Here is a 57,671-nt window from a genome sequence, read left to right on the forward strand (position 1 = left end):
CCTCCACAACGACGGCTGGACCATCACCCGCACCACCACCCCCGACGGAACCAACCACGAATACTGGCTCATCCCACCCACACAAGCAGACCCCAACCAGACACCGATCCGGCTGCAGAGCAAAACCGCGCTCCACCTCGAATCACCCTTCCACCTCGACAGCTGAGTCGGCCAGTCCGTATCTCCCCTTTTCCCTTCCCCCCTCTCCCTCCAACCCACCCGAGGCGCACGCCGGCGCCGCCGCCGGCGCCGGTGCCGTCGTCATCGGCGTCGGATCGAGCTCGTCCGACGAGCTCGTCCGATCGAGCTCGTCGGATCGAGCTCGTCGAGATCTCAGTCAGCGGACAATAGCTCGGGCTTCAGGCGATGCGGCCGAGGTCGGAGGGGATTCCCGAGGCAGCCATCTGCTTCCAGAGTTGAACCGCGAGGGAGAATGTCAGCAGCTGGGCCGGGTCACGCGGATCGGTGCCGAGCAACTCCTCGATCCGGTCAAGCCGATTGGCGAGGCTGTGCCGATGAATGTTCAACACTCTCGCCGCCGGGCCAGGATGGCAGCCCTCATCAAAGTAGGCGATCAGGGTCTCCAACAGCCGGGAATCTTCGATGGCATCCCGCTCAATGAGCGGGCGCAGCAGCCCCACCACGAACGACGTCGTAGTGTCGGAGCTGAGGAGCGGGGCGAGCATGGCATGTATCCCGAGGTTTTCGATCCGTTGGATGCTGTTACTCGGCCCGGCCGCATCGCCGGCGTCGATGGCTCGTTGCCCGGCAGCAACGACAGCTTCGCGCATGGCAACGCGCAGGTTCAGGGCATCCGCTTTGACCCGGCTGACGCCGATCTGGATACCCGACCAGCCCCGCCCTGTACACGCATCGAGCAATCGTTGAGCCTGGTCACTGCCGGATTCCTCGATGAGGCAGTAGATGTGCTGGTCGAGCGCCCCGACAACCGGTGTTCCCGCGGTTTCAAGGGCGTCTTCGGCGAGCGCGCAGACCTGGCCGGCGCGCAGATCGGCGGCCACGGTCAGGCACAGCACGCGGTAGCCCTCCACCGCGAGAAATCCGAGGTTCTGCAGCTGGTTACGAACCTCCGACAGGCTGAGGCTGCCATCCTCCGTACCGCGCAGCAGGGGCTCCACCCGAGAGCGCCGTGAGCTGCGAAAAGTCTGCTGGCGACCGAGTTCGAGCAGCATCGCGAGCTGGCACTGCCGAAACGCGTGTCCGTGTTCGGGGGTGTGCGGCCCCGGACTGCGAAAGACCAGGAACGCCTCCGGGTTGCGGCCCAGGCATACGGTGCCGACGACGACGGTACTGCCGTCCGCCTGCGTCTCCTCAGCCCAGTCCCGGTCACTGAGCAGCCTCTTGGCCGTGGCATAGAGCGCACCGGCGTTGCCGACGATTCCCGAAAACGGATGCCGCTGGCCGACGCTCTCACCGAAGTAGGTGAAGGCGACCGCTTCCACGTCGGCAACCCGGCGCAGCGCCAGGCGCAGAGCCCCACTGATGCCTCCGCCCGCCAGCAGCGAGCGCACGAGCTGTTCCTGCAGGTCGAGCGCATCGTCTACCCGGGTGTCGGCGAGCGTGGGTGCGGTGCGGGGGGACGACAGTCGAGAGGGTGGGACCGTCGCGGGCGAATCCGGTGCAGGAGAAACCATAACCGAACACTAGGGGCATCGTGTTTCGGATGCATGTCTGGTGACCTGTTTTACGCGACCAGCCCCCGCGTCTGCCCACGAAGACGGGCATGATGCGGGGGCTGAGAGGCCAGCCGCACCGGGGCGACAGCCCGGAGAAGCTGGCCGACTAAGCGCGGGCGTCGGGGTGGAAGGCGCTCGGGTGGTGCTCGGGCGCNGCGGGCGTCGGGGTGGAAGGCGCTCGGGTGGTGCTCGGGCGCGGCTATCCCGACCGGGTGAGCAACCGCGGGGGGAGCATCCGCTGCCTGCGTCGTCGGGCTGGAACCCCCACCGCCCGAGCCATTCGAGCCGGAGCCCGGCCCGCCGCGGCGACGGCGGATGAGCTTCACGAGCGGCGGCACCAGCAGGAACAGCGCGATCACCGTGTAGATGACGACCGGCACCGGCTCGCTGACGAGGGCGGCCGGGTCGCCGCTGCTGATCTGCAGCGCGCGGCGCAGCTGGCGTTCCATCTCCGGGCCGAGGATGGCGCCGACGATGATCGGCAGTACGGGGAACCCGAAGCGGCGGGCCATGTAGCCGAGCGCCCCGATCAGCAGCAGGATCAGAATATTGAAAGTCTGCATGCCCGCCGCGTAGGCGCCGAGGGTGGCGAAGAACAGGATGCCGCCGTAGAGGTAGGGTCGCGGGATGCGCAGCAGCTTCGCCCAGAGCGGAGCGAGCGGCAGGTTCAGCGCGAGCAGCAGCGTATTGCCGATGAAGAGGCTCGCGATCAGGGTCCAGACCAGCAGCGGTTCGGTCTCGAACAGCAGCGGTCCGGGGGCGAGTCCGTACTGGTTGAAGGCGGCGATCATGACCGCGGCGGTCGCCGTGGTTGGCAGCCCGAGCGTCAGCAGCGGCACCAGCGTGCCGGCAGCGGATGCGTTATTGGCCGCCTCGGGGCCGGCCACGCCCTCGATGGCGCCGTGGCCGAATTCTTCGGGGTGCTTGGAGAGTTTCTTCTCGGTGGCGTAGGAGAGGAAGGTGGGGATCTCCGCCCCGCCGGCCGGAATGGCGCCGAACGGGAACCCGATGACGGTGCCGCGCAGCCAGGGCTTCCAGCTGCGCTTCCAGTCCTCCTTGGCCATCCACGGCACACCGACCGGAATCGTGGCGGGTTTGCCGTGGCGCAGGTGGGCGGCGATCCAGAGGGCCTCGCCGACGGCGAACAGGGCCACCGCGATGACCACCACGTCGATTCCGCCGCTGAGCAGTGGCTGACCGAAGGTGAGCCGCGGCTGACCGGTGGTGACGTCCATGCCGACCAGCCCGATCGCCAGGCCGATGAACAGCGACGACAGGCCGCGGATGCGACTGGACCCGAGCACGGTGCTGACCGCCACGAACGCGAACACCATCATGGCGAAGTAGGAGGGAGCGCCGAGGCTGATGGCGATCGCCACGATGAACGGGGCGACGAAGACGATCCCGGCGGTGGCGAGGGTACCGGCGACGAACGAGCCGATTGCCGCCGTGGCGAGCGCCTGGGCGCCCCGCCCAGCCTTGGCCATCTTGTTGCCCTCGAGCGCGGTGACGACCGAGGAGGACTCCCCCGGGGTGTTGAGCAGGATGGAGGTGGTCGAGCCGCCATACATGCCGCCGTAGTAGATGCCCGCGAACATGATGAGCGAGCCGGTGACGTCGAGCGCGTAGGTCAGCGGCAGCAGGAGGGCGACCGTCATGGCCGGTCCGATGCCGGGCAGCACGCCCACGGCGGTGCCGAGCAGCACCCCGATGAGGGCGAAGAGCAGGTTTTGCAGGGTCAGCGCGTTCGCAAACCCGTCCATCAAAAGGGAGAGGTTGTCCATCAGAGGATTCCTGTCAACAAGCCGGCCGGCAGCGGAATGCCGAGCCCGAGTACAAAGCCGTAGAAGGTGCCGACGGCGAGCAGGGCCCCGATCACGAGGGCCCAGAGGTAGCGCTTCGAGCCGAGCAGCAGGCTCGAGGCGTAGAACAGCAGGGCACTGGCGACGACGTAGCCGAGAAAGTCCATCGTGAGGGCGTAGGTGGCTATCACACCGGCCAGGCCGAACACGGTCGGCCAGTGGGCGCCCTGCGACAGGTCGATGTCTTCGCCGTCTTCAGCGTCGGCGGCGCCTCCGCGCATCACGTCAATGGTGAGCGCGATCGCGCAGAGGCCGAGGCCGACCGCGATGATGTACGGCACGACCTGCGGGCCCATCACCCCGGCGTTGATGCTCAATTTCTTGATGTGCGCGGCGTCCCAGGCGACGATGAGGGCGAGCACGGCGAGCACGGCGGCGACGCCGAGCTCGGCCTTGCCGCGCAGCACCGCGGGCACCCGGCTCACCGTTGGAGTTGCCGACTGGGCCGCTCCCCCGTTGGGGGCGCCCGCGGTGCGGTCGCTCATACCAGGCCCAGGCTTTCGAGAACCGTGGCTACACGCTCGTCCTGCTCAGTGAGGAAGGTCGCGAACTCGTCACCGGTGACGAAGGCGTCGGTCCAGCCGTTGGACTCGAGCACGTCGGCCCATTCGTCGCTGTCGTGCATCTCGGTCACGGCGGTCACGAGACGGGCGGTCTGTTCGTCGGTGAGGCCGGGGGCGGCGAGCAGTCCACGCCAGTTGGTGAAGACCAGATCGACGCCCTCTTCGGTCAGGGTCGGAGCGTCGAGCACCGGAACGCGCTCTTCGCTGGTGACCGCGAGCACGCGCAGGTCGCCGGCCTTGACCTGCTCGAGGAACTCGCCGTAGCCCGACGCCGCGAACTGCAGCTTGCCGCCGAGGATCGCGGGAAGCAGCTCGCCGCCACCGTCGTAGGTGATGAAGTTGACGGCGCTCGGGTCGATGCCCACGGCATCCGCCAGCTGCATCGGCAGCAGGTGGTCGGGGCCGCCGGGCGAGGAGCCGCCGCCGACGGCGAAGCTGGCCGGGTCGACCTTCCACGCGGTGATCATGTCGTCGAGGGTCTGGTAGGGCGAGTCGGCGGGTACGAAGATCGCACCGGCCTCTTCGATCAGGCGGGCGATCGGGGTCGCGTCGGCGACCTTGGCGTCGCCCTCGTTCGTGTATGCGGCACCGACGACGCCGAGGCCCATCATGAGCAGGAAGTCGGCGTTGCCGGTCTCGGTGAGGGTGCGGGCCAGGCCCACGGTTCCGCCGGCGCCGGCGAGGTTGGTGACCTCGGTGCCGGTGGCGACGCCGATATCGTCCATGACCTTGACGGCGGCACGGCCGGTGACGTCATAACCGCTGCCCGGCGCGTTGGGCACCATCACCTGGAGGTTTTCGATCGGGCCGGCGTTGGTGGCGGCCACGTTGGCGGTGCCGGTGACCCCGCAGGCGCTGAGCGCGACGACCAGGGTCGTGGCGATGAATGCGGTGCCGAGCAGGCGCCGCGTCGCTGTGTGAATGCGCATTGCAATCCTCTTTGATTGTCGGTGGTGTGTGTCGGTGGTGTGTGTCGGTGGTGCTGCTGCAAACCAGGGACAGCGTCAACGCTGCCCTCCCTCAGTGTGCGCACTGGGCCGTTCGGGTCACAACTTGTGGTTGCAACGGATGTTGTGGAGCTTGTGGTTGCAACTCCCGCGCGGCCAAGTGGTTTCTTTTTGTCGGTGGAATGAGCGACTATTCTCTTGGCCATTGTTGTCTCTTGGCCACCGGTGTCTGAGAGGAGGATCCGTGCCGACCACGTCACCCGTGCCTGCGCGTCGCAGCCCGACCGGGCGCTCCCGGCTCAGCCTCACCCGCCAGCTGCTCATCTTCCAGCTCACCCTGATCGCCCTGGTGCTGGTCGCCGTCACCGCCATTTCACTCGAGCAGTCCCGATCCGGCTTCGTCGACCAGGCAGAGCGACGCATGCTCGCCGTCGCCGAATACACCGCCGCGAACCCGCTGCTGCGCAGCCTGCTCTCCGCCGACGACGCGCTGCCCCAGCAGCTGACCGCACCGGTCGAGTCGTTGCGCACGACGACCGGGGTCGATCAACTGATCGTGACGGATGCCGGGGGCCGCGTCATCGCCTCGCCCGCCGACCCGAGGCTGCTCGGCACGACACTGATGCCGGGCGGCGACAGGTCCGAGGGAGCCTGGGGCGGGGAAACCACCCTCGGCACGGCGCCACACGACGCGCCGCACGTGCTCGGCCAGGTACCCGTCATCTCCAACGCCGGCGGCCAGGTCGCAACGGTCATCGCGGCGCGTGAGATTCCCGAGCTGACCGGGCTGCTCGCCGCGGCCGCTCCCAACCTGCTGACCTACCTCGGGGTCGCCGCGGTGCTCGGCATCGCCGGGTCGTTGTTGCTCGCCGCCCGGGTGAAACGCCAGACCCTCGGCCTCGAACCCGACCAGATCGCTCGATTGGTGGAGCACCGGGAGGCGATGATCCACGGCATCCGCGAGGGCATCGTTTCCGTCGCTGCCGACGGCACCATCACGCTCATCAACGACAGCGCCCGGCGCCTGCTGGGCTTGCCCGGCACGGTCGAGGGCTCCCGCATCGACGAGGTCGGCCTTGAGGCCGCCGCGGTGCAGGCGCTGCGCAGCCACGGCATCGACGACCACGATTCCGCGCTCGTCAACGGCGGCGTGCTGCTCGTGCTCAACCAGACCACGATCTACCCGCCGCGCGGGCATCCCGAGGTCGTGACCACGCTTCGGGACCGGACTGAGCTCGTCACCCTGCAGCACGACCTCGGCAGCAGTCGTCAGGCCACCGACACCCTGCGCGCGCAGACGCACGAGTTCGCGAACCGGCTGCACACGATTTCGATGCTGATGCAGCTCGGCGACACCGAAGCCGCGGTCGAGTACATCGATGCGGTCACCCGGGATCGCACCGAGCTCGACAGCACCATCCTGACCCGGGTGCAGGAACCCGCCGTCGCCGCGCTGCTCATCGCGAAGACCTCACTGGCCCGGGAGCGCGGAGCAGACCTGACCCTCACCGCCGGTTCAGCCTTGCCGCGCGTCGACGCTGAACTCTCGACCGATCTCGTGACGGTGCTCGGCAACCTCATCGACAACGCACTCGACGCGGTCGGCGACGTTGTCGGCGGCGCCGACGTGCGCCTCGTCGAGGTTGACCTGCGCGAGGTCGACCTGCCCGAGGCCGACCGGCCCGAGGCCGACCGGCCCGAGGTCGACCGGCATAGAGCGCACCAGCCTGCCCTGCCGCCGGCCGACATCGACCGTCTCGCCGGGAAATCGACCGTCGCGGGGTCGGCCGTGCGGGTCACGGTGCGCGACACGGGTCCCGGCATCCATACCGACCTGCTCGAGCGGGTGTTCGACGTGGGGGTGACGTCGAAAGCGCCCTCTCCGAGCGGATCGGACCACGGTTATGGCCTGGCCATCGTGCGGCTCGTCGCGACCCGCCGCGGAGGCCAGATCACCTACCAACACGATCACGGCGCAGTCTTCGAGGCCGTGTTACCCAGCCGCGCGGCGCTCACCGGCGCCGGTCCGGCCCTCGAAACCGATCCGATTGCGGGGGCGTTCGTGACCGCGAATCCATGGGCCACGACGCCAGCGGATGCCGACGACGGCGCGCCGGAGACAGGCCCACCCCCGTCCGGAAACGCCCGTTCCGGGCACGCACCGTCCCAGACGGCGAGCGCGGGCCCGATACGCGCAGGGACAGCGGATTCCGGTTCGGCCCCGGGGAGCGGGCGGGAACATCCGTCGCCCGATGAGGAGGCCCATCGTGTGTGAGGTTCTGATCGTCGACGACGATTTCATGGTGGCGCGGGCGCACGAGCGGATCGTGGGCCAACTCGAAGGATTTCGCGTGGTGGGCGTGGCCCACACCGGCACCGAAGCGCTGGCGGCGATCACGCGGTTGCACCCGCAGCTCGTGCTGCTCGACATGTACCTGCCCGACATGACCGGGCTCGACGTGATTCGACAGGCCCGGGCGGGCACCCACACGCTCGACTTTCTCGTGCTGAGCGCCGCCCGGGAACCCGAGATGGTTGCCGCGGCGCTGCAAGGCGGAATCGTGAGCTATCTGTTGAAGCCGTTCAAGATCACCGAGTTGCAGGCGCGGCTGGCGGCCTACGCCGAGCGTCGGCGCCTGCTCGCCCAGCCCGGTGACGTCAGCCAGGACGACCTCGATCTGCTGCTGGGATCCACGCCGACGGGGGTGATCCAGACCGCGCCGGCCTTGCCGAAGGGCCTCAGCAAGGAAACCGGGGTGCTCGTGGAGCGGGCGCTGCGCAGCGCGGCTCCCGACCTCGCCGCGTCGGAGTGTGGTGAGGCCCTCGGACTCTCACGGGTCGTCGCACGTAAATACCTGGAGCGTCTCGTCGAGATCGGCGACGCCGTCGTCACCCTGCGCTACGGCCAGACCGGCCGTCCGCAGCGCCGTTATGCCTGGGCCCACCCGCCCCAATAGGCGCGCTGAGTTGCGAGCAGCGACTTGAGAAAAGGGGTTTGAACGAAGCTACACGAGGGAAGTTATCCACACCCTGACATTGCCTCTGAGCCGGCGGGCGTGCGAGAAGGTACCCTGAACGGGAGGGACGGTCGCCCAGGACGCAGGTCAATCCGGGCGCCGAGCGCGCAGGCACCGAAGGGGGATCGATGTCACAAATCGGTGGGGACGACTTCTTTGCACGGTACGCGGGGCGAACCGACTGGCCGCACAACGCGCGCGACCTGGCCGATTCCACGCTCTGTCCAGCCTGCCAGGCGCCACTCACCGGTCCGGTGTGCACGCAGTGTTCCCTCGACCTGCGCCATCCGGCCGCCGCGGAACTGCTGACCGCTTCGACGGATGCCGCAGCCGCCTTCGAACACCGCGTCGCCCTGATTGGCCAGATCCGCTACGAGACGGCGCAGGCAACCGCCCACGCGACCGCCCAAGCCCAAGCCCAAGCCCAAGCCCAAGCCCAAGTGCAGGCCTACGCCCAGGTCCAGGAGACGCTGCACGTCCACGCTCCCGTGGCCGATGGGGAACCGCCGGCCGTCGACACGCCGACCAGCGCACAGCTTGACCCCGCGAAGCTCGACCCCGCGAACCTAGACCCCGCGAACACGGCGATTCCGCCGATCACGGCTATCCCACCACGCCCACCCGTCCCCGCGCGCCGTGCCGCCGCCGACGCCCCTACCCCACCGGCGCGCGCCACACGCTCGAGCGTGCAGGTGCTGCTCCTCATCGTCGGCGTCGTCCTCGTCTCCGTCGCGGCGATCTTCTTCCTCACTGTGGCGTTCTACTTCGCCGGCCTGGGAGTGCGCTCCCTCGTCATCGGAGCCGTGACGGCAGCCATCGTCGCGACCGCCGCCGTGGTACGCCGCAAGGGGCTCGTCGCCACCGCCGAAGGCATCGGCGCCCTCGGCGTCGTACTCGTGCTCCTGGATGCCTGGGCGCTGCGCGCAAACGATCTCGGCGGCCTCGCATCCGCCGACGGCCTGCTCTACTGGGGAATCGCCCTGTCACTCTGCGCGGGGCTGTTCCTCGGCTGGCATGCGCTGTCCCGGCTGCGCGTGGCCAGCGTTGCGGGATTTCTCGCTGTGCCACCGGGCCTCGGCCTGCTCGCCGCCGGCCTCGCCGCCGACCTCGATCCGCTGCCCCGCGTCTATCTCGCCTGCCTGGTCGCGGCGCTCGGCACGCTCGTGCACCGGGCGACACTCCCTCGCGCCAACGGTTGGTGGCCGGTCGTCGACCGGGTTCCCGAGCGTCTCAGCCTGCTCGTCATGACGGCGGCGGCGCTGGCGGGGGCATCCGTCACCGCGCTGTTCGCCGCGCCCGGCACAACCCTGGCCCCGATCTGGTACCTGGGCGGCGTCGCCGCCGTGAGCCTGCTGCACCTCGCCGCGGTCGGCCGGCTTCAGCTGACGGATGCCGTCTATCGCGGCTTCGCCCACGGTTACGCCGCGCTCGCCGCCGCCGCGCTCGTCGCGATCGCGCCGCACGTCGCCGTGCGCGCCGAGAGCCTGCCGATGCTGCTCACCGTGCCGGTGCTGGTGGCCGGTTCCCTCGCGCTCGGCCTCGAATTCTCCCGCCCGCGCCTTGGCGCGCTGCTGCGTCCCGTGGCGGGCTCCGCCGCCATCACGGCCGCCCTGCTGGCAGCCCCGCTCGGGGTCGCCACGGTCGGGGTCGCCGCCTGGCCGCTCGGGACCGCGCTCGTCACGGCGGTCACCGGTGGCGGCAGCCCGGTCTCGGATCCCACGGACGACAACCTCTGGGCGTTGGGTGCCCTCGTCGCGCTCGGTGCGCTGACCACCCTCGCGTGGTGGCGCGGCGGTCGACTGCCCACCCGGCGCGCCCTGCTACTCGGGTTCGGGCTGGGCGTCGCGGTGCTCGCGATCGCCTTCCTCGGCGCACTCGGGCTGGTGCTCGCAGGCTATCTGGGGGTTGCCGTGGTCACCCTCGGCGTTCTCTTGCGCACGGCTCTCGTGCGCGCGGCTCTGCGCACGGCCGGGCCCCTCGACCCGGCATTTCCCGGCTGGGTGCGCCCGCAGCTGCTCGTGCTGCTGGCCGTCACGACCGGGCTCGGTTTCCAGATCGGCTGGGCGAGCTCGGCGACCTGGTGGATCGGCACGACCACGGCCACCCTGCTGGCCTTCGGCTCGCGTCTGTTGGTGCGACGCGACTCCGGAGCCGGGGCACGGGCGGGGCTGCTCGTCGTCGCGATCGTGCTCACCCTGGTCGCCGCGGGCACAGCGCCGTGGGCCCTCACCCTCGGCTCGAACCCGAGCGCCGACGACGGGCTCGCGAACGTTCTCGGCGGGCTCACGCTCGCCACCGCCCTGCTGCAGCTGTGGATCGCCCTGCCGACTCGACCGGCTGTCACCGGGAAAACCGCGGATCCCGCGATTGCCGAACCGCCACTATCGCTGGCCACACGCATCACGGGCGGCCTCGACACCGTGGAACGCCGCTGGGCGTTCCGCACCCTCCTGCTGCCCACCGTCCTGGTCTTCGCGGTGCCCGTGGTCGGCAATTCCGCGGCGCTGCTGCAGCCGCAGCCGGCCGCTTTCCTCGCCCACAGCACACTTCTCCTGGCCGCGCTCCTGTTCTGGACCGTGCTCCCGGCCAACCGCTCCTCCCTCGGTTTCGAGCGCATCGTCGCGGCGGTGGGCCTCACCCCGGTGCTCGCGCTGCTGCTCGACGCCATTCTCCAGTCAGTGGATGCCCCCGCCGCGGTGGTCGTGCTGGCCCTCCCCGCCGCAGCGCTGCTGGTGGCGGCCCTGGCCCTGCTGCACGCACGCGGCACGCCTGACCGGGACCGCGCCGGCCTCGAAGTCGGCGCGGCGATCGCGCTGATTCCGTCCGTGCTCGCGGCGGTCGTGACGGGGCATCCGCTCGCCTGGCTGGCCGTGTTGGTGGCCGCCCTCGTCGCGCTCGTGGTGGCGGTCGCCCCCGACGGCCTGTTCGGCTCCATCTCACCGCGGGGACACCTGGGCTGGGTGGCCCTGCTGCTCGGCGTCGGCGGCCTCTGGATGGGCCTGGCACGGGCCGGCACCGAGGCCCTCGAGCCCTACGTGCTGCCGGTCGCGGCGGCGCTGCTCGGGCTCGCGGCGCTCATCCGTCGCTTTGGGCGCGTTGATCGAGCGCAGGCGGCGAGCCCGGTAGCGGCGGTGCTTCTGCTCGCCGGGCTACTGGTGGCCATCGTGCCGCTCGCCCTGATCGCCGGCACGGGCTCCGTCATACGGCCGATCGTGGTGGGCGTGATCTCGGCCGTCCTGCTGCTGGCGGGCTCCGCGTTCGCCTGGACAGGACGGCACCAGCCCTACCTCGCCGCCGCCGGGATCGCCGGGTCCCTCGGCGTGCTGCTGGTGTCGTCGCAGCGACTGCGCGGGCTGCTGCTCACCGAGGCCGTTCCCGACGCCCGGCTGGAGGCCTGGCTGCTGCCGGCCTGCGCTCTGGTGGTCACGGCCGCCGTGCTCCTGCGGCGCCAAGTGGATGCCCCGAGCCGCCACGTTCGGCTGGCCGCCGCGAGCGCGCTCACCGTGATCGTGCTGCTTCTGGCCACGGCCGCGATCACCGTGAGTCTGGGCACCTTCTCGGCCGTCGGCACCGGCACGGCGCTGCAGTTCGAGTGGGTGAACTTCGACTCGGCGCTGAGCACGGCGCGGGCCCTGGTGCTCGTGCTCGTCCTGGCCGCGGTGCACGCGCTGGCGCTGAACCGCCTGCCCCTCGTCGCCTGGGTCGCGCTGGCCCTCGGCGCCCTGGCGGGGTTCGCCGCGTGGGCGGCTGGAGCGCTTGACCCGATCGAGGTCGTCACCGTGCCGCTCGCCCTGGCCATCATCGCCGGGCAGGTCCGCACGATCATGCCGGGTGCCGAGACCCGCGGGCCCAACATGAGCGGCGACACCCGGCGGGCGGCACCGCGAACCTGGCTCCTCGCCGGACTCGGCGTGGCGCTGCTGCCGAGCGCCCTCCTCAGCGCCGAGGGCACCGTGCTGCGGCCGATCCTCGTGCTCGTGGTCGCCGGCACGCTCGCCCTCGCCGGGTCGATCGTGTCACCGTCGTCTGCCGTGGCCGCGCCGCGCCAGGGCCGGCTGGGTCGACTGGGTCGACTGGCGGGCGATGCCGCCCTCGCCTCGCCGGTGGTAACCCTCGCCCTCCTGGCCGTGCTGCTCACGGTCGGCGCACGCGTCATTCCTTTGCTGCTGTCGCCATCGGGCGCCACCGGGCAGCTCGAAGCGTGGCTGATTCCGGCGGTGCTGATCGCGGTGCTCAGCTCGATCGCCCTGATCCGGGCGGCACGCCGCGACGCGACGCACACGCGTGCAGCGGGCGCCGACGCGGCCGACCGGGACTCGGCCAGCGGGGATTCAGCCAGCGGGGACCCAGCCAGTTACGACTCGGGACCGGCGGATGCCGCATCCGTCGTCGGCAGAATCCGTCGGGGCTACGCGATCCTCGGCGGGACCGCGGTGCTGACCGTGCTCGCCGAGGTACCGGCGCTGGCCTTCGACCCGCTCGCCGCGGCCCGCGTCGTCATACTTGTGCTGGTCTTCGCGGTCGCGCACGTCGCCGTGCTGGCGGTTGTTCGCACCCGGCGCGGCCGCCGGCTCGGCTGGACGATCCTCACCGCCGCCGCGATCATGGCGCTCGCCGGCCTGGCGCGGTCGCTGCCCGATCCGTTCGAACTCGTCACCGTGACACTGGGCCTCGCCGTCGTGCTCGGGCAGCTCCTGGCCGGGGCGTCCCTGCGCGGCACGGCCCGCGCGGCGGCTCCGACCTCCGGGCCGGCGCCAGATTGCTCGACCACGACCACGACCACGACCTCAACCGCGCCGGGCGCGCTGACCTCCCGGTCGCGGGCCTGGATTCTCGCGGGCCTGGGCTTGTCGCTGCTGCCGAGCGCCCTCCTCGGCGGCGACGGCAGCCTCGTGCGGCCGATCCTCGTTCTCGTGGCCGCGGGCACCCTCGCCCTCACCGTCTCGGCCCTGTCCACCTCGGCGGTCATGCGCCGGTTCGGCCGGGGCGCACTCGTCGCGCCCGCGGTCGGCGTGGCGCTCATCGGCGTGCTGTTCGCGGCGTTCGGCCGCATCGCGCCGCTCCTCGGCACTCCGCTGGGCGCACCGGCGCTGGTCGAAGCCTGGCTGCTGCCAGCGGTACTCATCGCCGTTCTCAGCTCCGCCGCCCTGATCCACACGGGGCGCCTCGACGCCACCCGGGCACCGGCAGCCACCGCCCCCGACACGACGGATGCGGCATCCGTCGTTGTCAGCAGTGGTCTGCCCACCATGAGCCTCGGCAGAATCGGCCTGGGTTATGGGGCCCTGATCGCGACCGCGGTGTTCGTTCTCGCCGCCGAGGTGCCGGCACTGGCCTCGGAATCCTTGGCTGCCGCCCGGGTCACGGCCGTCGTGCTCGCCTTCGCGGCCGCCCACGTGGCCGTCTTCCAGCTTGAGCGCACCGGGGCCGGCCTCCGGCTCAGCTGGTTCTTCGTGGGCGCCGCCGCGCTCATGATCATGGCCGGGCAGGCTCGCTCCACGCCCGAGGCGATCGAACTGCTGACCGTTCCGCTCGCACTGGCGCTGCTGACAACGGGCACGCTCTACCTCGGGCGGGTTCCCGCGGCCGGAAGCTGGCCGTGGCTCGCCCCCGGAATCCTGGTGCTGTTGGTGCCGTCGCTGGTGTTGGACGTGACCGACGGCACTCTGTGGCGCATCGTGCTGCTCGGTGTACTCGCCACTGCCGTGGTGGTCGTGGGCGTGACCCGCCGGCTGCAGGCGCCGTTCGTGATCGGGTCGGTCGTGCTGCTCATCCACGCCACCGCCCAGCTCTGGCCGTGGATAGCGCTCGCCTACGGCGCCGTCGCATGGTGGCTGTGGCTCGGCATCGGCGGTGTGCTGCTGATCGTGCTCGCGGCGCGCTACGAGAAGCGCATTCAGAACCTCAAGGCGGTGGCGCTCAGCATCTCTGCCCTGCGCTGACCCGCCCTCACCGGCCGACGCACTGCGCCAGGGTGTCGCGCGCGACTATCGACGCCGCCATGCAATGTCACCACCAGGCACAGTCCCTGCCAGGCACAGTCCCTGCCAGGCAGAGTTTCTCGGCAACTGCATCCGGCCGAGCTCGCGCACCCCCGCGCAGCGCGGCGCCCGCGAGGCCCGCCGCGTGATGCGCGGGACCTGCGCCGCTACGCGGGAGGTGCGCCACCCGCGCAGCGGCGCAGCACCCGCGTAACTCCCCCGCCGGCTTGCACCAGCTCAAAAAGGCGACTCGAGCGCGGGAGCTACGCCGCAGCGCGGGGATTACGCCGCAGCGCGGCAACTGCGCCACGCAGCCGTTGCGCGACCTGCACCACGCGGGGCACAGCCGCTTACCGGCCGGCTAGCGTTCGACGAGGATGCCGTCTTCGTCGCAGAAGATGGTGTGGCCGGGAATGAAGCGCACTCCGCCGAATTCGACCTCGTCGTCGGTGGTGCCGGAGCCGGTCTTCGTGCTCTTGCGAGGGTTGCTGCCGAGGGCTTTCACGCCGAGCGGCATGGTGCTGATCGCCACGCGGTCACGGATGGCGCCGTTGATGACCACGCCGGCCCATCCGTTGGCGACGGCGAGGTCGGCGATCATGTCGCCCATGAGCGCGCTGTTCAGCGAGCCGCCACCGTCGATGACGAGCACGGCGCCGGCGCCGGGGGTGGAGAGCAGCGCCTTCAGGCGCGCGTTGTCTTCGAAGCAGGTGACGGTGCGGATCGGTCCGCTGAAGCGGGCCTGGCCGCCGAGCGACTGGAACTGCAGGCTGACGGAGGCGAGGTCGTCTCCGCGTTCGTCATAGAGATCGGCGGTCATGATCGTCATGTGGTGCTCCTCGAAATGGGTCTGCGGGCGATGCGTGGTCGAACGGGTGGGTCTGCTGCCCAGACTAGCGAATCGGGCCACGCGCGCAGAAGCCGGGCACAATGGGAGGCATGCAGCCGGAACAGACGCAGCGAAAGCGAGTGATCGTGCGCGGCCAGGTGCAGGGCGTCGGGTTTCGGTACTATGCGCAGGCCGAGGCCGAGAAGATCGGGGTCAGCGGGTTCGTTCAGAACCACGCCGACGGCAGCGTGGAGGCGCAGGTGGAGGGTGCCGCGGCATCCGTCGCCCGAATGCTCGACTGGCTGGCGACCGGCCCGCCCTGGGCGGTCGTCGATTCCGTGGCGGTGACGGATGCCCCGCTCGAATTCGACACGCAGTTTCGGGTTCGCGGCGGCGACTGACCGTCCCTCCGGAGCGACGACGGGTCCGCAGCGAGGGCAGGTCCGCAGCGAGGGCAGGTCCGCAGCCACGACAGGCCCGTGCCGCGGGCACCCAGTGTGAGCCGGGTGCCTGCGGCACGGGTTGATTCTGTCAGCACTGTCGGTACAGGGCGCTATTCCTTGACGGGGATCGACTGCGCCTTGAGGGCGTCGATCGTCGACGTCTGGCCGCTCGTGAGCGCCTCAAGCAGGGTGCCCTGACCGGTGACTGCGGCCTTGAAACCGTCAGACACGTCGTTGTAGGTCTGCGTCATGGTCGGTCCCCAGACGAAGTCCGGCGAGACGGTGCTCGAGGCTTCCGCGAAGACGTCGTAGATGGGCTGGCCACCGTAGAATTCCACGCCCTCCTTGAGTACGGGCAGGTTCAGGCCCTCCTTGGCCGCCGGGTACAGGTTGGCGGACTCGTTGAGCATGGTGAGCGACTCGTCGGACGTGTTCAGCCACAGCGCGAACTGGGCGGCCTCATAGGGGTGCTCTGAGCCGGTGAAGACGGCGGTGGACGAGCCGCCCCAGTTTCCGCTGGAGTCATCGCCGGCTTCCCACTGCGGGCTCGGCGCGACCGACCACTTGCCGGCCGTGTCGGGCGCACCGCTGGCGATCGAGTTGGCACCCCAGGCCGCGGAATCCCAGGTCCACGCCGCTCCGGTGTTGTAGGCGTTGTCCCACTCGGTGGTCCACGGCGGGTTGGTCGAGACGAGGTCGCGGTCGATCAGGTCCTGCCAGTAATCGGCCACCTTCACGGACGCGTCGCTCGTGAGGTCGACGGTCCAGTCGGTGCCGTCGTTCTCGAACCAGCTGCCCCCGGCTTGCCAGACAAGCCCGGCAAACTGGTTGATATCGCTCTGCGAGAAGTTCGTGATGTAGGCACCGGTCGCGCGAACCTGTTCGGCGGCTACCGCGTATTCCTCCCAGGTGGTGGGCACGGCGATGTTGTTCGCGGCGAAGAGGTCCGAGCGGTAGAACATCGCCATTGGGCCCGAGTCCTGCGGGATGGCATAGACGGCATCGTCTTCGCCAAAGTTGACCTGGCCCCAGGTCCAGTCCACGAAGTCGCTCTGTGCATCGAGCACTCCGTCGCAGGCGGCGAGGTTGGTCAGGCCGTTCTGCACCCGGAAATTGGGCAGGGCGTCGTACTCGATCTGGCCGAGGTCGGGCGCGTTGCCGGCCTTGAGCTGGTTGAAGAAGTTCTGGTAGGTGCCACCGTTGCCGTTCGGCCCGGTCTGCACGGCGACCTGGATGTCGGGGTTGGCCTCGTTCCAGACATCGACGACGTCTTCGATGCCGGGGATCCAGGACGTGAACGTGAGGTCGACCTGACCGGTCGACGGTTCACAGGCGGCCGCGTCGGCGTCGCCGCTGGCGGAGGAACCGCCGGTCGAGCAACCGACAAGGGCGACGGTCGATGCGGTGAGCAGGGCAACGACGACCGCTCGTTTCGTACGGGACATGGTGATCCTTTTCTCGGGAGGGTGATGTGAGGCACGATGTTGTGCCTCATGTGGTGCAGGGACTGGTGCAGGGATGGGTCGGACGGGGTGGAGTGGTGGGCTCATTTGACGCTTCCGGCACCGAGGCCGTTGCGCCAGAAGCGCTGCAGCAGCAGGAAGGTGATGATGAGCGGGATGATCGACAGCAGCGCGCCGATGAGCACGTAGCCGCGCAGCTCGGGAATCTGGTTGACCTGGGAGTTCCAGGCGTACAGGCCGAGGGTGACGGGAAAGAACGTCTCGTCGCGCAGCATGACGAGCGGCAGGAAGAAGTTGTTCCAGATCGCCACGAACTGAAAGAGGAACACCGTCACCAGCGCGGGGGTCATCAGCCGCACCGATACGGTGAAGAAGGTGCGCACCTCACCGGCGCCGTCGAGGCGGGCCGCCTCGATCAGCTCGTCGGGCACGCTCGCCGCCGCGTAGATCCGGGCGAGGTAGACGCCGAACGGGCTGACCAGACTCGGCAGGAAGACCGACCAGAACGTGTTGGTGAGGTTGATCTGGCTGAAGATCAGAAACAGCGGCAGGGCAAGGGCCGTGGCGGGAACGAGCACCCCGCCGAGCACGACGTTGAACAGCGTTTCCCGGCCGGGAAAACGGTACTTGGCGAGCGCATAGCCGCACATCGCGGCGAGGATCGTGGCGATCAGGGCGCCGCCGCCGGCGTAGGCGACGCTGTTGAGCATCCACCGCAGGTAGACGCCGTCGCGGTAGGTGACCAGGTTGGTCACGTTCTCGATCAGGTTGAAATCAGCGAACCAGAGTGGGTTGGTGCTTGTGAACTGGGTGCTGCTCTTGGTGCCGGCGACGAAGAGCCACCAGATCGGCACCAGGAAGTAGAGCGTGAAGACGGCCATGACCGTCATGGCGCTCACCCGGGAGAGTACGCTCTCGCGCGGCCCGCGGGCTCGGGGCTGACCCTGCTGCGGGCGACGGATGCGACCGCTCGGCGGCTGCGCGGCGGGCGCGGTATCGACGACCGCTGTGTCCCGGGGCGGGGTGGGGGCGACGCGGCTCATTTCTCGTCCTTTCGCTGGGTGAACTTCAGGAACGCGAACGAGAGGATGAACGTGGCAAGGGCCAGCACCACGGAGAATGCGGCCGCCAGGTTGAAGTTCGGGATCGAGGAAGTCGAGTACACGGTGAGGTTCGGGGTGAAGGTGCTCGTGACGGCACTGCTGAAGCTGCGGAACACCTGCGGTTCGGCGAGCAGCTGCAGGGTTCCGATGATGGAGAAGATCGCGGTGAGGGTGATCGCCGGCAGGATGAGGGGGATCTTGATCGACCAGGCGATGCGCAGCTGCCCGGCACCGTCGAGGCGCGCGGCCTCGTAGAGTTCGGCGGGAATGGCGAGCAGCGAGGAGTAGATGATGAGCATGTTGTAGCCCACGAAGACCCAGGTCACCACGTTGGCGATGGCCCACAGCACGAGGTCGGCCGACAGAAAGTTGATGTTGCTCGTGACCGCGCTGAACGGTGACAGGCTCGGCGAGTAGAGAAAGCCCCACATGATGGCCGCGATGACGCCCGGCACCGCGTACGGCACGAAGAACGCGAGGCGAAAGAAGCGCTTGCCGCGCAGCAACGGAGAATCCAGCAGCAGCGCGAAGATCAGGGCGAGGCCGAGCATGATCGGCACCTGCACCGCGCCGAAGGTCAGCACCCGAGCGATGGATTCCCAGAACGGCCCGTTCTGGAACACCAGCACGTACTGTGTCAGCCCGCCGAACACCTCGCGGGCCTCACCGAAGGTGCCCTCCCGTTCGATGACGAGCAGCGACTGATAGATCGCGTATCCGATCGGCACCAGGTAGAACAGCGTGAACAAGATGCCGAAGGGCACCACGAAGATGATGATAGCGAGCGGATGCTGCACCCGGGTGCGCGCCCCCTTGCGCTTCTTCGCGGGCCGCGGCGGAGCATCCGCTCGGGGCGTGGGGGCCAGATCGACGGAAGCGCTCATGCGGGTGGGTCCTCTCTGATGACGCGCACGGCTCCGGCCGGAACGCTGATGGTGGGGCTGGCCGGGCTGCCGGTGACGAGCTCGAAGCCGCGGGCGGGCACGGAGACCGGTTGGTCGCCGTGGTTGATCACGAAGAGGTAGCTCGGTCCGACGCTTCCGCCCGGCGCGCGGCGACGCACGACCTCGAGGCTGCCGTCGCTTTCCGGGCCGATCGCCACCAGGTCGGCGCCGGCAGCGACGGTGCGCAGGGTGTCGCGCAGGGCCTCGGGGGCGAGGGCGGTCGCCAGGTACCAGGCGGCGCCGGCACCGTGCTCATTGCGGGTGATGGCGGGCACGCCCGGCAGCGGGCCATCCGTGTACCGGGCCAGCACGCCAGCACTGGTGGTGCGCAGCCGTTCGGTCCAGAGGGTCGCACCGGCACCGGAGTCGAGGGTGACGCTCTCGCCGGGCAGCAACGGGGCGAATTCTTCGACCGTGATGCCGAGCAGGTCGCGAAACGCCCCCGGATACCCGCCGAGCCGCACCCGGTCGTCGTCGTCGACGATGCCGCTGAAGAAGGTGACGACGGCATGGCCGCCGGCGGCGACGTAGTCGGCGAGGTGCGCCGCTTGCCGATCGGATACCAGGTACAGGTTCGGAGCGATCACGAGCCGGTAGCCGCGGAGATCGGAGTCGGGCGAGACGATGTCGACGGTGTGGCCCAGCTGGTGCAGGGCGGTGTAGGCGGCGTGCACCTGCTCGAGGTAGTGCACCTCGTGGGAGGGCCGGGACTCTCCGTCGCCCGACCACCAGGCCGGCCAGCTGAAGATCAGCGCGACGTCGGCTTCGACGACCGTGCCGACGATCTCGTCGAGCCGGTTCAGCGTGGCACCCAGGTCGACGACCTCGCGCCAGAGGGCGGTGTCGGTTCCGGCGTGCGGCAGCAGGGCGGAGTGGAACTTCTCCGACCCCTGCACGGATGCCCGCCACTGGAAGAAGCACACCGCTTCTGCCCCGCGCGCCACATGGGCGAGGGAGTTGCGGGCCATCTCGCCGGGGGCCTTGGCGAGGTTGTGCGGCTGCCAGTTGACGGCGCCGGTGGACTGTTCCATCAGCAGCCAGGGGGCTCCGCCGGCGAGCCCGCGGGTCAGGTCGGCCGAGAAGGCCAGCTCGGTGGTCGGGTCGGCCAGGCGGTGGTCGAGGTAGTGGTCGTTGGCCACGATGTCCATCTCGGGCGCCCAGCTCCAGTAATCCAGGTTCTGGATGTGCGCGGTGACCATGAAATTGGTCGTCACCGGCACCGTGCTGTGGCGGCGGATGAGGTCGCGTTCGCCGCGGTAGTAGTCGAGCAGTTCGTCAGAGCTGAAGCGGTGGAAGTCGAGCACCTGGCCCGGGTTGCGGCTGGACAGGGTGCGCAGCGGTGGCAGGATTTCGGCCCAGTCGCTGTAGGCCTGGCTCCAGAAGAAGGTGCCCCACGCTGCATTGAGGGCGGAGATGGTGCCGTAGCGCACCTGCAGCCAGCGTCGGAACGACTCCGCCGAAGCGTCGCAGTAGCAGAGCGCGTTGTGGCAGCCGAGTTCGTTGGAGACGTGCCAGAGGGCAATGGCCGGATGCTGCCCGTAGCGTTCGGCGACCCGCTGCACGAGCGCGAAAGCGCGCTCCCGAAAGACCGGCGAGCTGGGGCACCAGGCCTGGCGACCACCGGGAAAACGCCGGGTGCCATCATCCGCTACCGGGAGGATTTCGGGGTGGCGGGTGGTGAGCCACGGCGGAGCGGACGACGTGCCGGTGCCGAGGTTGATGCGGATGCCGCCCGCGTGCAGCAGTTCGATGATCGCGTCGAGCGCGGAGAAGTCGAAGACCCCGTCTCGCGGCTCGAGCTGTGCCCAGCCGAAGATGTTGATGGCGACGAGGTCGACACCGGCCTCACGCATGAGCCTCACGTCTTCGGGCCAGAGCTCCGGGCTCCACTGCTCCGGATTGTAGTCACAGCCGTAGGCGATGCCGGGGTGCACGAAGACCGGGAGTGCCTCGGCGGACGGCGCGACGTCGGGCACCGTCGGTGCGGTCCGGGTGCTGGCGTGGATGGTCATGTGCTCCCCGTTGAGGTCTTGCGCCGATGCTGTCTCGGCCGCGTCAGGCGATTTCTGTGAACGTGCACAGAATGGGGAGCAGAACTCCTCATTGAGTTTCTGTGAACGTACACAGATTATTCAGACGCCGGTGCCCGTGTCAAGGCTCCGGTTCGATACAGTCGATAAATGGGGATCCGATGGTGAGCGTTCCGGCCCGGCGAAAGCGTGCCACGATTCACGATGTGGCCGTCGAGGCCGGCGTCTCGCGCGGCACCGTGAGTCGGGTGGTCAACGACGAGCCCTACGTCTCGGCGAGCGCCCGCGCCGCCATCGAAGCCGCGATCGAGAAGGTCGGCTACGTGCCCAACAATGCCGCCCGCAGCCTGGTCATGCAGCGGTCCCAGGCGGTGGGCTTCATCGTGCACGAACCACACTCCCTGTTCCTCGAAGATCCCAATATCGGCGAGATCCTGCTCGGCGCCAACACGGCGCTCTCCGACGCCGACTACCAGATGGTCTGCCTCATCATCGACTCCGAACGGGACACCGCACGGGTGGCCCGATACCTCAGCGGCGGCTTCGTCGACGGGGTCATCATCGTGTCAGCACGCCAACACGATCCAATCACGCGGGTCGTCGAGAAGTTGGGCCTGCCGACCGCCTTCGTCGGGCATCCGCCGGATTTGCGTGACCTGCCGTTTGTCGGCATCGACAATCGTCGCTCGGCACGTGACCTCACCGAACGCCTGCTCGCCACCGGTCGCCAGCGGGTGGGCATGATCGCGGCCGCACTCGACCGCGATTCGGGCGCCGACCGCCTTGCGGGCTTCACCGACGCCCTGGGTGAGCGTTTTGACCCGGCCCTGGTTGCGAGCGTGCCGCTCTACGCCTACGCGGCCGGGGTCGAGGGCATGCGCGAGCTGTTGCACCGCTCCCCCGACATCGACGGGGTCTTCGCCGCCTCGGACGCCGTGGCCGCCGGTGCCCTCGAAGCCCTGCGCGACGCGGGCCGCAGCGTGCCCGGCGACGTCGGCGTGGTGGGTTTCGACGACAGCGCCTGGGCCCGGCGCACCCAGCCGCCGCTCTCGACGGTGCACCAGCCCGCATCCGGCCTGGGCGCCGGGGCGGCCGAACTCGTCTTGCAGCAGCTGCGCGGCGAGGCGACCCCCGTCGGCGGCCTCTTGCTGCACACTCCCATCGTCTGGCGCGCCTCCGCCTAGGTTCGGCGGAGGTTCCGCAGAGCCTGTGTGGGCGCGCAATCGGAGCGACCGCTGGCGTAGCGTAGTCGCAGGACCACGCGCGAGCATTCGGTCGGAGCCGGACAAGGAGAACGAGTGCGCAGATCATTTGGTGTGGCGCGCCTGCTGCTCTCTGCCCTCTCGCTCACGGCCCTGATCGGGTATTTCATCTTCACCCTCGGGGTGGCGGGCTTCTACATCAGCTATTACTTCGGCTATTTCACCGTGCAGAGCGGCATCGTCGGCTGTGTGGTGTTTCTGCTGGCCGGCCTGCGGGCGCTGCGCACCGAGACGGATCCGGTCTGGCTCGACATGCTGCGGGTCAGCGTCACGACCTACATCCTGGTCTCCGGGGTCGTCTATGCCCTCATCACGTTTCAGCCGGCCAACGTCGCCTACGCCGTTTCAATCCCGTGGTCGAGCCAGATTTTGCACTTCTGGATTCCCGCCCTCGCGGTCATCGACTGGTTCGTCGACCCGGACAAGGCCCGCCTGCCCTGGAAGAACCTCGGACTCGTGCTGGTCTTTCCGGTTTTCTGGCTGATCTTCACGCTGGTCCGCGGCGACCTGATCGGCTGGTACCCGTACTTTTTCCTCGACGCCCGGCTGGTCAGCGGCCCGCTCGAAACCTTCATCTACTACGTGCTGATCGTCGTCATCATCACCGGGATCGCGGCGCTGCTCACCGCGGCGACCCGCATGAAACCACACCGCTTTCACCCACGCATGAGCGTTCTCGGCCAGCGCAGCGGCCGCGTGCGCGCCGCCACCACCCCGAACACACCCGGTGACGCACCCCGTGATGCGCCGACGGCGACGGCTACGGAGCGGCCAGGAAAGGTTCGAGTGCGCTGAGCGCGGCAACCAGAAAGTCCTCGTCGGTGACGGATGCGAGCCGGTCGGCATTTTCGGCCGCCACCACTCCCATGAGCACTGGCTCCCCGGTGAGCGGCAGCAGGTTCACCCAGACCGGAAAGTCCGGGTCGCCGCCGACGATGGTCCAGAGCGGGGCGTCCGTCGTCCAGAACGGCTCCTCGAATCGCAGCCAGACCTTGTCGAGAACGCCCATGCCGAGCGCGGCGATCGCCCCGCGATGCGCGAACGGCAGCGCCGGGGAGAATTCGAGGGCTTCGTCCTGCAGCACGCCGAGCGGGATGGTGACGATCACGCGATCGACGGACATCGATTCGCCGGCGCCGAGCCGCAGGCTGACACCGTTGTCGTCGTAGGCGACGAGCGTGACGACGTTGGAGGTGACGACGTCGATGTCGGCGGCGAGGTCGTCGAGCAGGGTGCGAAAGCCTCCGAGCACGAGGCGCGGGGCGGGCGGCGTCGCGTCGGTCCCGGAGTCGGTCCCGGAGTCGGCGCTCGCGTCGGAATCGGAGAGGGCCGGGGCGCCGGGCGCGTACCAGGCCGAGACTTCCCCGGGGCCCGCGCCGGTGTCGACCTTGAGGCCGGTGGCGAGGTCGTGGTCGAGCCAGTCGGCCGGGGAGACGCCGGTGTCCGCGACGGTCGTCGAGAGGGTGCCGTTGCCGGAATCGACGATCGCCCGCTCGACCGACACGTCCCTGGCCTGGTCGGCGGCCCAGGCGAGTGCCGCCGCCATGCCCTCGGCGCCGACGGGGTCGAGGTCGACGACGGCGCCGGCTCGGGTGCGGACCTCGGCCTGAGTGGTGAATTCCACGCTCGCCGCGCCCAACACGGTCAGCTGTTCGTCGAGGTCGGTGGTCGCGCTCGAGCGGATGAAGCTCGGGCCGAGCTCGATCGGGAACGGCCAATCGGCATCCGTCACGGTGTCGATGCGACCCCCCGTGCGGTCTCGGGCCTCGATCACGATCACGTCGAAGCCCGCGTCGACGAGCAGCCGGGCGGCGGACAGTCCGGCCATGCCGGCGCCGATGACGGCGATGCGCTCGGTGTCGTCGGCGAGCGCCACGACCTCGGCGCCGGCCCGCAGGCCGGACTCGCGGGCGCCCTGCACGGTGCCCGGTTCATCGGTCGCGGTCGCTTCGCCGGCAAAGAAGACCCGATCAGAGACGGGTTCACGCAGCGCGGCGCGATGTTCAGGGGTGGCACCGACGGCGGGGTAGCTGAAGGATCCGCGGGCGAAGGCGTCGCCGGCCCAGTCGGTGCGTCGCATGCTCAGCGGCTGTGGCACCAGGGTGGGCGTCGGCGTTCCGGTGACGGATGGCGTGGGCTGGGGCTGCGCGGTCGTGCAGGCGGCGAGCGCGAACACCGAGAGGCCGGAGGCCGTGCCGAGCAGCAGCGTGCGGCGGGTGAATGCGGCCCGGTCCATGCGTTCAGGCTACCTCAGGGTGGGGCAGGCCGGGCAGCCGGGGCGGCGGCGCGGCGAATTGTGGGAGCCGGGGTTGACATCCGCTGCGCATGGTAGTTAGTTAGTTACATGACCAACCAACCAGCGAACCGGGCGGGCCCGCGGTGATCGATTCGGGCAAGCCGATCTTCCTGCAGATCGCGGAACAGATCGAGAATGACATTCTCGACGGCGCGATCGCCGAGGAGAGCCCGGTGCCCTCGACCAACGAGTTCGCCGCGTTCTACCGCATCAACCCGGCGACCGCCGGAAAGGGCGTCAACCGACTGGTCGACGACGGAATTCTCTACAAGAGGCGAGGTATCGGCATGTTCGTCGCAACGGGCGCTCGCGCCAGGCTCATCGGGGCCCGCACCGAACAGTTCCGGGCGAAGTTCGTCGCCCCGCTGCTCGGTGAGGCCGCCAAACTCGGCATCACCCCGGAGCAGGTCGCGGAGATGGTGCGCGACACTCCCACCGAAACCCACATTCAGGAAGAGGCGATTCGCTCATGATCGGCACAGCATCCCCCGTCGTGCGCGTCGACGGCCTGACCAAGCGCTACGGCAAGGTCACCGCGATCGACGACGTCAGCTTCAGCGTGCACGCCAACAAGATCTACGGGCTGCTCGGCCGCAACGGCGCCGGCAAGACCACTATCATGCAGTTGCTCACCGGGCAGCAGTTCGCCACGAGCGGCACCGTGCAGGTGTTCGGGGAGTCCCCGGTCGAAAACGCCCGCGTGCTGCAGCAGGTCTGCTTCATCAAGGAGAGCCAGAAGTACCCCGACAGCTTTCGAGCCGATCACGTGCTCGCGAGCGCGCCGTGGTTCTTCGCCAACTGGGACGCAGCCTTCGCCGACCGGCTGATCGAGGACTTTCGCCTGCCGCTGAACCGACCGATCAAGAAGCTCTCCCGCGGGCAGCTCTCAGCGGTCGGCGTGATCGTCGGCCTCGCCTCGCGCGCCCCGCTGACCTTCTTCGACGAGCCCTACCTCGGCCTCGACGCGGTAGCCCGGCAGATCTTCTACGATCGCCTGCTCGAGGACTACACCGAGCATCCGCGCACCGTCATTCTCTCGACGCACCTGATCGACGAGGTCAGCAGCCTGCTCGAACACGTTCTGGTGGTCGACGAGGGCCGCATCCTGATGGACCAGGACGCCGATGACCTGCGCGGCAGCGCGAGCACCGTCGTCGGCAAGAGAACGGATGTCGATGCCTTCGTCGCCGGCCGCGACATCATTTCCCGAGATGGCATCGGAGGACTCGCCTCGGTGACGGTCACCGGGCTCACCGAGTCCGAACAGCACGTCGCACGCGCAGCGGGCCTCGAGCTGTCGCCGGTGTCCCTGCAGCAGCTGATCGTGCAGTGCACGACGAGCCGGGCCGGGGCCGGCACCGGCACTGCCGACTTCCGGGGCTCCGGCCGCACTGACACGACCAGCCGAACGATCGGCGCCGAGACCGACAACACGAGCAAGACCGATGCCTGGAGCACACGCGCATGACCCTCATCGATGGTTTTACCGAAACCGCAGCATCCGCTCGTCCGCGGTCCGCCGCGACCCGCATCTGGAACGTGGTGCGCCTGCACCTCGTCGACCGCCGCACCTACATCGGTATTCCGTGGCTGATCGTGGGCATGGCCTTCATCGTGACGGTCTTCATCGCTCAGATCATCGGCTTCACCACCGGCGGCCTCGGCACGGCCGACGCCATCGAGGGCCAGCGCTACAGCTGGGCCGTGATGAGCCCGCAATGGTACCTCGTCGTGGTCGGCGTGCAGGCGATCTCGTTCGGCTTTCCGCTCGCACTCGGCTACGGGGTGACCCGGCGGGACTTCTACCTCGGCACTGCCCTGCTCTTTGTACTCATCTCGGCCGGCAACGCCATCGCCTTCGCGGTGCTCACCCAGTTGGAGCAGGTCACCGAAGGCTGGTGGATCGACACGTATATGTTCAACGCCCTCTGGCTCGGGCTCGAGGGCTTCTGGGTCGACCTGTTCTCGTTCTTCGTGATGCAGCTGCTCGTGTTCTTCGTCGGGGCATCCGTCGCGACGATCTACATGCGCTGGCGCATGCCCGGCATGCTCGTGTTCTGGAGCTCCCTCGTGCTGCTGATCGTGGCCACGGTCACGGTGATCACCTTCACGAGCAACTGGATTCCGGTCTCCGTCTGGTTCGGGGCCCAGGGAATCGCTGGCATCTTCGGCTGGCTGCTCATCCCGGCCGCGATCGCGGGGGTCGGCGGGTTCCTGGCGCTGCGCCGCGCCACTCCCAAGAACTAGCGCCGAGCTCGGCTGCCGGCGCGCCACGCCGTTGCTGACTCAGCGGCCACCCCGTGGCGAATTCAGGAGGACCCCACGGCCTGCCGCCCTGCCGTCGCACTGGTCAGGCGGCGCGCCGGTCGCGACCACTTGAATTTCCTGAATTGGCCCCAGTGAATTGGCCCCACGGTGAAATTGGCCACGGTGAATTGGCCACCGTCGGGACTCGAAAAATCGAGGACCGTTCCCGCACCCGAGGCGTCTAGGCGGGCGGCAGCAGAAAGCCGTCGTCGAGCAGCTCCCGCACCCGCGGCAGCAGCTCGGCGCTGAGGTCACCCTCATCGGCGTCGAGCAGCTGGGCGAGCGCCCCGATGATCGCGCCCACGTTCAGGTCGCCGTCGCAGGCGCCGATCAGCGCGGCGAGCGCCGTGTCGAGGGCCACCTTCCGGCCGAAGCCACCGCCCTGGTGCAGGGTCATCAGGGTCGGGTCGTCCTGGCCGGGCCAGAAGTGCCGCTCCTCGGTGACATCGCTCGCCACGGTGAGGTGCGCGCGCAACAGGCGGGCGTCGTCCATCGCCGCCTGCCAGTCGTGGGCGGCCAGGCACGCCGCGAGGTGGGAGCCGAGCCCGGTCGGGTTGTGGCCGAGGGCGTCGGGCAGGCGTTCGAGGCGGCGCAGGGTGCTGGCCCCGGCCGTTCCCACGTGCCCGTCCGGAGTGGCGGGGAGACGCAGCAGCAGGTAGCCGAAGCCGACGCGGGTCACGCCGCGGGCCGCGAAGTCGTCGAGCCAGGCCGTGTAGAGGCGGTCGAAGTCGGGGCCGGGGCGGGTGCCGCCGTCGCGGATCCAGGTCTCGGCGTACTCGGACGGCAGCTGCACCTCGCGTTCGATGACCCACGCGTCGAGCGGCGGTGCATCCGCCGGCTCTGTACCATTCGACGGAGTTGACCGGTCATATTCGGTGGTTCGGGCCGATGCGGGCCGTTCTGCGGGCGCATCTCCGTCGAATGGTACGGGGCCGGGCGCCGCGGGGGCGTCGAGCCAGGATTCGAGGCGGGCGAACGCGTCGGTGACGGATGCCGTGGGCCCGGCCTCGACACCGGCTGCGGCGGGCGCGGCGGCGCGGTATTCCCAGTTGCCGAGCAGCTGCGCGACGCCGCCGGGGTTCAGGTGGGCGGCCGCTCCGCGCACGACGGCCTCGACGAGGGCGTCGCCGACCATTCCGCCGTCGCGGTACTCGTAGCTCGGCACGCCCGGCGTGCGCGGGGTGATCACGAACGGCGGGTTGGAGATGATGTGGTCGAACCGCTCGCCGGCGACCGGCTCGAAGAGGCTACCGAGGCGAAACTCGATCGTGTCAATGCCGTTCAGCGCCGCGTTCAGGGCGGCGAGTTCGAGGGCCCGCTCGGAGATGTCGGTCGCGACGACGTGCTCGGCGTGGCGGGAGGCGTGCATGGCCTGGATGCCGCATCCGGTGCCGAGGTCGAGCACCCGGCCAGCCGGGGTCGGCATGATCAGGCCGCTGAGGGTGCGGCTCGCGCCGCCGATCCCGAGCACATGGCTCTCGCCGAGCGGACGCCCGAGCGCCAGCTCGCCGAGGTCGCTCACGATCCACCAGCTGTCGGCCCCGAACTCGTCGAGAAAGCTGTACGGGCGCAGCTCGACGAGCGGGCGCACCCGGGCTGGCGCAAACGGTGCTGAGGCGGGGAGTTCAGCGGAGTCGATTTCGGCACCGGAAGGATCGGCACCGGAAGGTTTGGCACCGGAAGGTTTGGCACCGGCGGGGACGAGCGAGGTCACCAGACCGAGTTCCGCGGCACCCGACGGGTTGGTACCGGCGGCCACAGCGCCGACGGGAACGCCGGCGGAGACGAGTCCGAGTTCTTCGGCGCCGGCGACCGTCAGCGTCGGGAGCGCCGCGGCCAGGTCGGCCTGGGCGACGGACAGCCCGAGTACGAACAGCTCGGCGAGGGTCGCCGAGGGTTCAACGCGGCCGAGTTTGGCCTGCAGGGCGGCCAGGCCGCGCCGGGCCGGAACGCGCTGGTTGCGCTGCAGGGCGGCATCCGCTTCGACGCCCCACAACCCGGTCAGGGCCGTCACGCTGAAGTTGGCGGCGGCAAGGTCGGAGCGGAGCCGGGCGATCAGTACGGAAGTCACTCCCCAATTAAACCCGACGTCGGCCCCCGAAAGATCCGACCGTCGTGGCAGTCGCGGCACTCGCGTCCGGCGTCGCCGCGGCACAACTCCTGCAATTCATGCCAACCCGGCCTAAATTCGTGGGTAGGCACGCGCATTCTGGGCAACGAGCAGGAGTTATGCCGCGCGGCCTCCCGCCACGGACGACCAGCCACGCCAGAAAGGCCCACGATGAGCACACGGATGCTGTTTCTCGCCGACACCCACCTGCCCACCCGCGCACCGGCCCTGCCCGAAGCCGTATGGGACGCCGTCGAGGCCGCCGATGTCGTGTTCCACGCCGGGGATTGGGTCAGCGTCGACCTGCTCGACGAGCTCGAAGCCCGCGCCGCATGGGTGGTCGGGGTGTTCGGCAACAATGACGGGGCCGCTCTGCGCGCCCGGCTGCCGGAGGTCGCGCGGGAGACGATTGAGGGCATCCGCTTCGCGATGATCCACGAAACCGGGCCGGCCACCGGGCGGGAGACGCGCGCTTCGGGCCTCTTTCCCGACGCGGAGGTACTCGTCTTCGGACACAGCCACATTCCGTGGGACACAACCGCGCCGAGCGGGCTGCGCCTGCTGAACCCAGGGTCGCCCACAGATCGTCGCCGGCAGCCCACGGGCACGTTCCTGACCGCAGTGGCCGACGCCGGCACCCTGCGCGACCTCACCCTGGTGCCCATCGAACGCTAGCGCCCGTGACGAAAACCGGATGACGGCTGGCCGCTCGAAAACCGGATGAATCGCGGCGTGTCGCACGATCCTTCCTGTTTTCGCCACAACCACCGGTTCACCAGCGGGTCAGAGCCAGCGCATAGTGAACGCGCGCGCGACGAGGGCACTCGCCGGCGGCGCGGCGAGTGAACGCACGAGCGCGTTGCGGGCGGCCAGAAGCGCACCGGTCCGGGGGCGGCCCATCGCCATGTTGAAGCCGGCCTGCACGGCGGCCGTGCGCGCGGTGCGCCGTCGGCGACGGTCGTAGGTTTCGAGAGCGGATGGTGCGGCATCCGTCTCGCGAATCGCGCGCCGCAGCGCTGGCGCGAGCTGCACCGCGTCGAGCCAGCCGAGGTTCATGCCCTGCCCGCCGATCGGGCTGATCTCGTGGGCGGCATCGCCGACCAGCGCGATCCGTCCCGCCACCAGGCGCGCGGCGAGGTGCTGCTGCACGGCGAACGCACTCGCCGGGCCGAGGGGCACGCCCACATCCACACCCGTTCGCCAGCGGATGATGCCGGCCAGGTCGGCGCTCGACGCCCCCGGCGACAGCCGATCGGTCATCGCGACCCAACGCCGGCGCCCACCCGGCAGCGGGAACGACTCGACCACTCCCCCGCGCTCGAAATACAGCACGGCCCGCGAGTGAGCAGTTTTTGCACTTCCCGCGCCGTTTTGGTGCATATATTGCTCACTCGCGAGAGGTTCCGTGTCGAAATCGCCCATCAGGTAGGTCGCGGGCGGGCCGTATTTCGTGAAGCGGATGCCCGCGGCCGCACGCACGACGCTGCGCGCGCCGTCCGCGCCCACCACGTACCGGGCCTGCACGGTGCCGGTCGGCACTTCGGTGGGCTGCGCGGTGCCGGTGGGCACTTCGGTAGGCTGCGCGGTGCGGCCGGGCGCCGCCGGTGCCTCCCGCACGTCGACGTCGACGTCGACGTCGACGTGGTCGCCGGCGTCGCGCACGCCCGTGACGATTGCGCCCCCACGCACCCGGCCCGGCGCCAGTTGGTCGAACCGTTGCCGAAGGAGCGCCTCGGTCTCGTACTGCGGCAACGCAGCCACGAACGGATACTCGGCTCCCACCCGAGTGAACTCCATGCGTCCGAGCCGGTGCCGGTCGCACTCAACGACCCCGTCCTCGATCTGTACGGCACGTTCGATCAGCGCGTCGGCGACGCCGATGCGGGCCAGGGCCCGCAGCGACGGCGGGTGGATGCCAATGGCTCTGGACCTCATCGACGGCTCCGTGCGCCGCTCGAGCACCTCGACGTCGAGGCCCTCCGCAGCGAGCAGGCACGCCAGCATCATGCCGACCGGCCCACCGCCGACCACGATCACGTCGCGCATCCCGTCACGCATTCCGTCACGCATCCGGTCGCACATCGGGCGCCGCGCCCGTTGCCGCGGCGGACGTCGAGGCTTGCGGCGCGCGCCAGCGCAGCTCCAGCCGGTACGGATGCGCCCGGCGCACGCGCCAGCCCGGCGGCGCGACCGCCCGCAACTCCCGAGCGGTGAAGCTGCGCCGAATCGAGGTCAGCCCGTCGGCACGAATGTACGAACGGCGAAAAAACGGCCAGGTGCCGAGCGAGAACCCGAGGTACGCCAGCCGGCCGCGGGCGATGTCGGCGTGCAGTGCGCCGCAACGGGCGAGCGCCTGCGAGTCGGCGAGCACGCCCTGCAGCTCGGCGGCGTTCAGGTGATGCAGAATGTGGTTCGACACCACGAAGTCGAAGCGGGCGCCCTCCGCGACCAGCTCAGAGCTGAGCGCCCGCCGAAACGTGAGGCCCGCAACGGCCGGTTGCGCCGACGCCCACGCGTGCGCCCGCGGGTCGGGATCGATTGCCGTCACCTCGAGCCGCAGCCCGTCGCGCGCCGCCCAGCGAGCCAGGCAGCGCGACACGTCGCCGCCGCCGGACCCGATATCGAGCAGGGTGCTCGGCCGGGTCGTCGACAACCCGGGGCGGATGCTGCGGCGATACATGCCGCGCCACCCCGACACGACGCGGTTCACGACGGGAAAATCGGCGTAGGTGCGGTCGAGCTTCTCGGGGTCGCAGTCGCCGTCCATGATCTCGACCGCGTCGATCGCCCGGGTGCGCAGCACGGGAACACGCAGCACCGGAACACGCAGCACCGGACTGCGCAGCAGCGGGGCCACGCTGCTAGCCGATACCCACGGCGACGGTCATCAGCCCGGACTCGACCGTGAGACCGGGCCCGAACGCCATCGCGCACACGCGTTCCCCGTCGGCGGTGGCCGGCGCCTCAAGGATCTCCTTCATCACGAACAGGATCGTCGCGCTCGACATGTTGCCGTGCTTGCGCAGCGTCTCCCGCGACGGCACGAGCTGCGCCTCGCTGAGCCCAAGCTTCGCTTCGGTCTTGTCGAGGATGCTGCGGCCGCCCGGGTGAATCGCCCAGTGCGCGATCGCCGTCGACACCGGCGCCGGCAGTACCTCCAACGGCGCCTGCAATGTGGCGACGGATGCCCCGGCGCCCGTCTCGGTGTCGGCACTCGTCGCATCCGCGGTCACCGTTCGCCCGGGCCGCGCGGGCCGGGTCGACTCTGTGGCGTCACGGTCGACAGCGAGGTCGAGGCCAAGAGCGAGGTCGAGGTCGGCTTCGAGGGCGGCCGTCTCGCCGACTGCCCCGAGCACCGCCGACAGGGCCGCATCGCGGGCGAACAGCGGCGCGAGCGCCCCCTCGATGTGTTCGTCGATGATGTGCGGCACATAGGTGCTCAACACCATCTCGAAACCCTCGTCGCCAATTTTCCACGCCATATCGCCCTCGCCGACGGGCGTGATCACCGTCTCGAACAGGTCCAGGTTCAACCCGCGTTCCCCGAGAGCGAGGGGGCGCGCGCTCACAATGCCGGCGGCGGCGCCGTCGGAGAACAACGAGGAGGCCACGATCGTGTCGGGATCGTTGGAGGTGCGCAGGTGCAGTGAGCAGAGTTCGGCGCTCACGACGAGCACCACGGCGTTCGGGTCGGCCTCGACGAACTGTTTCGCCGTGCGCAGGGCCGGCATCGAGGCGTAGCAGCCCATGAATCCGAGGTGGTAGCGCTGGGTCGCGGGGCTGAGGCCCAGTTCCCGCACGAGCATGTAGTCCGGCCCGGGGGCGTAGAAGCCGGTGCACGAGACGGTGACTACGTGGGTCACGTCGGCGGCGGTCACGCCCGGGCAGGCCTCGAGGGCCTTGCGGCCGGCCTCGACGAAAAGCTTGGTGGCTTCGACGATGTAGAGCTCGTTGCGCACCCGGGTGCTGGGAATCAGCAACCGCTGCTCACTGGGATCGAAGAACTGGGGGTCGCTACCGGTGGCATCGAGGGTGAGCTCGTCGATCACCGTATGCCGGGTGTCGATGCCGGACACGTTGAACGAGGTGGCGACGATGCGCTGGGCCAGGCGGGTGAGGCCGGGCTGCGCGGCGAAGACGTCGCGCACCTGCTCCTGAATCAGTACTGTCGGAGGAACTGCGGTCTGCAATGATCTCAGCGTGACGGCCATGCCCCAGTGTCGCACGCACCCCTCGTCGGGCAACAGGGTTTCCCACCAATCTCCCACCCAGCTAATGTGCCGGTCAGGCCCCATGCAGGACCCTTACGGAAGTCGGGCGAACAACCGCGTTCCGGCGAACGCGAGAACCAGCCCGACACCGACGATGCCGACAACGCCGCCGACGTAGGCCACGAGCATGCCCGGTGAGTCAGCGGATGCCCGCAGCACCGTCACGGCGAGGCTCAGCCCGGTCAGCCCCACGATCGGCACGAGCCACAGCCACCAGCGCGGGGCCCGCGCGCGCGTTCCGACGCTCGCGACCGCGTGCGCTGCCCGGGCCCGCACGGACAGCACGACGCCGGCGAGGCACCCCCAGAAGGCGACGACCAGCAGTGCGGCGACCACGTCGCTCGGCCGGTGCCACTGGTTGGCCAGGGTGGCGACCCCCGCTGCGATCGCAAAACTCGTGCCGGCGGCCGCGATGATCGGCCGGGTGCGCGGGCTCGCGACCAGGAAGACGACGAGGGCGGACGCCGCCGCCACCGTCGTATGCCCCGACGGGAATGAGTTTCCCGCGTAGCCGATCACGTCGAGGTCGGGCCGATCCAAAATGACATATTTCAGGATCTGCGCCGAGACCGTGGCCGCACCGGCAGCGGCGAGGGCCACGATCAGGGTGGCCCAGTTGCGACGCACGAGGGTGATGATCCCGGTCAGCACGAGCCCGATCACGACGGACACCATCGGCACCGCATCGAGCAGGCGACGGGTGAACGGGGTGACGCTGCGCCATCCGTTCTCGGCGCCGTCGTACGAAAGCTGGTCGGCGACCTGGCCCGTGATCGTGCGCACGAACACCACATACAGGGCGGCGAAGACGACCGCGAGCAGCACGGCACCGCCGAGATAGGCCAGCGGCCGAGCCGACGAAGTGGTGCGCATATTCCAGCTTCGCACAACCTCCTCTGAGAAGTCCCGGTGAGAATGCCGGCACGCGCCGGGCGCCCGCTGGGTGCCGTGCAGTCGATCAGTCGTCCTCGAAATGCGGGATCACGCGGCAGGCGCCCCCGCACGATCACGGGTTGACGGCGAGCACAACCTTGCCCCGCGCGTGCCCGGTCATCAAGTATTCATAGGCTTCCCGCACCTGCTCGAGCGTGAACACCCGGTCGATGGGCAGCACCACGTCACCGCGGGCGATGAGGTCGGCGAGCTCGGCGAGGTCGCCCAGTTTGGCTTCGACGCCGCCGATTCCGGTGATGCCCATGTCCGCTCGGTGGCCCCGCGCGGCAATCGTGTTGATGCGCGGTCCCGGAACACCGAGCTTCAAGGCCACGTCGATCGTGATCGGACCGCTGTTGTCGAGCGCGGCGGTGTATTTCGGTGCCGCCTGACGCAGCCGGTCGAGCAGGCCCTCGCCGTAGGCGACCGGAATCACGCCGAGCCCGCGGAGAAAGTCGTGGTTGGCCTCGCTCGCGGTGCCGACGACGGTCGCACCGCTGCGCAGGGCGAGCTGGCTGGCCAGCACGCCCACCCCGCCGGCGGCGGCGCTGACGAGCACGGAGTCGGCGCCGGTGAGGCCGAGCGAACGCACGCTCGCCCACGCCGTGCGGCCGGCGATGTCGAGGCTGCCCGCCTGTTCGAACGAGAGGCCAGCGGGTTTACGGATGATCCGGCTCGCATCGATGACGACCCAGTCGGCCTGGGCGTGCATCCGTTTGCCGCCGAAGACCGCGTCGCCGACCGCGAAGCCGGTGACGCCCGCGCCGACCTCGTCGATGAGCCCGGAGAAATCGTTGCCGTTGCCGCAGGGCGGAACGGCGTTGTAGGTCGCGGCGGCCGGCCCGCCCTTGAAGATCTTCCAGTCGACCGGATTCAGGCCGGCAGCGTGCACGCGCACCCTCACCTCGCCGCGTGCCGCCTGGGGCTGCTCATCGTGTTCGATGCGCAGCACTCGTGGACCACCAAATTCATCGATGCGTACGTAGCGTGCCATAGCGCCAGCCTAGGACTTGGCGCCGTCCCCGAGAACAACGCAGCGCACAACGCCGAAACCCCCACCTACCGGTAAATGCGCACCTATTTCGATACGAACGGATGCGATTTCTCACGAATGTGCAATAGTTGCGTGGCGTACATGCGTTGTTCAAGATCATCTGGTCCAATGGATTGGTACCGAGAGTGCGTGCACCAGTTGCGCACCTCCGAACGAATGGAAAGCTCCGTGAGCATTCGAACGGCCGAATACCCCCGGCCGGACCATTTCCTGCTCCACCTCAGCGATACGCACCTCCTCGCCGGGGGCAATCGCCTCTACGGCAGTGTGGACGTTGAGGCCCATCTGGCCGAACTCTTCGCCGAGGTCGAGGCATCCGGTGCCCGCCCCGAGGCGATCGTCTTCACCGGCGACCTCGCCGACAAGGGCGAACCGGGAGCCTACGACCTGCTGCGCCGAATGGTCGAACCGGTCGCCGAACGCCTCGGGGCCCAGGTCATCTGGGTGATGGGCAACCACGACGACCGTTCCGCCTTCCGCACCGCGCTGCTGCCGGCGCAACTCGGGGCCACGCCCATCGACCAGACCAGCCCGATCGACCAGGTACACGAGATCAACGGTCTGCGCATCATCACCCTGGACACCTCGGTTCCCGGCCACCACTACGGCGCGATCTCCGACCGCCAGCTTCTCTGGCTGGCGGGCGAGCTCAGCACCCCCGCACCCGACGGCACCATTCTCGCCCTGCACCACCCGCCGGTGCCGAGCGTGCTCGACCTCGCCGTCGCCGTGGAACTGCGCGACCAGGATCGTCTCGCACAGGTTCTGCGGGGAACGGATGTGCGCAGCATCATCGCCGGACACCTGCACTACTCGTCATTCTCGACTTTCGCCGGCATCCCGGTGTCGGTCGCGTCGGCCACCTGCTACACGCAGGACCTCAACGTTCCCGTCGGCGGCACCCTCGGCCGCGACGGCGCCCGCGCGTTCAACCTCGTGCACGTCTACGCGGGCACCGTGCTGCACTCGGTCGTGCCGCTCGGAACCTTCCCGTCACTCGACTACATCGATGCCGCCGAGACGACGAGGCGCCTCGCCGCCTCGGGCATCGTTATCGAGCCGTCGGAAGCGGGGCCGTCGGGTACTGGGCCGTCGGGTACTCAGCCTGCATGGCAAGAGCCGCCAATGACCACGCCGATCCCGGTTCTGCACTAGTCGCTGCGCCAGCGCGCTCCCACGGGGCGACGATCGGAAAGTACAGTTCGAGAAACTCGGTGACGGCGGCGCGGCGCACCTCGTCGGAGATCTCCGGGTTGCTGCCGTCGTTGAGGCAGAACATGTCCTGGTCGCGGCGCTTGCGCAGCCGGTTCATCTGGCGCAGGGCCGCCTTCAGGGTCGTCTCGACGTAGAGGGAGCGCACCTGGGTCTGGGCGACCGCGTGCCCGGTCATCAGCCCGTAGTAGTGATACAGCGAGTTGGTGACGGAGATGTCGGTCGCCGACCGGAACCGGCTGGCCGCCGTGCGGGCGAAGTCCTCGGGAAAGACGCCCTCCAGTTCGCGCATCACGCTCTTGCGCATCGGCGCGGGCGTGTGCTCGAGGTGGCGCGTGGTGACCTTTCCGAAGCGGCCGCGCAGCAGGGCACGGTTGACGCGCGCCGCGTTCTCGAAGCCGCTGCGGGTCGGATCGTTCTCGCCGAGGCCGATCCGGGTGCGTGCCTCGACGAACTTGGTGACGCCGCCGGGAGAGAAGAACAGTTCCGGGCCGACCGGACGCCCGAAGAACATGTCGTCGTTGGAATACAAAAAGTGCTCGGCGAGCCCGGGAATGTTGTGCAGCTGGCTCTCCACGGCGTGCGAGTTGTGGGTCGGCAGCACGGTCGGGTCGGCGAAGAAGTCCTCGCTGCGCATGATCGTGACTCGCGGGTGGTCGGCAAGCCAGATCGGGGCCGGCGAATCCGTGGCGATGAAGATCCGGCGAATCCAGGGGGCGAACATGTACACGCTGCGCAGGGCGTACTTGAGTTCGTCGATCTGGCGGAAGCGCGCATCGGAGTCGTCGCCGTCGCCGACCACGTAGTCCTGCATCCGCTTGGCGCGTTCGATCTGAAAATCGCTCGACGTGCCGTCGACCCAGGAGAACACGAGGTCGATGTCGAAGGAGACGTCGCTGGCGAGGTCGTCGAACATGTTCTGCAGCGTGAGCCAGGTGCGGCCGTAGAGCTCGATGGTCGTCTCGCGAGCCTCGGAGCGCGGCAACCGGGTGCGCATCAGCGCGTTTTCGACCGGGGCGATGATCTCTTCTTCACCGAAGCGCCAGAGTTCGAACTGAAAAGCGGTTTGGGCGCCGTAGCGCAGCCGGCCGATCGGTTCGATTCGCGGGCGGTACACGCGAAAAACGGATGCCTTCTTGTGCGTCGACAGTTCGCCGTCGGCCAGCAGGAACGGCGGCGCGGGCGGTCCGTCGACGGGCTTGGCGTAGAAGGGTTCGTTGGCGAACGCGGCGGCGAGCACGCGGGTGAGCTGTTTGCGGCGTTTGCGGTCGACGGCGATGACGGGCCTGTTATGGTCGCCGCGCACCAGGAGAAAGTCGATGCCCGCATTCGTCAGGGCATCGTGCACGGCGAGGAGGTCTTTGACCATCGATTCGTGCGGGGTGAAGTGCCCGTTGATGAGGGCGATCTCGCCCTTGCGCACGACGAGGTCCTCGCGGTCGAAGCGGCGGGTGCGCGCGTCGGGCGTGACGAGCACGAGTTCGGGCTCGGGACTGAGCGGGAGTGTCGGAATCAGGCCGGAATCGAGGCTGACCTCGTCGGTGAAATCCTCGCCGATGGCGGCGGCCACGACGTCCGGGGCGATGTCGTAGGAGAAGCTGTAGGCGCTGTCGGCAATATCGACGTTGTCCAGGTCGGCGGTGTCGATGGTGCTGGTGGTGTCGGTCGTGACGGTGGGGCTGTTGGCGCTGGTCTGCGCGTCCGGCTCGGCGTTCGGACGGTCAAGTGTTGCCATGGTCCTCCTCGAAATCTGGAACACTCGATCACGAGGCAACCACACGCTATGCCCAGGGGGAGTGCGTCCGGTATCACCGGCCCAGCGCCCCGTGAACCGGGTGCGAGAGCAGCCGGCGGAACGCGGTGGCGCTCCCTGCAGTCTACCGCCCCGCCGCCGCCCGGCGAGAAGAACGAATCGCCCGAGCTGTGGCCCGCGGCTCGGTCGACCCTGATCGCCGTCGGGTGGGCATCGGGTACACGCCGGGCCGCGCTGCTCGACGCCCTATTCGGCGAGGTACGCGGCGAGGATGCGGGCGTGGTTCACGTGCGGGTCTTTCGCCCCGTAGACGAGCGTCGTCGTGATTCCCCGTGCGGTGTTGTCCCGAATCAGGTCACGCAGGTCGGCGACGGCCGCTACGGTCTGGGGCGAGCCGTCCAGTTCGGCCCGGTACCGGGCGGTGAAGTCGTCGAGGCGGTCGGGGTCGTGCTTCCACCAGGTGCGCAGGTCCGGTGAAGGCGCCACGTCTTTCGGCCAGGAATCCAGGTGCGCGGTGGCCTTGCTCACGCCGCGCGGCCAGAGTCGATCGACCAGCACGCGGCATCCGTCGGCCTCACTCGCGGCCTCGTAGGCGCGCTTGATCGTGACGCTCATTCGGTGACCGTGCCGGCGGGCGCTGTGCCGGCCGCCGCAGGAACAGCCGCCGCGGCGAGGTCGGCCGGGTCGGTGACGGGCAGCCGGCAGGTGAAGTCGCGGCAGACGTAGGCAGTGGGTCGTCCACCGATGGCACTGCGGCCGGCGAACAGGTCGAATCCGGCGGACGCGAAGGCGCGCGCCTGGCCGTCGGTGACGGATGCGACGAGCCCCGCCGGTCGTCGACGCACGGCCGCGAGCAGCGAATCCGTGGCGGGGGCGACGGACCGACCGGAATCGGGGCGGGGATCCCGACGGTCGGGGCCGTCGGGGTGGTCGGGGTCGTCGGGGCGGGGATCCGGGCTGACGATGACGAGCTGCTCGGCCGCGCCGGTCAGGGTGGCCATGAGCCGCAGCGACGCACCGAAAGCGAGTGGGCGGGCAGGCGCGAGACCGGCCACCGGGCCGAGGGCGGTGACGGCGGCGTCGCGATACCGCGTGTCGGCGGTGAGCAGGTAGAGCAGGCGGCTGGCGTCGGCCGTGGCCGTCAGCCCGGAGGGGTACGCCCCCTCCGACGGATCCACCGAGACGACGAGGCCCTGCCCGCGCAACACCGGATCGGGCCCGTTCGGCGCGTGGAACGGGGGCGTCGCTACCGCCAGGGTGTTCGCATCGGTCGCCTCCCGCTCCCCTGCGACGCCGCCGGCAGTGTCGGAGGGTGCGCGTAGCGTGCCGTCTATGAGGTCGCGACCGACCAGCGCATAGCGCACCTCTCCCGTCGCAGCCGCGAGTTCAAGGAGGCCCCGTGCACACATCCCGTAGTCCTCCAGCGTGGCCTGTGCGGCGGACGGGCGGCCGCTGACGGAGGCGCGCACGAGGGTGCCATCGGCGCGCAGGTGCTTCTCCAGCAGATAGTCGGCGGCGCGACGGGCGGCATTCGTGTAAGGGGGAACGTCGAAGGCGAAGCCGACCCGGGCCAGGGCCCCGATCGCGAGCCCGTTCCAGCCGGTGAGTACCTTGTCGTCGAGGGCGGGTGGGGCCTCGCTGCGGCGGGCCTCGACGTCGAGGGCGTAATAGCCGCCCTCGACGCGTTGGCCGGCGACGGTGCTCTCGGAGTCCTGCGCGCTGGCGAATCCCCCATCCGGCAGCTGCAGCACCGCCAGCAGAAACCCGGCGATGCCCTCGGCGACCAAGCGTGCCCACGGTTCGGAGGTCAGGGTGAAGGCCCGCGTGTACAACTCGAGCAGCTGGGCGTTGTCGTAGAGCATGCGTTCGTAGTGCGGGTCGCTCCAGTCACGGTTCACGGCGTAGCGAAAGAACCCGCCCTCGACGGGGTCGCGCAGCGGCGAAGCCCCCATGCGTTTCAGCGTGCGCAGGGCGAGCGCCCGCCCGGTCGGCTGGTCGAGCAGAAAGCCGAGGGCTGGTGCCACGGGAAACTTCGGCGCGCCCCCGAAACCGCCGAACAGGTCGTCCTCGTAGGCGGCGAGCTCGGCGACGGCCGCGGCCAAGGCGGCCGAATCGGGCAGCGGGTTGGTGCGGGCGAGCTGCTCTGACGATTCGGTGAGCGCGCCCGCGACCTGGGCGGCACCGGCGGTGACGGCCGCGCGGCGGGTAGTCCAGGCATCCGTCACCGCTTCGAGCACCATGCGGAACGACGGATGCCCGCCCCCGCCCGATCCCTGCGCGGCGATGGGAAGCGGTGGAAAATATGTTCCCGCGTGAAAGGCCTGTCCCTCGGGGGTGACGAAAACGTTGAGCGGCCAGCCGAGACCCTCCACGAAGGCGCTGGCGGCGGCCAGATAGCTCGCATCAACGTCGGGATGCTCTTCCCGGTCGACCTTGATGCTCACGAAATGGGCGTTCAGGTACGCCGCGAGCACCGGGTCGCTGAAGCTCTCCCGGGCCATCACGTGGCACCAGTGACAGGTGGAGTAGCCGATGGAGACGAGCACCGGAACGTCGCGGGCGCCGGCCTCGGCGAACGCCTCCGGACCCCACGAATGCCAGTCAACGGGGTTCTCCGCGTGCGAGCGCAGATACGGGCTGATGGCGTCGGCGAGGCGATTGCTCATACCCTCATTGTGCCCGCTCATGGGTCACGATTTCGCATCTGTCGCCCCCTTGCGTCGGGCTTCGTTGGGCGTAGGCTGCCCGGCGTCGAGGAAAAGAAGCTGCGAATGACTCAGGATCCCCTGGCGCAGCGGCTGTGGCTGGCTGCGCACACAGATGCCGGACTTCTCACCACACTGCGAGTGGCCTATCGCGGTCGCTTCGACGTGCTGGACGCTCTCTGGTGGCGGTTTCGGCCGCTCACGCCGACCGAGTCCGGGCATGCAGATCCGGCCGTCGAGCTCGCCGAGGTGCAGGCACACGTGTACTCCCGCGAGTGTCTCGACGAACCTGTCATCGACGCCTACGACGCGCTGACCGGCGCAACGGTCACCGCGACTCCCCACGAGCACCGTATGCGGGCTCTCACGGCGCAGCTCCAGCAGGATGCCGTCGCGCTCGACGCTCTGCTCGAGCGGATGCGGGACTGGAAGGCCGTCGCCCCGGCCGACCCGGGCCATCCGCCGGTCGATGCCTGGGATACGCCGGAAGCCCGGGACACGCCGGACTCGCCGGAGACCCGGACGACGGAACCCGTGGCGGCGCCCACGGCGTCCCCGGCCGTCGCACTCGCGGCCCCGCACGTCGCGCTCCGGGGGCGGCCGGTTTTTTTCGGGCTCGGTCTGGTCATCGGTGTGGTGCTCGGAGCGGTCGGCACCCTCGGCTCCCTCGCCCGGGCCGAGTCGCCCGGGCGCGGCGACGCCGCGAGTGCCGAGGAGAACACCGCCGACACCACCGATTCCCGCGCGGGCGCCAGCCCCGGTGACGTGCTGCAAATCTTCGATGAGGTTCCCGACTGGCCTGACGGCGCCCCACCGAAGCTCGGCCCGGAATACCGTCCGGACTCCATCCGCAGCGTGCTGGGCCCGGCAGACACCGGCTTCGGCGTCTACGTCGCCCAGCGCGGTTCGGCCGAGTACTGCATCATCGTGCAGGACGCCGACAAGAGCGGCAGCACGGCATGCTCCACCCGACGCACCATCGCAGCATCGGGTCTGCACATGCGTGCGCTGGTCTGGTCGCCGCCCCAACCCGCCGAGAACGCCGTGCTGCTGCAGGTCTACGTGACATGGAACCGCACCGGGGCGATCGTGGCCGGCACCTCACCGCGCGCGGTCGGCGGTGCGGCCCCCTACACCGGCTCCTCACCGGCACGGGAGCCCGCGGCCTCCACGCGCTCGGTCGATACGCCCGCACCGGCGGTGAACCGGCCGGCCGTACGGTGCGGCCCGGTCGTACGCATCGCTCTGTGCTGACCCTCGGTTTCGGCTGACCCTTGGTGTCTGGCCGACCTGGGCGAACGGCCACCCGATAGGGTGAGCGCAGAGCGGGGGCACGATGAAGTTCGGCGGGGTGACGACGGAACAGGTGCAGGAGCTCCGGGATTCGGTGCTGACGGATGCCGTGAAGCTCGCCGATGCGCGTGAGGCCTACCGCGGCAGCGGGGACGTGCTCGATGCCCTCTGGTGGCGGCTGCATCCGTTCACCCCCACACCTGCCGGCACGCCGGATCCGGGCGCAGCCCTGCCGGCCCGGCAAGCCCGGGTGTACGCCCGTCCGTGCACGGCCACCGGCGGCGTGGCGCCCACCGGCGCGGCCGGGCCCGTCAGCACGCTCGCCGCCGCAGAGCAGGAACTCCGGGCACTCGAGCAGCGCCTGGCTCTCGACGCCGCCGCGCTCGATTCCGTTGTTGAGCGGATGCTCGCAGTCGCCACCGTGGGCACGGGCGGGGGTGCTGCGGCGACCGACGCGCAAGCCGCGGCGCGCGACGGAGCGGGAGTCGGAGCAGCCGCCCGGCGCGGTCCGCCCCTCACTGCGTGCAGCCGGGGTACTTCGGGCCGACGGTGGCGGCGCGGCCTCTCGGTCTTCGCGCTCGGCGCGGTCGTCGGGTCGGTCTGTGCCGCGCTGGCGGCGACCGTGGCGCCGTGGGGTGCCGAACCGCAGGCCGCCGCCGATGCTGCGTCGGCCCCGGCCGATACCGCCGTCGATGCGACGACGGCGGCGGCGCTGAGGATCTTCACCGCGGCGACCAACTGGCCCGATGATGCGCCGCCGCCGCTCGGTGCCGAATACGATCCGGCCAGCATTCGCAGCGTGCTCGGTGCGGCTCCCTGGAGTCCGGGGTACGGCGTCTACGTTGCCCACCGGGTGGGCGGCGACGTCTGCATCATCGTGCAGCAGAACCATCGCAGCGTCCAAACGGCCTGCACGAGCCCGGCAACGCTCGCCGATCGCGGGCTCACCGTGCAGGCGAGCGTCGCGACGAACGCCGCGACGAACGCCGAGGACGGGACGGCTACCGATGCAACCGCCGACGCTGTTCTCGTGACGGTCGACTGGCGTCCGGACGGATCGATCGTGGCCCAGACCTCCGCCACCGAGACGCCAGCGGTCACGCCGTACGACCTGCCCGCGGCACCGGCACCGCTCGGAGAATTTCGAAGCTGAACGCCGTGCGGGGCACGAGACGACAACGCCGGCAGGCCGGTAGACAGGGTCGAACGAACGCGGGTAAGCAGCCAGCCGCGGCGATTCAGGCGAGCAGAGCCTGTCGGCGGCGTTGCACACGCACCCAGACGATGAATCCGATCAGGGTGAATGCACCGTAGAACAGGTAGAGCACCGCGGATGCGTAATACCCGGCGCTGATCAGCAGCGGCACGCCGACGATGTCGACGGCAACCCAGATCAGCCAGAATTCGGTCCAGCCGCGGGCCATGCCGTAGGTCGCGAGCAGGGAACCGGTGAAGATCCAGGCATCCGCCCAGACCGGCTCGAAGGAGCCGAGCGCGCGAAAGATCGGGGTGAGCACGAGGGTGCCGGCGACCAGGCCGACGCCCAGCAGGATGCGGGTGCGGTTGCTCGCCCAGTGCGGCACGACGGCGACGTGCACCGTGGAGTTGCGGCTGCGTTGCCAAGCGACCCAGCCGAAGATCGAGACGACGATGAACATGATCTGCCGGCCAGCCTGGCCGAGCAGGTTGACCGGGTTCGGGGTGCCGAACACCGCGCCGAGGAACACGGTGAACAGCAGCAGGTTGCCGACGATGCCGACCGGCCAGGCCCAGACTTTGCGGCGCATCCCGCCGACGGCGCTGGCGATGCCGAAGACGTTGCCGACGACCTCGCGCCAGAGGATCGTCTGGCTACCGATCTGCAGCTGGGCGTCAAAAAGCCATTCAATCGGGTTCACGGTGCTCGTTTCCTTCGGTGCGAACCGAAATCTACCAGACCGGTCCCGTCACCCACGTCTGGCAGGCGCCACTTCGTCCGAGCGCGGGAACTGCGCCGCTACGCGGGTGGCGCACAGTTCCCGCGCAGCGGCGCGCTAGTTGACGTCGTTCGGGTGCGCGGAGACGCGGCCGGCGCGCTCGAGGGCGCTGATCATGGCGACCTGGGTGTGGGTGAGTTCGAAGTCGAAGACGTCGAAGTTCTCGGCCATGCGCTCGCGACGGTTCGACTTGGGGAAGAGGATGTTGCCGGTCTGCAGGTGCCAGCGAATGACGACCTGGGCCGGGGACTTGCCGTGGGCTTCCGCGGCATCCGCCACGACCTGCTCGTCGAAGAGGGGGTACTTGCCCTGGCCGAGCGGTCCCCAGGCCTCGATGTTGATGCCGCGCTCGCGGGCGAAGCGGGTCACCTCGAGCTGCTGGTGGGCCGGGTGCAGCTCGATCTGGTTGACGGCGGGCACGATCTCGGTGTCCGTGATCAAGGCTTCGAGGTGCGGCACGAGAAAGTTGGAAACGCCGATGGAGCGAGCGCGTCCGGACTCGCGGATTTTCTCGAGGGCCTTCCAGCTCTCGACGTAGCGGCCGTTGGCCGGTGCCGGCCAGTGGATCAGGTACAGGTCGACGTAGTCGAGGCCGAGCTTTTCGAGGCTCTCGTCGAACGCGTCGAAGGCCGACTGGGTGCCCTGCCGGTCATTCCACAGCTTGGTGGTGATGAAGAGGTCCTCGCGGGCGATCGTCGACTCGGCGAGCGCCGTGCCGACGCCGGCTTCATTGCCGTAGATGGCCGCCGTGTCGATGTGGCGGTACCCCACCTCGAGCGCATCGGAGACGATGCGCGTCGTCTCGTCCGGATCGACCTTGAATACGCCGAAGCCGAGCTGCGGGATGGTGTGGCCGTCATTCTGGGTGAGGGTGGGTACGGAATTCATCATGCATATAACCCTATTAGCGATCCCTGCACCCTTCCTGACTCTTGCCTGAACAGGTCAGCGGTACGGGCCGGCGGCACCGATCAGCGCGTCAGCTGCACGCGTACAGCCTCGGGGGTGCGGTCCAGGTAGGTGATCGTGAAGCGGCCGGGGTGCCGCGCCTCGAGCTGCCCCAGCAGCGGCAGCGGGTCGTGCGGCGCCACGATCACGAGCCCGCTGCCCGCGGCGATCGCGTCGGCCGCGCCGAACACGGTGGCGTGACGGATGGCGTGGGGCACGGTGCGCACGTCGAACTCGGGGTAGTCGATGCTGTCCTCGGCGCCGCAGCTGCATTTATGCTCGGTCGAGCCGCATCCGGTCTGGGCGGCTGCCGCCGGGGCTGCGTCCGTGAGGTCGAAGTGGGGGCGGTCAGCGATGATGGCCGCGTCTGTGGCGGCAGTGTTGGTGTCCATGCCGCCCACGCTATTCGCGTCCGGGCGGCCACGCACGCGTTAACACCGGTTTTATCCTTTTTAATCCGGAAGGTCGGCATAGAGCGCGGAAAGTACGATGGAACAGTCATGACTACCGCACCCCAGATCACTTTCCCGGCCGAACTGCCGATCAGCCAGAACCGGCACGAGATCGCTAAGGCCATCCGCGACCATCAGGTCGTGATCGTGGCGGGCGCGACCGGCTCGGGCAAGACCACCCAGCTGCCCAAGATCTGCCTCGAACTCGGCCGCGAGAACATCGGTCACACCCAGCCGCGCCGCCTCGCCGCGCGCACCATCGCCGAGCGCATCGCCGAGGAACTCGGCGAAGAGGTCGGCGAGACCGTCGGTTATCAGGTGCGCTTCACCGACAAGGTCGGCGCCAACACCCGCATCAAGCTCATGACCGACGGAATTCTGCTCAACGAGATGCACCGCGACCGCTTGCTGCGCAAGTACGACACCATCATCATCGACGAGGCCCACGAGCGCAGCCTCAATATCGACTTTCTGCTCGGTTACCTGCGACAGCTCCTCCCCCGGCGCCCCGACCTCAAGCTCATCATCACCTCCGCGACGATCGACCCGGCGAGCTTCGCCGCGCACTTCGCCGACGCCGACGGTGTGCCAGCCCCGGTGATCGAGGTCTCCGGTCGCACCTACCCGGTCGAGGTGCGCTACCGGCCGCTCGTCGCGGAGCCCGGCATCGACGATGACGATGACACGACGGATGCCGCCCCCTCCGTCGACCGCGACTACATCGAGGGCATCACCACGGCCCTCGACGAACTCGAACGGGAATCCAACGGTGACGTGCTCGTGTTCCTGAGTGGGGAGACCGAGATCCGCGACGCCGCCGACGCACTGCAGGGCAAGTACGCCTCCTCGCAGAGCCGCAACCCGACCGAAATCCTGCCGCTCTACGGCCGGCTGTCCGCAGCCGACCAGCACAAAGTGTTCCAGACCTCGACGATTCCGGGCGTGCGCCGCCGCATCGTGCTCGCCACCAACGTGGCCGAGACCAGCCTGACCGTGCCCGGCATCCGCTATGTCATCGATGCCGGAACCGCCCGTATCAGCCGTTACAGCGTGCGCTCCAAGGTGCAGCGTCTGCCGATCGAGGCCATCTCGCAGGCCTCCGCCAACCAGCGCAGCGGCCGAAGCGGGCGCACCAGCGACGGTATTGCGATTCGCTTGTACTCCGAAGAGGATTTCTCGCGCCGGCCGGAATATACCGAGCCGGAGATCCTCCGCACCAACCTCGCGGCCGTGATTTTGCAGATGATCTCCCTCGGCCTCGGTGATATCGCCTCCTTCCCGTTCCTCACCCCGCCGGACAGCCGAAACATCAAGGACGGCCTCGACCTGCTCTCCGAGCTCGGCGCGGTGCACCCGGGAGCCCTCGGCACCGGCTCGCGCCTGACCCGCATCGGCCAGCAGCTCGCTCAGCTGCCGATCGACCCACGCTTCGGTCGCATGGTGATCGAATCCAAGACCCAGGGCACGAGCCGTGAGGTGATGGCGATCGTGGCCGGCCTGACCATCCAGGACCCGCGCGAACGCCCGCTCGAACGCCGCGCCCAGGCCGACCAGCTGCACGCCCGGTTCGTCGACCCGACGAGCGACTTTCTCAGCCTGCTCAATCTCTGGAACTACCTCGAGAAGCAGCAGGCCGAACTCGGCTCGAGCGCCTTCCGGCGGCTGTGCAAGAACGAGTTCCTCAACTACCTGCGGGTGCGCGAGTGGCAGGACGTGTTGCGCCAGCTGCGCCAGATGGCCAAGCCGCTCGGCTTGCACCTGGGCGACCCGAGCGTCAACCCCGACGGCGTGCACCGCTCCCTGTTGGCCGGGCTGCTGTCACACATCGGCCTGAAGGACATGGCCAAGAAGGACTACGTCGGCGCCCGCCAGCAGCGCTTCGTGTTGTTCCCCGGCTCGGCCCTGGCCAAGAAACAGCCCTCGGCGGTGATGAGCGCCGAACTCGTGGAGACCAGCCGCCTGTTCGCCCGCATGAACGCGGTCGTCGATCCGGCCTGGGCCGAACCGCTCGCCGGCGACCTCTGCAAACGCAGCTACTCCGAACCGCACTGGGAGATGAAGCAGGGCGCCGCCGTCGTCTACGAACGGGTCACCCTGTACGGGGTGCCGATCGTCGCCCGCCGCCGGGTGCAGTTCTCCCGCATCGACCCCGCCTACGCCCGCGAACTCTTCATACGTCACGCCCTCGTCGAGGGCGAATGGGACCGCGCGTCCGTCATCGGTGGACGTTCCGGCATCCCGGATGCTGCACCCGACCGGGGCGGCAACGGGCCGTCCCGCAACGAGCGCGTCGCGATCAGCGCCGACGGCGGCGGGTCAACCCGCGGTCGCGGCCGGGGCGGCGCAGACGCTGGTGCGGCTGCCCGGGGCGGCCGGCCGGGCCAGATCGGGGATCCGGGCATGTGGGCCTTCGAACGCGCCAACGCCCAGCTGCGCGAGGAACTCGCCCAGCTCGAAGAACGCACCCGGCGCCGCGACATCCTCGTCGACGACGAGGCCGTGTTCGAGTTCTACCAGCGGCGCATTCCGCCGGAGGTGTGCTCCACCAAGAGCTTCGAGGGCTGGTGGCGCAAGGCCCGGCTCGAGACTCCCGATCTGCTCACGATGACCGCCGACGCGCTCGTCGACGAAGACACCCCCGAGATCGACGAGGGCGTCTTTCCGCCGAGCTGGCAGCAGGGCGACCAGCGCCTGTCGCTCGGCTACAAGTTCGAGCCCGGTGCCGAAGACGACGGCGTGACCGTGCAGGTCCCGCTCGCCCTGCTTGCCCGGCTGTCTCCGCACGGTTTCGACTGGCAGGTGCCGGGCCTCCGCGCCGAACTCGTCACCGCGCTGATCAAGTCGCTGCCGAAGAACATCCGCCGCAACGTGGTCCCGGCCGGCGACTGGGCGGCCAGGCTGCTGGCCGAATTGCCGCCCCAACCCGGCATTGTTCAGACGGAGCCATCCGACGTTCCCGACCAGTCGTTCGCCGCGACCCTGGCCGGCCTCATCCAGAAGCTCACCTACGTTCCGGTGACCGCAGTCGACTTCGAACTCGACCGGGTGCCCGCGCACCTGCGGCCCACCTTCGTGGTGTCCGACGAGCGCGGCCGCACGGTCGCCGCCGGCAAAGAACTCACCGAGCTGCAGCGCCGACTGGCGCCGCGGGCGCGCGAGAGCGTGGCGAAGGCATCCGCTCAGATTCCGACCAACGCGATCGAGCGCGGCGGCCTCACCACCTGGGACTTCGGAGAGCTGCCGCGTTTTCTCGACACCAAGATTCGCGGCAGCCAGGGCGAGAACACCATTCGCGGCTACCCGACCCTCGTCGATGAGGGCACCTCGGTCGCGATTCGTATGATGAGCACCGAGGCCGAGCAGGCCAGGGCTCTGCCCCGCGGGGTGCGGCGACTGCTGCTGCTCGCCACGCCGAGCCCGGCCGCGTATGTGCAGCAGCACCTCACCGGCACCGAGAAGCTCAGCCTCGCCACGAGCCCGTACAAGAACACCGCGGCCCTGTTCGAGGACTGCCTCGCGGCAGCCGTCGACGACGTGCTCTACCGGGTGCGCCCCGACGGCCAGATCTTCATGAAGGCCGAGTTCGACACCATCCGCGACCGCGTCTCGGGCGTCGTGATGGACTCGATGTTCGAGACCGTCGGCCTCGTCGCCCGAATTCTCGCCGCGGCGCGCATCGCCGACAAGGAGCTCAAGGCCGCCACGAGCATGGCCCTGCTGCCGGCGATCAGCGACGCCCGCGGCCAGCTCGCCGGGCTGATCTACCCCGGTTTCGTCTCTTCGACCGGCCTCGCCCAGCTGCGGCATCTGCCGCGCTATCTCGGCGGAATCAGCGCACGCATCCCGAAGCTCGTCGACAATCCCGGCCGCGACCGGGTCTGGATGAACGAGGCCCAGGCCGCGACGGCCCGTTTCGAGACCGCCGGCGGCACGATCCCCCTGCAGACGGATGCCGCGGCGCACCTCGTGCGCGCCCGCTGGATGATCGAGGAGCTGCGCATCAGCCTGTTCGCTCAGGAGCTCAAGGCCGCCGAGAGCGTGTCGCTGCAGCGCATCCAGAAGGTGCTCGCCGTCTAACCTCGTCCCGGCACTCGTTCGGTCACCCATCGGAGCTCGCGGCACTCGTTGGGGTTCGCGGCACTCGATCGAACGAGTGCCGGCCAGCCGAACGAGTGCCGCGACGCTCATGCGCGGGTGAGGGGCCTCGGCTACTCGGCGGCCGTGGCGCCCGCGTTGATCGTGGCCGTGGTCACCTGGCCGCCGGCCACGTTCCACTCGTCGAGGATGGCCGCGTAGGTGCCGTCGTCTACGAGGGACTGCACGGCGGTCTGCACGGCCTCGCGCAGGCCGGATTCCTTGCCGACGGCGATGCCGTACGGTGCCACGCTGAACGTCTCGCCCGCCGTGATCAGTGCCCCGTCGAGCTGCCCGATTCCATAGAGGATGACCGGAGAAGCCGCCGTGACGGCATCCGCCTGGCCGATGGCGACCGCGTTTGTCGCGGAATCCTGGGTGTCGAAACGCAGCAGGGTGATCGGCTCCGCACCGGCCGCCACGCAGGCATCGCTCTTGGCGGGCATCTCGACCGTGTCCTGGTAGGTGGTCTGCTGCACGGCGACGGTGAGGCCACAGGCGTTGTCGGGGTCCACGCTCGTGCCGGCCGGGGCCGCCCACTGGGTGCCGGCGATGTAGTAGTTCACGAAGTCGACCTGTTGCTCTCGCTCCACGGTGTCGAGGAACGAGGACATGCCGATGTCCATTTTGCCGCCCTTGACACTCGGGATGATGTTGTCGAACTTGGCGACCTGGAATTCCGGGGTGAGGTCCAGCCGCGCCGCGATTGCCGTGGCGAGGTCGATGCCCCAGCCGATCGGATTGCCGGCCTCGTCCTTGAACTCGTTCGGCGCGTAGCTCGCATCGGTTCCCACCGTGAGCGTGCCGGCCTCGGTCGTGGCCGCCGGGAGCAGTGCGATCGCGGTGGCGTCCGTGCTCGCCTCGGCGGCGATCGAGGATCCGCTCGCAGCATCGGTGTCCCCGGTCGCCGCCGGCGCGGAGTTATCCACGCAGCCGGTGAGCAGCAGGGCGAGGGTGCCGGCGAGGGCGGGAATGAGCAGGCGAGCGCGCATGGTTTCCTTCGGTTCTGGTTCGCCGGCCGGTCACCGACGACGTCGGGGAGCCTCGGGCACGCTTGTGCCCGCGACCCGACAGATGCGGGTGGCCCCCGGGAGTGAGCCTATTGCACGGCCGTCACGGATTTTGGGCGGGTGGATTACGTTCACAATAAACTTGCCCATGCACGCTGCACGGTAGCGTGAGGTTATGGTCCCTCTCCCGCACGACACCGCCGTTCCCGTCGATCTCGAGCTGACCGCACAGATCGCCCGAGACCTGATTCGTTTCGACACCTCGAACTACGGCGAGGGGCGCTCGAACGGTGAGACGGATGCCGCGGAGTACGTGGCTGCCCGGCTGCGCGACCTCGGTCTGACGCCCGAACTCGTCGATGCTGCCCCGGGCCGCACGAGTGTCGTCGCGCGGGTGGCCGGTCGGCACGCCCACGGCCCCTCGGGTGCTCTCGTCGTGCACGGTCACCTCGACGTGGTGCCGGCCGACCCGTCGAACTGGACCGTCGACCCCTTCGCCGGCGTCGTGCAGGACGGCATGCTGTGGGGCCGAGGCGCCGTCGACATGAAGAACATGGACGCGATGATCCTCGCCTCCGTCGGCGACATCATCCGTGCCGGTGATGCCCCCGAACGTGACCTCGTGCTCGCGTTCTTCGCCGATGAGGAGGCCGGCGGAGTGTTCGGCTCGCGCTACCTCGTGGAGAACCGCCCCGGCCTCTTCGCCGGAGCCACCGAGGCCCTGAGCGAGGTCGGCGGCTATTCCATCACCGTCGGCGGCCAGCGGGCCTACCTGCTGCAGACCGGGGAGAAGTCCCTGCTCTGGGTCACGCTGACCGCCCGCGGCGATGCCGGGCACGGCTCCCGGCTGCACCCGTCCAATGCCGTCACCCGGTTGGCGGAGGCCGTTGTCGCTGTCGGACGGCACGAGTGGCCGATCCGTCTCACCGACACCGCGACCGAGCTGCTGGCGGAGCTGGCACGCCTGCTCGACGTCGACCCGGCCCGGATCGGCCCGGACGAACTCGCCCTCGCTACCGGCACCGCGTCCGGGTTCATCCAGGCGAGCCTGCGCACGACGACGAACCCGACGGGCCTGTCGGCCGGGTACAAGCACAACGTGATTCCCGACACGGCCGAGGCGCTCGTCGACATCCGCTGCCTGCCCGGGGACGAAGACCGCGTTCTCGAGGACATGGCCGCACTCGTCGGACCCGACATCGTCATCACGACCCGGCACCGCGACCTGGGCCTCGAGACCGCGTTTCGCGGGCCCTTTGTCGAGGCCGCGATCGGCGCCCTCGGGCGAGCGGACCCGGGGGTGCCGGTGCTGCCGTACATGTTTTCGGGTGGCACGGACAATTCGGCCCTCGCCGCCCTCGGCATCACCGGCTACGGGTTCGCGCCGCTGCGGCTGCCGGCCGACTTCGACTTTCCCGCCATGTTCCACGGTGTCGACGAGCGCGTGCCGCTCGAGGCACTCACCTTCGGCCGGCGGGTGCTCGCCGACCTCCTCACCAGCTATTAGCCCCCGCCGCACCGCGAGTGAGCAGTTTCTGCACTTCCCGCGCCCGGGAAGTGCAAAAACTGCTTACTCACGACGTCTGGGGAGCTTTAGAGCACCTTGGAGAGGAAGGCCTGGGTGCGGGCGTGCTGCGGGTTGCTGAGCACCTCGTCGGGGTGGCCGGACTCGACGACGACGCCGGCGTCCATGAAGACGAGCGAGTCGGCGACCTCGCGGGCGAAGCCCATCTCGTGGGTCACCACGATCATGGTCATCCCCGAGGCGGCGAGGCCCTGCATGACGTCGAGTACCTCACCGACCAGCTCGGGGTCGAGGGCGCTGGTCGGCTCGTCGAAGAGCATCAGCTTGGGCTCCATCGCGAGAGCGCGCGCGATCGCGACGCGCTGCTGCTGCCCGCCCGACAGATGGGCGGGATAATAGTCGGCCCGGTCGGCGAGCCCCACCCGGGCGAGCAACTCGCGCGCGGTCTTCTCGACCTGGGCCTTCGGCAGCCCCTTGACGCGCTGCGGGGCTTCCATGATGTTGCCCAGGGCTGTCATGTGCGGAAACAGGTTGAAACGCTGGAACACCATGCCGATGTCCCGGCGCTGCCTCGCGGCCTCCCGCGGCGCGAGCTCGTAGAGCTTGCCGTTGGCTTCGCGGTAACCCACGAGGTCACCGTCGACGCTCAGTCGCCCGGCAGACACGACCTCGAGGTGGTTGATGCAGCGCAAAAAGGTCGACTTGCCCGAACCGCTCGGCCCGACCAGGCACATGACCTCGCCCCGCTTGACCTCGAGGCTGATGCTCTTGAGCACCTCGTTCGACCCGAAGCTCTTCGAGACCATCTCGGCGAGCACCATCGGCACGGCGTTGGCGCCGGCGACGGATGCTCCGCCACGGCCGGTCTGGTTCGTCGCGTCGGTCATCGCACGCCTCCGTCGGTGGGTCGAGTGGCATCATCCGGCGACGCCGGCGGAGCCGGGGGCCGCACGACGGTCGCCTGGCCGCCGCCGATCGTCGGGATCAGGCCGGTCACCGCTCCCGTTGCCGCGCCGGTGAGGCCGTCGGCCTTGCGGTCGGGGCGGCGGTCACCGACTCCGCGGGCGAACCGCTTCTCGAGGAAGTACTGGCCGACCATGAGGATCGAGGTGAAGAACAGGTACCAGATCGACGCGACGATCAGCATCGGAATGACGTTGAAGGTCTCCGCGGAGATATCGCGGGAACGCGTGTAGAGGTCGAAGCTGAACGGCACCGCGGTCACGAGCGACGTGGTCTTCAGCATCGAGATGACCTCGTTGCCGGTCGGCGGGATCACGACGCGCATCGACTGCGGAATGATGATGCGGCGCATGGTCTGCGACCAGCTCATGCCGAGCGCGGTCGCGGCTTCCTCCTGGCCCGTGTCGACCGACAACAGCCCGGCGCGCACGATTTCGGCCATGTAGGCGGCCTCGTTGAGGGCGAGGCCGATGACGGCGAGCGCGAAGGTGCTGAGCACGGCATCCGTTTCGAAGACGAGCCACGGTTCGGTGAACGGAATGCCGATGCTGATGTTCTGGTAGATGATCGAGATCAGGCCCCAGAACACGAGCTGCACGTACACCGGGGTGCCGCGGAACACCCAGAGGTAGAACCAGGCGAGGCTCTTCACGACCGGGTTCGGTGAGAGCCGCATCACGGCGAGGATCACGCCGAGCACGATTGCGATGACCATCGAGTAGACCGTGAGCTGCAGGGTGACGAACGCGGCCATCGAGATGCGCTGGTCGAAGACGTACTGGCCCACGGAGGGCCAGTCGAACGCGGGCCGAGCGGCGGCATCGAGGATGAACACCACGAAGAACAGCACGAGAATCGTGGCGAACGCGATGCGCCCGGGGTGACGAAGCCGAATCGCCTTGATCGCGGCCGCGCGTGCCGGTTCGGGCAGCGCGGGGGGCGCGGCCGGTCGATTCGGTTTCGTCGAGCTCATTCTTAGCCGGCCGCCAGTTCGTTGATCGTGATGGTGGAGATGCCGCCGTCGGCGACACCCCACTCGTCGAGGATTTCTTCGTAGGTGCCGTCATCGACCAGGGATTGCAGGGCCGCCTGGATGGCCTCGGCCATGCCATTTCCCTTGGCGACGGCGATGCCGTACGGCGTCACGTCGAAGGTGTCGCCCGCGGCCTGAAGCTCACCGTCGTTCTGGCTGATGGCGTAGAGGGTGACGGGCGAGTCGGCGCTGAGGGCGTCGGCCTGGCCGAGCACGACGGCGTTGGTCGCGAGGTCCTGGGTGTCGAATTGCAGCTTCTCGATCGGCTCGAGGCCGGCCGCGACGCAGGCGTCGCTCTTGGCGGGAATCTCGTCGGTGTCCTGCACGGTGGTCGCCTGCACGGCGACCCGCAGGCCGCACGCGTTGTCGGGGTCGACATCCGTTCCGGTTGCGGATGCCCACTGGATGCCGGCCTCGTAGTAGTTCACGAAGTCGACCTGCTCCATGCGCGCCGGGTTGACGGTGAAGGAGGACTCGCCGATGTTGATCTTCTCGCCGACGATGCTCGGAATGATGTTGTCGAACTTGGAGATCTGGAAATCGGGGTCAAGGCCGAGCTTGCCGGCGATCGCGGTGGCGAGGTCGATGCCCCAGCCGATCGGCGCTCCGGCGGAGTCCTTGTACTCGTTCGGCGGGTACGCCGCGTCGGTGCCGATCGACAGCTCACCGGATGCGGCGACGTCGGCCGGCAGCAGGGCGACGGCGGCGTCATCCGCGGTCACGCTGGTTGCGGCTCCGTTGGTCTCGGGGGCAGGCGTGGAATTGTCGACACAGCCGGTGAGCAGCAGGGCTGCCACCGCGCCGAGCGCCGGGAGTACGAAACGAGCGCGCATAGCTAGACCTTCTTCGTGGGAACGGTGTCTGGGGTGGTGCTGTGGGAAAGCCGGGTGCGAGCATCCGCGGGGAACGCCGCAAGGTGCGATCTTATTACACCTGTCGCCGTGCGCGGGGAGGCTTCACGGCGAGGCAGCGCTCCCACGCCAGATTGTGCTGCCTCAATCGACGATTTTCGGACGAGGGCGTCCGAAACAAGTGACCGCGACGACCGTTACCGTAGCGCTCACCCGTTTCGGGCGCTGTCACCGGCGTATGCCCGCGGCACGCACTTAGACTTAGCGCTTGTGAGTAGCTACGCGGCCCTGTTGAAGACCCCGGGCGTTGCGCGACTCATCGCGGCCCAGCTGACCGCGCGGTTCCCGTTCGGCATGCTCTCGCTCGCGTTCCTGATCCACATCGAGCGTCTCTTCGACTCCTACGGCGCTGCGGGTCTCGTGCTCGCCGCGATGAGCATCGGCCAGGCCATCGCCGGTCCCCTCACCAGCCGGCTGATGGGCCGCCTCGGCATGCGCCCGGTGATCCTCGTGACCATGATCGTCTGCGCCACCTCGATCATCGTGATGGCCGTCGTGCCGATGTCGGTTCTCGGCCTGATGCTCGTCGGGTTCCTCGCCGGGCTGTCGATGCCGCCGATCCAGCCGGCCGTGCGCACGATCTACCCCAAGGTCGTCAACTCCCGCCAGCTGTCGCCACTGTTCGCCCTCGACGCCTCGGCGCAGGAGATCATCTGGGTGCTCGGCCCGGTCATCGCGACGTTCGTGGCCATCCAGGTCAGCACGGTCGCCGGCATCCTGCTCGCCGCCGCGTTCCTGATCGGCGGCAGCGTCTGGTTCCTGCTGTTACCCGAGGTCGGCCGGGTGCGCATCCCCCGCAGCCGCCGCAAGCTCGGCGTCGTGCTGAAGAAACCCGCCGTGCTGCTGTCCACCGTCGTCGGCTTCATGCTCGTCGCCGCCTGCGCCGCCGTCGAGGCCGGCGTCGTCGCCGTCTTCGGGCACGGCAGCGCCGACTCCGGCTGGGTGCTCGGCATCTTCGCGATCGGCTCCCTGATCGGCGGCCTCGCCCTCGGCCACGCCCCGATCGGTCCCTGGGCGCTCGCCGCCCGCATGCTCATCGTCGCCGTCGGCCTCGTGCTCGCGACGTTCTGGCTCACCTTCTGGTGGCTCGCGTTCGCCCTGTTGCTCGCCGGCATCGGCATCGCACCGGCCTTCGCCGTCTTGTTCGGCATCGTCTCGGCGAGCGTGAAATTCTCCGACACCGCCGAGGCCTACGGCTGGGTCGGCACCGGCCAGCTGATGGGCGCGGCGATGGGTTCCGCCGTCGCCGGCTTCTCGATCGACCACTCCGGGCCGGTCTCGGCGATCTTCGTCGCCGCCGGGTTCGCCGCGCTCGGCTGCATCATCGCCGCGCTCGCCCGCCGGCACGCGCCCGACCTGCGCGGCCGCGACGTGAGCCCGATCCCCGATACGGAGCCGATCGGCGTCGTCTCCTAGACCGACACGCCGAACTGTGAGTTAAGCATCCGTTTAGGCCGGAAACCGATGCCTAACTCACAGTTCGGCGAAGGCACCGGCCTTATGGGGGCCGCGCCCCGGCGGGCGTCTGCGGCAAGGTCGCGTCATGTCCCCCCATCGCGACCTTCCGCCCGGGCTCGGCGACGAACCATTCGGGGTGAAACATGCCCGCGAACTCGGGGTGCGCCGCGGACGCCTCGCCGGTTCCGACCTGGCCCGCCCCTACCGCGGTGTGCGCGTTGCCGGCGACCCACCCGCATCCGTCGAAGACCTCGCCCGCGCCTATTATCCGCGCATGCCGAACACCCAGGTCTTCAGCCACGTCACCGCCGCGATCCTGCACAGCATGCCGCTGCCGCTCCGCTGGCAGGCCGACCGGCGGCTGCACATCAGCTCGCCCAGCGGAGACCGGCCGCCGCAGGTTCGCGGCGTTGTCGGCCACCAGTATGCCCTGACGATCGACACGATTGAATTCTGCCGCAACCTGCCGGTCACCACTCCCTTGCAGACCTGGATTCACCTCGGCTCGATGCTGCGCCGCGTCGACCTCGTCATTGTCGCCGATTTCCTGTGCGCCGGGCGTACCCCGTCGTTCACGCCCGAGCGCCTGCGCCTCACGGCCGCCGGAATCCACGGCCAGCGCGGCTGCCGCGGTCTGCGCGAAGCCGCCGCGCTGGCCCGGGCTCGGGTCGACTCCCCTAAGGAAACCGAGACCCGCCTGCTTCTCGTCGACGCCGGTCTGCCCGAACCAATCGTCAATTTCGAGGTAGCGGATGCCCGCGGCCGCTTTCTCGGCCGCGTCGACCTCGCCTGGCCCGCGTTTCGGGTGTGTGTCGAGTACGAGGGCGACGGCCACCGCACCAGCCAGCGCCAGTTTCGCCTCGACATCACCCGCCGCGAGAGTCTCGAAGACGCCGGTTGGCGGGTGCTCCGAGTCACCCAGGACAACCTTCTCGAGCCCCAGGTGCTGGTGCGGCGAGTGCGTGCGGCCCTCAATTCCCGGGGCGCCCGGCTGTAATCCGGCCGCCTCCTTTGCCGAACTGTGAATTAAGCATCCGTTTTGGCCTCATAGCCATGCTTAACTCACAGTTCGACGAAGGAGGGTTAGATAGGGAACATGGAACTTTCGCCTCGCCTGCCCCTGAATGACGGACTCTCCATCCCCCAGCTCGGGCTCGGGGTGTACAAGATCGCGGACGCCCTCGCT

43 protein-coding genes and 1 pseudogene (1 of these 44 running past the window's edge) are annotated in these 57,671 nt (G+C 69.2%); 18 read left to right on the forward strand and 26 right to left on the reverse strand.

Annotated elements, in window-relative coordinates; all coding sequences use genetic code 11:
- Positions 1–359: 359 nt before the first annotated feature.
- The 4 genes and pseudogenes from D6T64_RS07035 to D6T64_RS07050 all read right to left on the reverse strand — a co-directional run bounded on the left by D6T64_RS07035 (position 360) and on the right by D6T64_RS07050 (position 5,051).
- Positions 360–1,655, reverse strand: coding sequence for a PucR family transcriptional regulator (locus D6T64_RS07035; protein ID WP_119973599.1), 1,296 nt, complete (start codon positions 1,653–1,655; stop codon positions 360–362).
- A gap of 344 nt (positions 1,656–1,999) precedes the next feature.
- Positions 2,000–3,481 (reverse strand): annotated as a pseudogene (locus tag D6T64_RS07040) (tripartite tricarboxylate transporter permease); the annotation flags it as partial.
- Positions 3,481–4,044, reverse strand: coding sequence for a tripartite tricarboxylate transporter TctB family protein (locus tag D6T64_RS07045; RefSeq protein ID WP_119973603.1), 564 nt, complete (start codon positions 4,042–4,044; stop codon positions 3,481–3,483). The pseudogene D6T64_RS07040 and the gene D6T64_RS07045, both read right to left, overlap by 1 nt.
- Positions 4,041–5,051 carry a Bug family tripartite tricarboxylate transporter substrate binding protein gene (locus tag D6T64_RS07050; RefSeq protein ID WP_119973606.1) on the reverse strand — a complete coding sequence of 337 codons (1,011 nt, stop codon included), beginning with the start codon at positions 5,049–5,051 and terminating at the stop codon, positions 4,041–4,043. The genes D6T64_RS07045 and D6T64_RS07050 overlap by 4 nt, the downstream gene beginning before the upstream one ends.
- 262 nt (positions 5,052–5,313) lie before the next feature.
- Between D6T64_RS07050 and D6T64_RS22225 the strand changes: the two genes are divergently transcribed.
- The 3 genes from D6T64_RS22225 to D6T64_RS07075 all read left to right on the forward strand — a co-directional run bounded on the left by D6T64_RS22225 (position 5,314) and on the right by D6T64_RS07075 (position 14,028).
- Positions 5,314–7,344 carry a sensor histidine kinase gene (locus D6T64_RS22225; RefSeq protein WP_158594839.1) on the forward strand — a complete coding sequence of 677 codons (2,031 nt, stop codon included), beginning with the start codon at positions 5,314–5,316 and terminating at the stop codon, positions 7,342–7,344.
- A complete protein-coding gene (locus D6T64_RS07070; RefSeq protein WP_119973608.1) occupies positions 7,337–8,026 on the forward strand; it encodes a response regulator in 690 nt (229 codons plus the stop codon). Before D6T64_RS22225 ends, D6T64_RS07070 begins: the two co-directional genes overlap by 8 nt.
- Positions 8,027–8,214: 188 nt before the next feature.
- Positions 8,215–14,028, forward strand: coding sequence for an SCO7613 C-terminal domain-containing membrane protein (locus D6T64_RS07075; protein WP_119973610.1), 5,814 nt, complete (start codon positions 8,215–8,217; stop codon positions 14,026–14,028).
- Between the two features lie 400 nt (positions 14,029–14,428).
- Here D6T64_RS07075 and rraA read toward each other — a convergent pair whose 3' ends face one another.
- Positions 14,429–14,896: a ribonuclease E activity regulator RraA gene (gene rraA / locus D6T64_RS07080; protein WP_119973612.1), complete on the reverse strand. Its 468-nt coding sequence runs from the start codon at positions 14,894–14,896 to the stop codon at positions 14,429–14,431.
- A gap of 110 nt (positions 14,897–15,006) precedes the next feature.
- Between rraA and D6T64_RS07085 the strand changes: the two genes are divergently transcribed.
- Positions 15,007–15,297: an acylphosphatase gene (locus D6T64_RS07085; protein WP_119973614.1), complete on the forward strand. Its 291-nt coding sequence runs from the start codon at positions 15,007–15,009 to the stop codon at positions 15,295–15,297.
- Positions 15,298–15,449: 152 nt separating this feature from the next.
- Here D6T64_RS07085 and D6T64_RS07090 read toward each other — a convergent pair whose 3' ends face one another.
- The 4 genes from D6T64_RS07090 to D6T64_RS07105 form a co-directional block, all read right to left on the reverse strand.
- The gene (locus D6T64_RS07090; RefSeq protein WP_119973616.1) at positions 15,450–16,784 is read right to left on the reverse strand and encodes an ABC transporter substrate-binding protein; all 1,335 of its coding nucleotides are present in this window, start codon (positions 16,782–16,784) and stop codon (positions 15,450–15,452) included.
- Between the two features lie 101 nt (positions 16,785–16,885).
- Positions 16,886–17,845: a carbohydrate ABC transporter permease gene (locus D6T64_RS07095; RefSeq protein ID WP_119973618.1), complete on the reverse strand. Its 960-nt coding sequence runs from the start codon at positions 17,843–17,845 to the stop codon at positions 16,886–16,888.
- Positions 17,842–18,789 carry a carbohydrate ABC transporter permease gene (locus D6T64_RS07100; protein WP_119973621.1) on the reverse strand — a complete coding sequence of 316 codons (948 nt, stop codon included), beginning with the start codon at positions 18,787–18,789 and terminating at the stop codon, positions 17,842–17,844. The genes D6T64_RS07095 and D6T64_RS07100 overlap by 4 nt, the downstream gene beginning before the upstream one ends.
- Positions 18,786–20,861 carry a beta-galactosidase gene (locus D6T64_RS07105; protein ID WP_119973623.1) on the reverse strand — a complete coding sequence of 692 codons (2,076 nt, stop codon included), beginning with the start codon at positions 20,859–20,861 and terminating at the stop codon, positions 18,786–18,788. The genes D6T64_RS07100 and D6T64_RS07105 overlap by 4 nt, the downstream gene beginning before the upstream one ends.
- 179 nt (positions 20,862–21,040) lie before the next feature.
- Between D6T64_RS07105 and D6T64_RS07110 the strand changes: the two genes are divergently transcribed.
- Together D6T64_RS07110 and D6T64_RS07115 are read left to right on the forward strand one after the other, a co-directional pair.
- Positions 21,041–22,063: a LacI family DNA-binding transcriptional regulator gene (locus D6T64_RS07110; protein WP_119973625.1), complete on the forward strand. Its 1,023-nt coding sequence runs from the start codon at positions 21,041–21,043 to the stop codon at positions 22,061–22,063.
- 114 nt (positions 22,064–22,177) lie between these two features.
- Positions 22,178–22,936: a Pr6Pr family membrane protein gene (locus D6T64_RS07115; RefSeq protein ID WP_147364500.1), complete on the forward strand. Its 759-nt coding sequence runs from the start codon at positions 22,178–22,180 to the stop codon at positions 22,934–22,936.
- Here the strand turns inward: D6T64_RS07115 and D6T64_RS07120 are convergent.
- A complete protein-coding gene (locus D6T64_RS07120; protein WP_119973630.1) occupies positions 22,902–24,377 on the reverse strand; it encodes a flavin monoamine oxidase family protein in 1,476 nt (491 codons plus the stop codon). The genes D6T64_RS07115 and D6T64_RS07120 overlap by 35 nt on opposite strands.
- A gap of 143 nt (positions 24,378–24,520) precedes the next feature.
- Between D6T64_RS07120 and D6T64_RS07125 the strand changes: the two genes are divergently transcribed.
- The 3 genes from D6T64_RS07125 to D6T64_RS07135 are packed head-to-tail and all read left to right on the forward strand — an operon-like array spanning position 24,521 to position 26,684.
- Complete coding sequence (locus tag D6T64_RS07125; RefSeq protein WP_119973632.1) at positions 24,521–24,910, forward strand: GntR family transcriptional regulator; 390 nt, start codon at positions 24,521–24,523, stop codon at positions 24,908–24,910.
- The gene (locus D6T64_RS07130) at positions 24,907–25,905 is read left to right on the forward strand and encodes an ABC transporter ATP-binding protein (RefSeq protein ID WP_119973634.1); all 999 of its coding nucleotides are present in this window, start codon (positions 24,907–24,909) and stop codon (positions 25,903–25,905) included. The genes D6T64_RS07125 and D6T64_RS07130 overlap by 4 nt, the downstream gene beginning before the upstream one ends.
- Positions 25,902–26,684 (forward strand): hypothetical protein, encoded by a 783-nt coding sequence (locus D6T64_RS07135; protein ID WP_119973636.1) that lies wholly within the window; start codon positions 25,902–25,904, stop codon positions 26,682–26,684. The genes D6T64_RS07130 and D6T64_RS07135 overlap by 4 nt, the downstream gene beginning before the upstream one ends.
- Positions 26,685–26,925: 241 nt before the next feature.
- On the opposite strand, the gene D6T64_RS23180 is transcribed toward D6T64_RS07135, so the two are convergent.
- A complete protein-coding gene (locus tag D6T64_RS23180) occupies positions 26,926–28,815 on the reverse strand; it encodes a DUF7059 domain-containing protein (RefSeq protein WP_233550896.1) in 1,890 nt (629 codons plus the stop codon).
- A 210-nt stretch (positions 28,816–29,025) separates the two neighbouring features.
- On the opposite strand from D6T64_RS23180, the gene D6T64_RS07145 reads away from it, so the two are divergent.
- Positions 29,026–29,529: a metallophosphoesterase family protein gene (locus tag D6T64_RS07145; protein WP_119973638.1), complete on the forward strand. Its 504-nt coding sequence runs from the start codon at positions 29,026–29,028 to the stop codon at positions 29,527–29,529.
- Between the two features lie 108 nt (positions 29,530–29,637).
- On the opposite strand, the gene D6T64_RS07150 is transcribed toward D6T64_RS07145, so the two are convergent.
- The 5 genes from D6T64_RS07150 to D6T64_RS07170 all read right to left on the reverse strand — a co-directional run bounded on the left by D6T64_RS07150 (position 29,638) and on the right by D6T64_RS07170 (position 35,052).
- Positions 29,638–30,924 carry an FAD-dependent oxidoreductase gene (locus D6T64_RS07150; protein WP_233550898.1) on the reverse strand — a complete coding sequence of 429 codons (1,287 nt, stop codon included), beginning with the start codon at positions 30,922–30,924 and terminating at the stop codon, positions 29,638–29,640.
- Positions 30,917–31,711: a class I SAM-dependent methyltransferase gene (locus D6T64_RS07155; protein ID WP_325049780.1), complete on the reverse strand. Its 795-nt coding sequence runs from the start codon at positions 31,709–31,711 to the stop codon at positions 30,917–30,919. Before D6T64_RS07155 ends, D6T64_RS07150 begins: the two co-directional genes overlap by 8 nt.
- A gap of 4 nt (positions 31,712–31,715) precedes the next feature.
- Complete coding sequence (locus tag D6T64_RS23185; protein WP_233550900.1) at positions 31,716–33,065, reverse strand: type III polyketide synthase; 1,350 nt, start codon at positions 33,063–33,065, stop codon at positions 31,716–31,718.
- 93 nt (positions 33,066–33,158) lie between these two features.
- Positions 33,159–33,998, reverse strand: a complete 840-nt coding sequence (locus D6T64_RS07165) for a phosphatase PAP2 family protein (protein ID WP_119973642.1) — start codon at positions 33,996–33,998, stop codon at positions 33,159–33,161.
- Between the two features lie 133 nt (positions 33,999–34,131).
- Complete coding sequence (locus tag D6T64_RS07170; RefSeq protein WP_119973645.1) at positions 34,132–35,052, reverse strand: NADP-dependent oxidoreductase; 921 nt, start codon at positions 35,050–35,052, stop codon at positions 34,132–34,134.
- A 228-nt stretch (positions 35,053–35,280) separates the two neighbouring features.
- Between D6T64_RS07170 and D6T64_RS07175 the strand changes: the two genes are divergently transcribed.
- Positions 35,281–36,267, forward strand: a complete 987-nt coding sequence (locus tag D6T64_RS07175; RefSeq protein WP_233550902.1) for a phosphodiesterase — start codon at positions 35,281–35,283, stop codon at positions 36,265–36,267.
- Here the strand turns inward: D6T64_RS07175 and D6T64_RS07180 are convergent.
- The 3 genes from D6T64_RS07180 to D6T64_RS07190 all read right to left on the reverse strand — a co-directional run bounded on the left by D6T64_RS07180 (position 36,164) and on the right by D6T64_RS07190 (position 40,743).
- Positions 36,164–38,059: a stealth family protein gene (locus D6T64_RS07180; RefSeq protein ID WP_119973649.1), complete on the reverse strand. Its 1,896-nt coding sequence runs from the start codon at positions 38,057–38,059 to the stop codon at positions 36,164–36,166. The genes D6T64_RS07175 and D6T64_RS07180 overlap by 104 nt on opposite strands.
- 264 nt (positions 38,060–38,323) lie before the next feature.
- Positions 38,324–38,692, reverse strand: coding sequence for a DUF488 domain-containing protein (locus D6T64_RS07185; protein WP_119973652.1), 369 nt, complete (start codon positions 38,690–38,692; stop codon positions 38,324–38,326).
- Positions 38,689–40,743 (reverse strand): thioredoxin domain-containing protein, encoded by a 2,055-nt coding sequence (locus D6T64_RS07190; protein ID WP_119973654.1) that lies wholly within the window; start codon positions 40,741–40,743, stop codon positions 38,689–38,691. Before D6T64_RS07190 ends, D6T64_RS07185 begins: the two co-directional genes overlap by 4 nt.
- A 105-nt stretch (positions 40,744–40,848) precedes the next feature.
- On the opposite strand from D6T64_RS07190, the gene D6T64_RS07195 reads away from it, so the two are divergent.
- Together D6T64_RS07195 and D6T64_RS07200 are read left to right on the forward strand one after the other, a co-directional pair.
- On the forward strand, positions 40,849–42,036 hold the full coding sequence (locus D6T64_RS07195; RefSeq protein WP_119973656.1) for a hypothetical protein: 1,188 nt from the start codon (positions 40,849–40,851) through the stop codon (positions 42,034–42,036).
- Between the two features lie 82 nt (positions 42,037–42,118).
- Positions 42,119–43,228: a hypothetical protein gene (locus D6T64_RS07200; RefSeq protein WP_119973658.1), complete on the forward strand. Its 1,110-nt coding sequence runs from the start codon at positions 42,119–42,121 to the stop codon at positions 43,226–43,228.
- A gap of 85 nt (positions 43,229–43,313) precedes the next feature.
- Here D6T64_RS07200 and pnuC read toward each other — a convergent pair whose 3' ends face one another.
- From pnuC to D6T64_RS07215, 3 genes are all read right to left on the reverse strand, one after another.
- Positions 43,314–43,973 (reverse strand): nicotinamide riboside transporter PnuC, encoded by a 660-nt coding sequence (gene pnuC, locus D6T64_RS07205; protein ID WP_119973661.1) that lies wholly within the window; start codon positions 43,971–43,973, stop codon positions 43,314–43,316.
- A 135-nt stretch (positions 43,974–44,108) separates the two neighbouring features.
- Positions 44,109–44,939, reverse strand: coding sequence for an aldo/keto reductase (locus tag D6T64_RS07210; RefSeq protein WP_119973702.1), 831 nt, complete (start codon positions 44,937–44,939; stop codon positions 44,109–44,111).
- 83 nt (positions 44,940–45,022) lie between these two features.
- Positions 45,023–45,391, reverse strand: coding sequence for a DUF2249 domain-containing protein (locus tag D6T64_RS07215; RefSeq protein WP_119973664.1), 369 nt, complete (start codon positions 45,389–45,391; stop codon positions 45,023–45,025).
- A 108-nt stretch (positions 45,392–45,499) separates the two neighbouring features.
- Here D6T64_RS07215 and hrpA point away from each other — a divergent pair, with 108 nt between their 5' ends.
- Positions 45,500–49,528, forward strand: a complete 4,029-nt coding sequence (hrpA, locus tag D6T64_RS23190) for an ATP-dependent RNA helicase HrpA (protein WP_233550908.1) — start codon at positions 45,500–45,502, stop codon at positions 49,526–49,528.
- A 131-nt stretch (positions 49,529–49,659) separates the two neighbouring features.
- Here the strand turns inward: hrpA and D6T64_RS07230 are convergent, their stop codons facing one another.
- Entirely contained in the window at positions 49,660–50,577 is a 918-nt protein-coding gene (locus D6T64_RS07230) for an ABC transporter substrate-binding protein (RefSeq protein WP_119973666.1), read from the reverse strand.
- 193 nt (positions 50,578–50,770) lie between these two features.
- Here D6T64_RS07230 and D6T64_RS07235 point away from each other — a divergent pair, with 193 nt between their 5' ends.
- Complete coding sequence (locus tag D6T64_RS07235) at positions 50,771–52,102, forward strand: M20/M25/M40 family metallo-hydrolase (RefSeq protein WP_119973668.1); 1,332 nt, start codon at positions 50,771–50,773, stop codon at positions 52,100–52,102.
- Between the two features lie 86 nt (positions 52,103–52,188).
- Here D6T64_RS07235 and D6T64_RS07240 read toward each other — a convergent pair whose 3' ends face one another.
- The 3 genes from D6T64_RS07240 to D6T64_RS07250 all read right to left on the reverse strand — a co-directional run bounded on the left by D6T64_RS07240 (position 52,189) and on the right by D6T64_RS07250 (position 54,949).
- The gene (locus D6T64_RS07240; protein WP_119973706.1) at positions 52,189–52,941 is read right to left on the reverse strand and encodes an amino acid ABC transporter ATP-binding protein; all 753 of its coding nucleotides are present in this window, start codon (positions 52,939–52,941) and stop codon (positions 52,189–52,191) included.
- A 62-nt stretch (positions 52,942–53,003) separates the two neighbouring features.
- Positions 53,004–54,056, reverse strand: coding sequence for an amino acid ABC transporter permease (locus tag D6T64_RS07245; RefSeq protein ID WP_119973670.1), 1,053 nt, complete (start codon positions 54,054–54,056; stop codon positions 53,004–53,006).
- Positions 54,057–54,058: 2 nt separating this feature from the next.
- Entirely contained in the window at positions 54,059–54,949 is an 891-nt protein-coding gene (locus D6T64_RS07250; protein WP_119973672.1) for an ABC transporter substrate-binding protein, read from the reverse strand.
- A gap of 288 nt (positions 54,950–55,237) precedes the next feature.
- Here D6T64_RS07250 and D6T64_RS07255 point away from each other — a divergent pair, with 288 nt between their 5' ends.
- The 3 genes from D6T64_RS07255 to D6T64_RS07265 form a co-directional block, all read left to right on the forward strand.
- Entirely contained in the window at positions 55,238–56,443 is a 1,206-nt protein-coding gene (locus D6T64_RS07255) for an MFS transporter (RefSeq protein ID WP_119973674.1), read from the forward strand.
- A gap of 127 nt (positions 56,444–56,570) precedes the next feature.
- Complete coding sequence (locus D6T64_RS07260; protein ID WP_119973677.1) at positions 56,571–57,482, forward strand: hypothetical protein; 912 nt, start codon at positions 56,571–56,573, stop codon at positions 57,480–57,482.
- 99 nt (positions 57,483–57,581) lie between these two features.
- Positions 57,582–57,671, forward strand: partial view of an aldo/keto reductase gene (locus D6T64_RS07265; protein WP_119973679.1) — the beginning only. Its footprint extends 735 nt past the window's final position; 90 of the gene's 825 nt are visible here — the first part of the coding sequence; it begins with the start codon at positions 57,582–57,584; the stop codon falls past the right edge of the window.

Origin of the sequence: Cryobacterium melibiosiphilum, from assembly GCF_003602235.1 — a bacterium.
GTDB classification, from domain to species: Bacteria; Actinomycetota; Actinomycetes; order Actinomycetales; family Microbacteriaceae; genus Cryobacterium; species Cryobacterium melibiosiphilum.

Bases quoted from the DNA above. Each gene is read 5' to 3' on its own strand.
- D6T64_RS07035 (WP_119973599.1), bottom strand. From the start codon at position 1,655: ATGGTTTCTCCTGCACCGGATTCGCCCGCGACGGTCCCACCCTCTCGA.
- D6T64_RS07045 (WP_119973603.1), bottom strand. From the start codon at position 4,044: ATGAGCGACCGCACCGCGGGCGCCCCCAACGGGGGAGCGGCCCAGTCG.
- D6T64_RS07050 (WP_119973606.1), bottom strand. From the start codon at position 5,051: ATGCGCATTCACACAGCGACGCGGCGCCTGCTCGGCACCGCATTCATC.
- D6T64_RS07075 (WP_119973610.1), top strand. From the start codon at position 8,215: ATGTCACAAATCGGTGGGGACGACTTCTTTGCACGGTACGCGGGGCGA.
- rraA (WP_119973612.1), bottom strand. From the start codon at position 14,896: ATGACGATCATGACCGCCGATCTCTATGACGAACGCGGAGACGACCTC.
- D6T64_RS07085 (WP_119973614.1), top strand. From the start codon at position 15,007: ATGCAGCCGGAACAGACGCAGCGAAAGCGAGTGATCGTGCGCGGCCAG.
- D6T64_RS07090 (WP_119973616.1), bottom strand. From the start codon at position 16,784: ATGTCCCGTACGAAACGAGCGGTCGTCGTTGCCCTGCTCACCGCATCG.
- D6T64_RS07095 (WP_119973618.1), bottom strand. From the start codon at position 17,845: ATGAGCCGCGTCGCCCCCACCCCGCCCCGGGACACAGCGGTCGTCGAT.
- D6T64_RS07100 (WP_119973621.1), bottom strand. From the start codon at position 18,789: ATGAGCGCTTCCGTCGATCTGGCCCCCACGCCCCGAGCGGATGCTCCG.
- D6T64_RS07105 (WP_119973623.1), bottom strand. From the start codon at position 20,861: ATGACCATCCACGCCAGCACCCGGACCGCACCGACGGTGCCCGACGTC.
- D6T64_RS07110 (WP_119973625.1), top strand. From the start codon at position 21,041: ATGGTGAGCGTTCCGGCCCGGCGAAAGCGTGCCACGATTCACGATGTG.
- D6T64_RS07120 (WP_119973630.1), bottom strand. From the start codon at position 24,377: ATGGACCGGGCCGCATTCACCCGCCGCACGCTGCTGCTCGGCACGGCC.
- D6T64_RS07130 (WP_119973634.1), top strand. From the start codon at position 24,907: ATGATCGGCACAGCATCCCCCGTCGTGCGCGTCGACGGCCTGACCAAG.
- D6T64_RS07135 (WP_119973636.1), top strand. From the start codon at position 25,902: ATGACCCTCATCGATGGTTTTACCGAAACCGCAGCATCCGCTCGTCCG.
- D6T64_RS07145 (WP_119973638.1), top strand. From the start codon at position 29,026: ATGAGCACACGGATGCTGTTTCTCGCCGACACCCACCTGCCCACCCGC.
- D6T64_RS07150 (WP_233550898.1), bottom strand. From the start codon at position 30,924: ATGCGTGACGGAATGCGTGACGGGATGCGCGACGTGATCGTGGTCGGC.
- D6T64_RS23185 (WP_233550900.1), bottom strand. From the start codon at position 33,065: ATGGCCGTCACGCTGAGATCATTGCAGACCGCAGTTCCTCCGACAGTA.
- D6T64_RS07165 (WP_119973642.1), bottom strand. From the start codon at position 33,998: ATGCGCACCACTTCGTCGGCTCGGCCGCTGGCCTATCTCGGCGGTGCC.
- D6T64_RS07170 (WP_119973645.1), bottom strand. From the start codon at position 35,052: ATGGCACGCTACGTACGCATCGATGAATTTGGTGGTCCACGAGTGCTG.
- D6T64_RS07180 (WP_119973649.1), bottom strand. From the start codon at position 38,059: ATGGCAACACTTGACCGTCCGAACGCCGAGCCGGACGCGCAGACCAGC.
- D6T64_RS07185 (WP_119973652.1), bottom strand. From the start codon at position 38,692: ATGAGCGTCACGATCAAGCGCGCCTACGAGGCCGCGAGTGAGGCCGAC.
- D6T64_RS07190 (WP_119973654.1), bottom strand. From the start codon at position 40,743: ATGAGCAATCGCCTCGCCGACGCCATCAGCCCGTATCTGCGCTCGCAC.
- D6T64_RS07195 (WP_119973656.1), top strand. From the start codon at position 40,849: ATGACTCAGGATCCCCTGGCGCAGCGGCTGTGGCTGGCTGCGCACACA.
- D6T64_RS07200 (WP_119973658.1), top strand. From the start codon at position 42,119: ATGAAGTTCGGCGGGGTGACGACGGAACAGGTGCAGGAGCTCCGGGAT.
- D6T64_RS07210 (WP_119973702.1), bottom strand. From the start codon at position 44,939: ATGAATTCCGTACCCACCCTCACCCAGAATGACGGCCACACCATCCCG.
- D6T64_RS07215 (WP_119973664.1), bottom strand. From the start codon at position 45,391: ATGGACACCAACACTGCCGCCACAGACGCGGCCATCATCGCTGACCGC.
- hrpA (WP_233550908.1), top strand. From the start codon at position 45,500: ATGACTACCGCACCCCAGATCACTTTCCCGGCCGAACTGCCGATCAGC.
- D6T64_RS07230 (WP_119973666.1), bottom strand. From the start codon at position 50,577: ATGCGCGCTCGCCTGCTCATTCCCGCCCTCGCCGGCACCCTCGCCCTG.
- D6T64_RS07235 (WP_119973668.1), top strand. From the start codon at position 50,771: ATGGTCCCTCTCCCGCACGACACCGCCGTTCCCGTCGATCTCGAGCTG.
- D6T64_RS07240 (WP_119973706.1), bottom strand. From the start codon at position 52,941: ATGGTGCTCGCCGAGATGGTCTCGAAGAGCTTCGGGTCGAACGAGGTG.
- D6T64_RS07245 (WP_119973670.1), bottom strand. From the start codon at position 54,056: ATGAGCTCGACGAAACCGAATCGACCGGCCGCGCCCCCCGCGCTGCCC.
- D6T64_RS07250 (WP_119973672.1), bottom strand. From the start codon at position 54,949: ATGCGCGCTCGTTTCGTACTCCCGGCGCTCGGCGCGGTGGCAGCCCTG.
- D6T64_RS07260 (WP_119973677.1), top strand. From the start codon at position 56,571: ATGTCCCCCCATCGCGACCTTCCGCCCGGGCTCGGCGACGAACCATTC.